The 57,671-nt window shown below is 39.0% G+C and carries 59 protein-coding genes, 2 tRNA genes and 1 rRNA gene (1 of these 62 running past the window's edge); 28 read left to right on the top strand and 34 right to left on the bottom strand.

Features of this window, described 5'->3' with window-relative positions; translation table 11 throughout:
• The 4 genes from HPC41_RS19710 to HPC41_RS19690 all read left to right on the top strand — a co-directional run.
• Window positions 1-304: the 3' portion of an SRPBCC domain-containing protein gene (locus HPC41_RS19710; RefSeq protein WP_172395802.1), read on the top strand. It extends 152 nt beyond the left edge of the window; 304 of the gene's 456 nt are visible here — the last part of the coding sequence; the start codon falls outside the window, past its left edge; the stop codon is at window positions 302-304.
• Between the two features lie 212 nt (window positions 305-516).
• Entirely contained in the window at window positions 517-945 is a 429-nt protein-coding gene (locus HPC41_RS19705) for a DUF1801 domain-containing protein (RefSeq protein ID WP_172395801.1), read from the top strand.
• Between the two features lie 10 nt (window positions 946-955).
• Complete coding sequence (locus tag HPC41_RS25185) at window positions 956-1,885, top strand: DUF1801 domain-containing protein (RefSeq protein WP_216660835.1); 930 nt, start codon at window positions 956-958, stop codon at window positions 1,883-1,885.
• A 27-nt stretch (window positions 1,886-1,912) separates the two neighbouring features.
• Window positions 1,913-2,734: a VOC family protein gene (locus HPC41_RS19690; protein WP_172395799.1), complete on the top strand. Its 822-nt coding sequence runs from the start codon at window positions 1,913-1,915 to the stop codon at window positions 2,732-2,734.
• 74 nt (window positions 2,735-2,808) lie between these two features.
• On the opposite strand, the gene HPC41_RS19685 is transcribed toward HPC41_RS19690, so the two are convergent.
• A complete protein-coding gene (locus tag HPC41_RS19685; RefSeq protein ID WP_246250924.1) occupies window positions 2,809-3,234 on the bottom strand; it encodes a SufE family protein in 426 nt (141 codons plus the stop codon).
• A gap of 5 nt (window positions 3,235-3,239) precedes the next feature.
• Window positions 3,240-4,463, bottom strand: a complete 1,224-nt coding sequence (locus tag HPC41_RS19680; RefSeq protein ID WP_172395796.1) for a cysteine desulfurase — start codon at window positions 4,461-4,463, stop codon at window positions 3,240-3,242.
• A 222-nt stretch (window positions 4,464-4,685) separates the two neighbouring features.
• On the opposite strand from HPC41_RS19680, the gene HPC41_RS19675 reads away from it, so the two are divergent.
• On the top strand, window positions 4,686-5,681 hold the full coding sequence (locus HPC41_RS19675; RefSeq protein WP_172395794.1) for an acyl-ACP desaturase: 996 nt from the start codon (window positions 4,686-4,688) through the stop codon (window positions 5,679-5,681).
• Window positions 5,682-6,072: 391 nt separating this feature from the next.
• Here HPC41_RS19675 and HPC41_RS19670 read toward each other — a convergent pair whose 3' ends face one another.
• From HPC41_RS19670 to HPC41_RS19635, 8 genes are all read right to left on the bottom strand, one after another.
• The gene (locus HPC41_RS19670; RefSeq protein ID WP_172395793.1) at window positions 6,073-7,602 is read right to left on the bottom strand and encodes a peptide MFS transporter; all 1,530 of its coding nucleotides are present in this window, start codon (window positions 7,600-7,602) and stop codon (window positions 6,073-6,075) included.
• Window positions 7,603-7,658: 56 nt separating this feature from the next.
• On the bottom strand, window positions 7,659-9,434 hold the full coding sequence (locus HPC41_RS19665) for a peptide MFS transporter (RefSeq protein WP_172395792.1): 1,776 nt from the start codon (window positions 9,432-9,434) through the stop codon (window positions 7,659-7,661).
• 134 nt (window positions 9,435-9,568) lie between these two features.
• Window positions 9,569-9,898 (bottom strand): helix-turn-helix domain-containing protein, encoded by a 330-nt coding sequence (locus tag HPC41_RS19660; protein WP_070566095.1) that lies wholly within the window; start codon window positions 9,896-9,898, stop codon window positions 9,569-9,571.
• 65 nt (window positions 9,899-9,963) lie between these two features.
• Window positions 9,964-11,334, bottom strand: a complete 1,371-nt coding sequence (locus HPC41_RS19655; protein WP_172395790.1) for a Mur ligase domain-containing protein — start codon at window positions 11,332-11,334, stop codon at window positions 9,964-9,966.
• 7 nt (window positions 11,335-11,341) lie between these two features.
• Window positions 11,342-12,181: a 50S ribosomal protein L11 methyltransferase gene (prmA, locus tag HPC41_RS19650; protein ID WP_172395788.1), complete on the bottom strand. Its 840-nt coding sequence runs from the start codon at window positions 12,179-12,181 to the stop codon at window positions 11,342-11,344.
• A gap of 9 nt (window positions 12,182-12,190) precedes the next feature.
• The gene (gene tpiA / locus HPC41_RS19645; RefSeq protein WP_172395786.1) at window positions 12,191-12,958 is read right to left on the bottom strand and encodes a triose-phosphate isomerase; all 768 of its coding nucleotides are present in this window, start codon (window positions 12,956-12,958) and stop codon (window positions 12,191-12,193) included.
• Window positions 12,959-12,970: 12 nt separating this feature from the next.
• The gene (locus HPC41_RS19640; protein WP_172395784.1) at window positions 12,971-14,137 is read right to left on the bottom strand and encodes a putative sugar nucleotidyl transferase; all 1,167 of its coding nucleotides are present in this window, start codon (window positions 14,135-14,137) and stop codon (window positions 12,971-12,973) included.
• A 78-nt stretch (window positions 14,138-14,215) separates the two neighbouring features.
• Window positions 14,216-14,464 carry a type B 50S ribosomal protein L31 gene (locus HPC41_RS19635; RefSeq protein WP_077437478.1) on the bottom strand — a complete coding sequence of 83 codons (249 nt, stop codon included), beginning with the start codon at window positions 14,462-14,464 and terminating at the stop codon, window positions 14,216-14,218.
• Window positions 14,465-14,691: 227 nt separating this feature from the next.
• Between HPC41_RS19635 and HPC41_RS19630 the strand changes: the two genes are divergently transcribed.
• Entirely contained in the window at window positions 14,692-15,030 is a 339-nt protein-coding gene (locus HPC41_RS19630; RefSeq protein WP_077437479.1) for a DUF2853 family protein, read from the top strand.
• Window positions 15,031-15,055: 25 nt separating this feature from the next.
• On the opposite strand, the gene HPC41_RS19625 is transcribed toward HPC41_RS19630, so the two are convergent.
• Both HPC41_RS19625 and HPC41_RS19620 read right to left on the bottom strand, forming a co-directional pair.
• The gene (locus HPC41_RS19625) at window positions 15,056-15,703 is read right to left on the bottom strand and encodes a carbohydrate-binding family 9-like protein (RefSeq protein WP_172395782.1); all 648 of its coding nucleotides are present in this window, start codon (window positions 15,701-15,703) and stop codon (window positions 15,056-15,058) included.
• Between the two features lie 72 nt (window positions 15,704-15,775).
• Window positions 15,776-16,882 carry a phosphotransferase enzyme family protein gene (locus HPC41_RS19620; protein WP_172395780.1) on the bottom strand — a complete coding sequence of 369 codons (1,107 nt, stop codon included), beginning with the start codon at window positions 16,880-16,882 and terminating at the stop codon, window positions 15,776-15,778.
• 231 nt (window positions 16,883-17,113) lie between these two features.
• Here HPC41_RS19620 and HPC41_RS19615 point away from each other — a divergent pair, with 231 nt between their 5' ends.
• The 3 genes from HPC41_RS19615 to HPC41_RS25450 all read left to right on the top strand — a co-directional run bounded on the left by HPC41_RS19615 (window position 17,114) and on the right by HPC41_RS25450 (window position 19,895).
• A complete protein-coding gene (locus HPC41_RS19615; RefSeq protein ID WP_172395778.1) occupies window positions 17,114-18,460 on the top strand; it encodes a Gfo/Idh/MocA family protein in 1,347 nt (448 codons plus the stop codon).
• Window positions 18,461-18,603: 143 nt separating this feature from the next.
• Window positions 18,604-19,152 (top strand): CNNM domain-containing protein, encoded by a 549-nt coding sequence (locus tag HPC41_RS25455; RefSeq protein ID WP_246250921.1) that lies wholly within the window; start codon window positions 18,604-18,606, stop codon window positions 19,150-19,152.
• Window positions 19,059-19,895: a hemolysin family protein gene (locus HPC41_RS25450; RefSeq protein WP_246250918.1), complete on the top strand. Its 837-nt coding sequence runs from the start codon at window positions 19,059-19,061 to the stop codon at window positions 19,893-19,895. Before HPC41_RS25455 ends, HPC41_RS25450 begins: the two co-directional genes overlap by 94 nt.
• An 86-nt stretch (window positions 19,896-19,981) precedes the next feature.
• On the opposite strand, the gene HPC41_RS19605 is transcribed toward HPC41_RS25450, so the two are convergent.
• From HPC41_RS19605 to HPC41_RS19570, 8 genes are all read right to left on the bottom strand, one after another.
• A complete protein-coding gene (locus HPC41_RS19605) occupies window positions 19,982-21,571 on the bottom strand; it encodes a peptide MFS transporter (RefSeq protein WP_172395776.1) in 1,590 nt (529 codons plus the stop codon).
• 84 nt (window positions 21,572-21,655) lie between these two features.
• Complete coding sequence (locus HPC41_RS19600; RefSeq protein WP_172395774.1) at window positions 21,656-23,230, bottom strand: peptide MFS transporter; 1,575 nt, start codon at window positions 23,228-23,230, stop codon at window positions 21,656-21,658.
• A gap of 233 nt (window positions 23,231-23,463) precedes the next feature.
• Window positions 23,464-24,354, bottom strand: coding sequence for a TIM barrel protein (locus HPC41_RS19595; RefSeq protein WP_172395772.1), 891 nt, complete (start codon window positions 24,352-24,354; stop codon window positions 23,464-23,466).
• Between the two features lie 24 nt (window positions 24,355-24,378).
• On the bottom strand, window positions 24,379-25,107 hold the full coding sequence (locus HPC41_RS19590) for a (Fe-S)-binding protein (RefSeq protein WP_172395770.1): 729 nt from the start codon (window positions 25,105-25,107) through the stop codon (window positions 24,379-24,381).
• A gap of 20 nt (window positions 25,108-25,127) precedes the next feature.
• Window positions 25,128-26,426, bottom strand: coding sequence for an MFS transporter (locus HPC41_RS19585; protein WP_172395768.1), 1,299 nt, complete (start codon window positions 26,424-26,426; stop codon window positions 25,128-25,130).
• Between the two features lie 10 nt (window positions 26,427-26,436).
• On the bottom strand, window positions 26,437-27,756 hold the full coding sequence (locus tag HPC41_RS19580; RefSeq protein WP_246250915.1) for a D-alanyl-D-alanine carboxypeptidase: 1,320 nt from the start codon (window positions 27,754-27,756) through the stop codon (window positions 26,437-26,439).
• Window positions 27,757-27,880: 124 nt separating this feature from the next.
• Window positions 27,881-29,617 (bottom strand): RagB/SusD family nutrient uptake outer membrane protein, encoded by a 1,737-nt coding sequence (locus HPC41_RS19575; protein WP_172395764.1) that lies wholly within the window; start codon window positions 29,615-29,617, stop codon window positions 27,881-27,883.
• A 21-nt stretch (window positions 29,618-29,638) separates the two neighbouring features.
• On the bottom strand, window positions 29,639-32,908 hold the full coding sequence (locus HPC41_RS19570) for a SusC/RagA family TonB-linked outer membrane protein (RefSeq protein ID WP_246250912.1): 3,270 nt from the start codon (window positions 32,906-32,908) through the stop codon (window positions 29,639-29,641).
• Window positions 32,909-33,326: 418 nt separating this feature from the next.
• On the opposite strand from HPC41_RS19570, the gene mqnC reads away from it, so the two are divergent.
• From mqnC to HPC41_RS19555, 3 genes are all read left to right on the top strand, one after another.
• Complete coding sequence (gene mqnC / locus HPC41_RS19565) at window positions 33,327-34,451, top strand: cyclic dehypoxanthinyl futalosine synthase (protein WP_172395762.1); 1,125 nt, start codon at window positions 33,327-33,329, stop codon at window positions 34,449-34,451.
• Window positions 34,452-34,460: 9 nt separating this feature from the next.
• Window positions 34,461-35,021, top strand: a complete 561-nt coding sequence (gene scpB, locus HPC41_RS19560; RefSeq protein WP_172395760.1) for an SMC-Scp complex subunit ScpB — start codon at window positions 34,461-34,463, stop codon at window positions 35,019-35,021.
• 153 nt (window positions 35,022-35,174) lie between these two features.
• Complete coding sequence (locus tag HPC41_RS19555; protein WP_172395758.1) at window positions 35,175-35,330, top strand: hypothetical protein; 156 nt, start codon at window positions 35,175-35,177, stop codon at window positions 35,328-35,330.
• Between the two features lie 97 nt (window positions 35,331-35,427).
• On the opposite strand, the gene trxA is transcribed toward HPC41_RS19555, so the two are convergent.
• From trxA to HPC41_RS19540, 3 genes are read right to left on the bottom strand one after another with little or no spacing between them, the layout of a single operon-like run.
• Window positions 35,428-35,724 (bottom strand): thioredoxin, encoded by a 297-nt coding sequence (gene trxA, locus HPC41_RS19550; RefSeq protein ID WP_108636998.1) that lies wholly within the window; start codon window positions 35,722-35,724, stop codon window positions 35,428-35,430.
• A 2-nt stretch (window positions 35,725-35,726) separates the two neighbouring features.
• Window positions 35,727-36,455, bottom strand: a complete 729-nt coding sequence (locus tag HPC41_RS19545; protein ID WP_172395756.1) for a rhodanese-like domain-containing protein — start codon at window positions 36,453-36,455, stop codon at window positions 35,727-35,729.
• Window positions 36,456-36,464: 9 nt separating this feature from the next.
• Complete coding sequence (locus HPC41_RS19540; RefSeq protein WP_172395754.1) at window positions 36,465-37,313, bottom strand: glycoside hydrolase family 25 protein; 849 nt, start codon at window positions 37,311-37,313, stop codon at window positions 36,465-36,467.
• A 67-nt stretch (window positions 37,314-37,380) separates the two neighbouring features.
• Between HPC41_RS19540 and HPC41_RS19535 the strand changes: the two genes are divergently transcribed.
• The 4 genes from HPC41_RS19535 to HPC41_RS25180 all read left to right on the top strand — a co-directional run bounded on the left by HPC41_RS19535 (window position 37,381) and on the right by HPC41_RS25180 (window position 39,007).
• On the top strand, window positions 37,381-38,265 hold the full coding sequence (locus HPC41_RS19535) for a bestrophin family protein (protein WP_172395752.1): 885 nt from the start codon (window positions 37,381-37,383) through the stop codon (window positions 38,263-38,265).
• A gap of 93 nt (window positions 38,266-38,358) precedes the next feature.
• Window positions 38,359-38,443: transfer RNA gene (locus HPC41_RS19530), tRNA-Ser, on the top strand.
• Window positions 38,444-38,685: 242 nt separating this feature from the next.
• A tRNA-Ser gene (locus tag HPC41_RS19525) sits at window positions 38,686-38,770 on the top strand.
• A 66-nt stretch (window positions 38,771-38,836) separates the two neighbouring features.
• Window positions 38,837-39,007 carry a hypothetical protein gene (locus tag HPC41_RS25180; protein WP_216660834.1) on the top strand — a complete coding sequence of 57 codons (171 nt, stop codon included), beginning with the start codon at window positions 38,837-38,839 and terminating at the stop codon, window positions 39,005-39,007.
• On the opposite strand, the gene HPC41_RS19520 is transcribed toward HPC41_RS25180, so the two are convergent.
• Window positions 39,008-39,526 (bottom strand): methylated-DNA--[protein]-cysteine S-methyltransferase, encoded by a 519-nt coding sequence (locus HPC41_RS19520; RefSeq protein WP_172395750.1) that lies wholly within the window; start codon window positions 39,524-39,526, stop codon window positions 39,008-39,010. It abuts the gene before it with no gap.
• A gap of 307 nt (window positions 39,527-39,833) precedes the next feature.
• Between HPC41_RS19520 and HPC41_RS19515 the strand changes: the two genes are divergently transcribed.
• The gene (locus HPC41_RS19515) at window positions 39,834-40,370 is read left to right on the top strand and encodes an ExbD/TolR family protein (RefSeq protein WP_172395748.1); all 537 of its coding nucleotides are present in this window, start codon (window positions 39,834-39,836) and stop codon (window positions 40,368-40,370) included.
• A 158-nt stretch (window positions 40,371-40,528) separates the two neighbouring features.
• On the opposite strand, the gene HPC41_RS19510 is transcribed toward HPC41_RS19515, so the two are convergent.
• Entirely contained in the window at window positions 40,529-41,095 is a 567-nt protein-coding gene (locus HPC41_RS19510) for a hypothetical protein (RefSeq protein WP_172395746.1), read from the bottom strand.
• A 178-nt stretch (window positions 41,096-41,273) separates the two neighbouring features.
• On the opposite strand from HPC41_RS19510, the gene HPC41_RS19505 reads away from it, so the two are divergent.
• The 6 genes from HPC41_RS19505 to HPC41_RS19480 all read left to right on the top strand — a co-directional run bounded on the left by HPC41_RS19505 (window position 41,274) and on the right by HPC41_RS19480 (window position 45,877).
• On the top strand, window positions 41,274-41,666 hold the full coding sequence (locus HPC41_RS19505) for a group III truncated hemoglobin (RefSeq protein WP_172395744.1): 393 nt from the start codon (window positions 41,274-41,276) through the stop codon (window positions 41,664-41,666).
• A 107-nt stretch (window positions 41,667-41,773) separates the two neighbouring features.
• Window positions 41,774-42,106 carry an ArsR/SmtB family transcription factor gene (locus tag HPC41_RS19500; RefSeq protein ID WP_172395743.1) on the top strand — a complete coding sequence of 111 codons (333 nt, stop codon included), beginning with the start codon at window positions 41,774-41,776 and terminating at the stop codon, window positions 42,104-42,106.
• 66 nt (window positions 42,107-42,172) lie between these two features.
• A complete protein-coding gene (locus HPC41_RS19495; protein WP_172395741.1) occupies window positions 42,173-42,646 on the top strand; it encodes a DUF6428 family protein in 474 nt (157 codons plus the stop codon).
• Window positions 42,647-42,664: 18 nt separating this feature from the next.
• Complete coding sequence (locus HPC41_RS19490; protein ID WP_172395739.1) at window positions 42,665-43,297, top strand: low molecular weight phosphatase family protein; 633 nt, start codon at window positions 42,665-42,667, stop codon at window positions 43,295-43,297.
• A complete protein-coding gene (arsB, locus tag HPC41_RS19485) occupies window positions 43,282-44,328 on the top strand; it encodes an ACR3 family arsenite efflux transporter (protein ID WP_172395738.1) in 1,047 nt (348 codons plus the stop codon). Before HPC41_RS19490 ends, arsB begins: the two co-directional genes overlap by 16 nt.
• A gap of 256 nt (window positions 44,329-44,584) precedes the next feature.
• Window positions 44,585-45,877, top strand: coding sequence for a DUF3108 domain-containing protein (locus HPC41_RS19480; RefSeq protein WP_172395737.1), 1,293 nt, complete (start codon window positions 44,585-44,587; stop codon window positions 45,875-45,877).
• Window positions 45,878-46,018: 141 nt separating this feature from the next.
• Here HPC41_RS19480 and HPC41_RS19475 read toward each other — a convergent pair whose 3' ends face one another.
• Window positions 46,019-46,453, bottom strand: a complete 435-nt coding sequence (locus HPC41_RS19475) for a DoxX family membrane protein (RefSeq protein ID WP_172395735.1) — start codon at window positions 46,451-46,453, stop codon at window positions 46,019-46,021.
• Between the two features lie 115 nt (window positions 46,454-46,568).
• Window positions 46,569-47,771: an aminotransferase class I/II-fold pyridoxal phosphate-dependent enzyme gene (locus tag HPC41_RS19470; RefSeq protein WP_172395733.1), complete on the bottom strand. Its 1,203-nt coding sequence runs from the start codon at window positions 47,769-47,771 to the stop codon at window positions 46,569-46,571.
• 145 nt (window positions 47,772-47,916) lie between these two features.
• Here HPC41_RS19470 and HPC41_RS19465 point away from each other — a divergent pair, with 145 nt between their 5' ends.
• Window positions 47,917-48,375: an Lrp/AsnC family transcriptional regulator gene (locus HPC41_RS19465; protein WP_172395731.1), complete on the top strand. Its 459-nt coding sequence runs from the start codon at window positions 47,917-47,919 to the stop codon at window positions 48,373-48,375.
• 6 nt (window positions 48,376-48,381) lie between these two features.
• Here the strand turns inward: HPC41_RS19465 and HPC41_RS19460 are convergent, their stop codons facing one another.
• The 4 genes from HPC41_RS19460 to scpC all read right to left on the bottom strand — a co-directional run bounded on the left by HPC41_RS19460 (window position 48,382) and on the right by scpC (window position 52,198).
• Window positions 48,382-49,404 (bottom strand): bestrophin family protein, encoded by a 1,023-nt coding sequence (locus HPC41_RS19460; RefSeq protein ID WP_172395729.1) that lies wholly within the window; start codon window positions 49,402-49,404, stop codon window positions 48,382-48,384.
• Between the two features lie 216 nt (window positions 49,405-49,620).
• Window positions 49,621-49,887 (bottom strand): PqqD family protein, encoded by a 267-nt coding sequence (locus HPC41_RS19455; protein WP_172395727.1) that lies wholly within the window; start codon window positions 49,885-49,887, stop codon window positions 49,621-49,623.
• Between the two features lie 395 nt (window positions 49,888-50,282).
• Window positions 50,283-50,630: a PDZ domain-containing protein gene (locus HPC41_RS19450; RefSeq protein ID WP_172395725.1), complete on the bottom strand. Its 348-nt coding sequence runs from the start codon at window positions 50,628-50,630 to the stop codon at window positions 50,283-50,285.
• 74 nt (window positions 50,631-50,704) lie between these two features.
• Entirely contained in the window at window positions 50,705-52,198 is a 1,494-nt protein-coding gene (gene scpC, locus HPC41_RS19445; protein ID WP_172395723.1) for a succinyl-CoA:acetate CoA-transferase ScpC, read from the bottom strand.
• Window positions 52,199-52,633: 435 nt separating this feature from the next.
• Between scpC and HPC41_RS19440 the strand changes: the two genes are divergently transcribed.
• A complete protein-coding gene (locus HPC41_RS19440; RefSeq protein WP_172395722.1) occupies window positions 52,634-53,467 on the top strand; it encodes a helix-turn-helix transcriptional regulator in 834 nt (277 codons plus the stop codon).
• A 39-nt stretch (window positions 53,468-53,506) separates the two neighbouring features.
• A complete protein-coding gene (locus HPC41_RS19435; RefSeq protein ID WP_172395721.1) occupies window positions 53,507-54,358 on the top strand; it encodes a 3-keto-disaccharide hydrolase in 852 nt (283 codons plus the stop codon).
• A gap of 142 nt (window positions 54,359-54,500) precedes the next feature.
• Here the strand turns inward: HPC41_RS19435 and rpsT are convergent, their stop codons facing one another.
• Complete coding sequence (gene rpsT / locus HPC41_RS19430) at window positions 54,501-54,755, bottom strand: 30S ribosomal protein S20 (protein WP_046671646.1); 255 nt, start codon at window positions 54,753-54,755, stop codon at window positions 54,501-54,503.
• Between the two features lie 113 nt (window positions 54,756-54,868).
• On the opposite strand from rpsT, the gene HPC41_RS19425 reads away from it, so the two are divergent.
• Together HPC41_RS19425 and sucD are read left to right on the top strand one after the other, a co-directional pair.
• Window positions 54,869-55,402 (top strand): RNA methyltransferase, encoded by a 534-nt coding sequence (locus HPC41_RS19425; RefSeq protein WP_172395719.1) that lies wholly within the window; start codon window positions 54,869-54,871, stop codon window positions 55,400-55,402.
• A gap of 90 nt (window positions 55,403-55,492) precedes the next feature.
• Window positions 55,493-56,365, top strand: a complete 873-nt coding sequence (sucD, locus tag HPC41_RS19420) for a succinate--CoA ligase subunit alpha (protein ID WP_172395717.1) — start codon at window positions 55,493-55,495, stop codon at window positions 56,363-56,365.
• 123 nt (window positions 56,366-56,488) lie between these two features.
• Here the strand turns inward: sucD and HPC41_RS19415 are convergent, their stop codons facing one another.
• Together HPC41_RS19415 and rrf are read right to left on the bottom strand one after the other, a co-directional pair.
• Window positions 56,489-57,376, bottom strand: a complete 888-nt coding sequence (locus tag HPC41_RS19415) for a DUF4886 domain-containing protein (protein WP_172395715.1) — start codon at window positions 57,374-57,376, stop codon at window positions 56,489-56,491.
• Between the two features lie 181 nt (window positions 57,377-57,557).
• Window positions 57,558-57,669: ribosomal RNA gene (gene rrf, locus HPC41_RS19410) — 5S ribosomal RNA — on the bottom strand.
• Between the last annotated feature and the right edge of the window lie 2 nt (window positions 57,670-57,671).

The raw sequence follows: 57,671 nt of genomic DNA, 5'->3' as shown, positions 1-57,671 counted from the left end.
TCCCGAATTCCCGGACAATTTCCCTGTTACCGGAAAAACAATTCACCCAGACACCTATATTTCGTTTGACTGGAGCGGAGGGATCGCCAATCAGCTAGTTGAAATCCACCTGTCTTCCTTCGTGGATGATTCTACCGTTGTCAAAATTACAGAACATGAAATGAACAACGATCAGGAAGGTATTTTGATTATGATGCGCCAAACAGAAGGCTGGGCAAATTTTTTAGCCTGTATGAAGGCTTATCTTGAATATAATATCAATCTTCGAAAAGGCGCGTTTGATTTTATGTTTCCGCAAACGTAATTAAAATCGAAACCCCATTCTAACACAATAACTCATAAATTAAGCAAAGAAAGTGATATCTATAGAGGTGACGCCATACAAGGAAAGTCAAGTCGAAACAACCCACTGCATAATTGATAAGCTAGATAAAGAGCCCGATATCACACTAAAAGAAATCATATAATCAGCAGATGTAGCTAATACCTACTTCAAATAAATTACAAGTTGAAACGATGACAACAAATAAAACATCCTATCTCGAAAAGAATGTCGATGACTTTATTCGCGAAATACCAGATATTCAAAAGAGAGAGGATAGCATCGAGCTGATACATTTGATGCAGACTGTCTCAAATGAAGGTCCAAAAATGTTTGGCGAATCCATCATCGGCTTCGGACAGTACCACTATAGATACGCGAGCGGCCACCAAGGACATGCTCCTTTGATAGGATTCAGCCCCCGAAAAGCCGCTATTTCGCTATATGTATATACCGGACTCGACGAACACAGGATCTTTGTGGAACAATTGGGAAAATTCAAGCTCGGGAAAGCTTGTATTTACATTAAGAAACTAAGTGACATCAATACGGACAACCTGAGCACATTAATGCAGCAGACGATCCGGTTTCTGTCAACAAAATACACAAGGATCAAGAATTAGGAATAGTAGTATGACAAGCAGCATTTCGACAATCGAAGCATATATCAACCAATTTGAAGGAGGTAAGAAAGAATATCTCATTCAGATCTACAAGTTTATTGCTGGAGCGGTTCCCCCTTCAGCCATAGAAACCATTTCCTACCAGATGCCTACCTTCCGATTGAATGGCAATCTAATTCATTTTGCCATGAATAAGCAACATCTCGGAATATACCCAGGGCCAGACGCCATCGCACATTTTGCTCCTCAGCTCAAAACTTTCAAAACAACAAAAGGAGCTATTCAGGTTCCGATAGACCAGCCCATCCCCGAAAAAATCATCCGGGATATCGTTGCATTTAACATTGAAAAATTCAAGGATAAACAGGGACCCAACTGGCATAAAAGCCGCGGAAATTGGCGTGAAGCTGAAGAACTGATGCAACAGATCATATTGAAAACCACACTACAGAAAGAATTTAAATGGGGTAGTTATATTTATACGCACAAGGGAAAGAATGTCATCGGGTGGGGAGGCTTCAAACATTTTTTTTCCCTCTGGTTCTATAACGGGGTGTTTTTAGAAGATAAGGAAAACTTTCTGATCAATGCCTCAGAAGGTAAAACCAAAGCACTTCGCCAATGGCGTTTTACGGATGTGAATGAGATGGATCGTGCCAAAATTGAAGCATATATTCAAGAGTCTATTCAAACAATTGATGACGGAAAAGAAATTAAACCAGCTAAGACCGAAATTATCCCTCCGTCCGGTCTTTTACTCGAGGCACTTCGTTCAGATGAGGCATTTCATGATCATTTCAAGGCCTTAACTCCGGGAAAACAAAAAGAATATATCCAATATATCGACGAGGCAAAGCAGGAAAAAACTAAATTATCCCGTCTCGAAAAAATCAGACCGATGATTATCGCCAACAAAGGACTAAATGATAAATATAAATAATGAATTTCAACTCAAAAATCGACGCTCATGGAAAATTCAATTATACCCTCCATCTGGTTTGATCAAAATGCAAAAGAGGCTTTTGACCTATACTGTCAGACCTTTCCAAACAGCTTTATTACAGGCCACTCCCCGATTGTTGTCGAGGCTCAGCTCGATGGTGTAAAATTTATCGGAATCAATGGAGGCCCGATATTTAAACCCAACCCATCCATATCATTTATGGTGATCTGCGAATCAAAAGAAGAGGTTGATCGTATCTGGAATGTATTTTCAGCAGATGGTGAGATATTAATGCCCTTAGACAACTTCCCCTGGAGTCCCTACTATGGTTGGATAGCGGATAAATATGGTGTAAACTGGCAATTATATCAAGGCAAGGTGAGCGGCACCAATCAGCAAGCAATCGTCCCTACCCTGATGTACTGTGGTTCCCAACAAGGTAAATGTGAAGCTGCGCTAAAGTTTTATGAGGAACTATTTAAAGATTTTCGTAGCAACGGTATCATGCGTTACGCAGCAGGTGAATACGAGGGTTTAATCCAACATACACAATTCCTCATCAAAGGATTCACGCTAATGGCGATGGATAGTGGTGTCAATCAGAACTTCACTTTTAATGAAGGAATTTCGCTCACCATCTTATGCAAAGATCAGGCGGAAATTGACCATTACTGGAATCGCATTACGGCACAAGGACAAGAAAGCATGTGTGGCTGGTGTAAGGATGAATTTGGTGTAAGCTGGCAAATTGTACCTGAGCAAATTGCAACATATCTTCAATATCCCGGCGCCGGAGAAGCGTTGATGAAAATGAAAAAAATCATTATAAAAGATTTAATAGGATAAGCTCGCGACCCAATAGCAAAGCTCCTAATAACATGCATAAAAAAAGGATGATGGTCATCCCTTTTTTATATCAGCTAAGCATTGACTTGCAATGCTAATGCATATAATTTCATTTGTTTGATCATGGACAATAACCCGTTCGCACGAGTCGGCGACAAATGTTCTTTTAAACCTATCTCATCGACGAAATACAGGTCTGCATCAACGATCTCTTTCGCTGTATGCCCAGACAGAACTTTAACCATCAGGCTAACCAAACCCTTGGTGATAATTGCATCACTATCAGCAGTGAAATACACCCTACCGTCTTTAACCTCGGGATATAACCAGACCTTGGACTGACAGCCCTTAATAATATATTCTTCTGTCTTATATTGCTCATCAATTAAAGGAACTTCTTTCCCAAGCTGGATGATGTACTCATATTTTTCCATCCAGTCAGTGAAAAAAGCAAAATCTTCAATTAATTCGTTTTGTATTTCATTAATCGTCATAACCATTTTTATTACACTAACATATTGACAGCACGCTGAATACCTGCCACCAAGATATCTATTTCTTCTTTTGTATTGTAGAGTGCCAATGAAGCCCGGATTGTCCCCGGGATGCCAAAGCGATCCATAACAGGTTGCGCACAATGATGACCAGTTCGCACCGCTATTCCCAATTTATCTAAAATTACACCAACGTCATATGGGTGTGTACCTTCGATAATGAATGAAATGACAGAGCATTTTTGGTCCGCGGTGCCAATGAATTTCATTCCAGGAATCTGGGATAATTTTTCCGATGCGTACTCCAACAGTTCGTGCTCATAAGCTTCGATATTCTTTAAGCCGATTGAATTGATATAGTCAATAGCCTCATTTAAACAGATTCCAGCCTCAATATTCGGTGTACCTGCTTCAAATTTAAAAGGCAATTCATTATAAGTTGTCTTTTCAAAGGTCACCTCTTTGATCATGTCGCCACCACCCTGATAAGGAGGCATTGCATTTAATAATTCTTCCTTACCATATAATACACCAACACCGGTTGGGCCGTACATTTTATGTCCAGAAAACACTAAAAAGTCAACATCAAGGTCTTGTACATCCACTTGAATATGTTGGACAGCTTGTGCCGCATCAACCAATACAACTGCTCCATGCTTATGGGCAGTCGAAATCATTTCTTTGACAGGATTGATTGTACCAAGTGCATTGGAGACATACGTCACGGAAACTAATTTTGTTTTTTCATTAAATAAATCTTCATAAGCTTCCATATCAAGCTCTCCCTTATCATTCATCGGGATAACACGGATCTTACAGCCTCTTTCCTCGCAGAGCATTTGCCAAGGTACAATATTAGAGTGGTGTTCCATGGCAGAAATAATGATTTCATCATCCGCATGGATAAATGCCCGTCCATAACAAGTCGCCACTAAATTGATACTATCAGTCGTACCCTTGGTAATAATCACCTGCTTGTCCTCAGGAGCATTGATAAAAGATTGAAGCTTTTTACGGGTAACCTCGAAAGCATCCGTCGATATCTGGCTCAGGTAGTGAACGCCCCGGTGTACATTACTATTCATATCCTTATAATAATGAGCAATAGCATCAATTACTGTAACGGGTTTTTGTGTTGTCGCTCCATTATCCAGATAAACCAAAGGTTTGCCATTCACCTGTCTTTTTAGAATAGGAAAATCTGAACGTATTTTATCTATATTATATCTTTCCAAAGTTGTCTCAATAATTTATACAAAGTTAATAGTATTTTATCGAATACAGGACGGGCAATCTGTTTTTTATGTCATTATCAATGATCCTATCGGTAGGCCCGCCAAAATATAAAGTTACTCTATCTCGTTAAAAAAACTCCTTTTCTACCTTATTGACCATTTTAAACAATTATAACTTGCTTTTATAATTTATTGGAGCTATTTATTTACCTTTGTATTGATATGCAAGAATTACCTCTAAATTTACCAGAAGGCTCACGTAAAGAAGTGATGGCCTACTTGGAGCCTTTCATGTTAAATGAAATGAGCGAATACCTGAAGCCTGTAGAAGAAATGTGGCAACCCGCTGATTTCCTTCCAGATGCTTCTAGGGATACTTTTTTTGAGGAAATAAGAGATTTACAGGAAAGTGCTAAAGAGCTTTCATACGATTTGGTAGCTGTATTAATCGGCGACACCATTACGGAAGAGGCTCTTCCGACCTACGAATCTTGGTTGACAATGGTTGAAGATGTCAATAAAAATGAACAAGGCGGATGGATGAAATGGGTTCGTGCTTGGACTGCTGAAGAAAACCGCCACGGTGATTTATTGAATAAATACCTTTACTTATCAGGTAGAATAGATATGCGCCAGTTTGAAATGTCCACACAATACCTGATACAAGACGGTTTTGACATCGGAACTGGTGCTGACCCTTACCGTAACTTTATATATACATCATTCCAGGAGCTTGCTACCAACGTATCCCATCGTCGGGTATCCGGGCTTTCCAAAAAAAGTGGCGATAAACTTTTGGCAAAAATGTGTGGTGTCATTGCATCGGATGAAGCGCGCCATGCCAAAGCATATATGTCCTTCATATCAAAAGCAATGACGGTAGATCCTAGCGAAGTGATGATCGCATTTGAAGATATGATGCGTAAGAAAATCGTTATGCCAGCTCAATTCTTAAGAGAAGCAGGTGAGCCTCAAGGCGAAGCCTTTGCACATTTTTCTGATGCTGCGCAACGACTGGGTGTGTATACAGCATTGGATTATGTTGATATCTTGAAAGAACTTAATAATGAATGGAAGATTGATCAAGTTTCAGGTCTGAATGATCAAGGTGAAAAAGCAAGAGATTATCTCTTAAGACTTCCCGATCGTCTGACGAGATTGGCAGACCGCATGAAAGTGCCAGAAAAAGAATATAAATTCAAATGGATATACGGATAACAGAAAAGCCTGATTAGAAATAATCAGGCTTTTTTGGTTTAACAATAATAAAATTTATTGCAGATGAATAGGATACAATAAGTTGATATAAAAATATATATATTAATTTTCGAAACAGAGTCCGAGTCCTATGTAGTATTCGAGTGTGCTTCGGCTATCGTTCGACTGTCATTTGACTATACTTCGGGTCGTATTTGGCCCTTCTTCGCCCCTAAGAGCAGGTAAGAGTAAGATCTCACCGATACCTTTGCGTGGCGAATCCGTGTTAGACTCGGACTCACCACGCTCTCATCACTGTAACACCTCGAAGCTGATACGACTATTTCCCGAAGCAGTTACGAAGCAGACACGAATCAATACCGTAGGAGTGGCGTATTTTAGTGATCAGAAATTATTTCACATTTCCCATGAGTTTCCGCACTAGAGGTGACAAGGCGATCAGGACTATACCGGCAATTAAAGAATACAAGCCTAATTGCTTGTAACTTCCGGTATAAGTCACTAAGTTATCCGCCAACGAACTTCCTTCCTTTGCTTCAGCCATACTCGCACCGATCAGTCCTGCGACATATTGACCATATGCACTTGCCAAAAACCACATCCCCATCATAATGCCCTGCAACCTTGCTGGAGAAAGTTTCGTCATTATTGAAAGCCCTATTGGCGAAAGGCAAAGTTCACCAACAGTGATCACCAATAGCGCAAGCGTGAAGATATCCAATGAAGTCATACCCTCATGAGCAAATAAACGCGTCGCAAAAAGCACATAGTATCCTAGTCCCAAGAAAACAAAGCCCAAACCAAACTTGATGATGGTATTAGGCTCAAGTTTACGTTTCCCCAACCAAATCCAGAATAAGCCAAATAATGGCGCAAGAGCAATAATGAACAAAGCACCGCCCGAATTATTGACACCATTTGGATCAAGTGTCACCGCTCCAAGTAATGAGTCATTCAGGTGCTTAGCGGCAAATATGCTCAATGAACCACCACTTTGTTCATATATCCCCCAAAAGATAATGGAAAACAAGATAAACACTAAAGCAGCGATTAATTTGTTGCGTTCTTCTTTGGTTACTTTTGACATTTCATAGAACAGATACAAAAGCGTCAATGGCCCGATGGTGTACATAAAATAGTCGGTATATTGCGTTTTTGATACCATGATCTGAATTACAGGTATAAAAATCAATGTCAGCATATACACGGCATACTCTACCCATTTTGGCAGAGGTTTAGTCTTTACGATAGCATCTGGGTGTCCGGGTTTGAGCCCAATAGGCCCCAAATGTCTCTTCGTAAAGTGAAAGTTAATCAAACTCGCCAACATCCCTACCGCAGCCAAACCAAAAGCTACATTCCAACGATGGGCCTCAGAAATTATTGACGTTAACATATACCCTTTACCGATTGCTACACAAACATAACCACCCAAAAATGCACCTAGATTGATCCCCGCATAGAAAAGCGAGAAGCCACCATCACGACGGTTGTCTCCATCGCGATAGAGTTCTCCTACCATGGTAGAGATATTCGGTTTAAAAAAGCCGGTACCAATAATAATAAACGAAAGACCAAAAAAGAAATATTGATGTGGATCCGCCGCCAGAAAAAGACTTCCTACGATCATCAATAATCCCCCCCAGAACAATGATTTCCTAAAACCCAAAATTTTATCCGCAAAAAGTCCACCGATAAATGTAAAAGCATAGACAAATGCCTGTGTAGCTCCATACTGTAAATTAGCCTCTTTTTCCGCAAAGTTTAGTTGGGTGATCATAAAGAACACCAACATGCCCCGCATGCCATAAAAGCAAAACCGTTCCCACATTTCCGAAAAGAACAGGCTCCAGATTTGCCGTGGGTACTTGCCCTTAAAATTTTGAATCTCCTCTAACGACTCGCGTGTACTCGCCTCCATACTGTATTTATTATTAATCAAAAAAGCTTCTTTCGTAAAAGAAGCTTATGTAGTTATTATTTAATTCCGTGCATCAATCTTTTGATCAAAGGATTGAATAACATTACAAGCAATCCGGCAAACGCTGGAATCGCTGTAAATAAAAAGAAAAAGTGACTCAACGAGTATTCTTGCTGAATTGTTTCCACTTGTCCCCCCAGTACCGCTGCAACTTTTTGTGCAATAGCAATGGCTAGATACCAGATACCAAACATAAAAGCCAACATTCGGGCTGGAACCAATTTAGAAACATAGGATAAGCCCACCGGTGAAATAAATAATTCCCCCAATGTGTGGAACAGATAAGTTAAGACAAGAAATACCATTGAAATTTTCACGCCTGGCGCTATTCCCCAAGAACCTAATCCGATAATTAAGAATCCAATAGCAACTAGAATCAAACCAAATCCATATTTAAATGCTGCGGAAGGATTATATTTCGATTCCCAGATCTTAGAAACTGTGGATGCTAGCGCAATAATAAAAAAGGAGTTAAGAATTGAAAACCAGGATACTTTGATTTCTGAAGCTTCTTTGTTAAACTCCTGATAAAGCATCCAGATTGCGGCACCCCAGATCAGTCCAAAACAGATAAACAATACGATATTTGATATTGCAATCTTATCCCAGGTTACCTTTGCTAGTTTAATTAGGACCCAGCTAATAATTGATAGCGGTACAATGGTTAGCAAACCATTGACGACATTAAATGTTGTCAATGCCCCACCTGTAAGCGCTCTATCGATATTATCTCGCGCTACAATAACCAATGAGGTTGCCCCTTGTTCAAAGCTCATGAAAAAGAAGATGAGGAAAAAAGCTAACAGCACCACAGCAAACATTCTGTCCCTAACTGTTTTGTCATAGCGCAAAATCCGGGAAACAATCAAATAAATGAAAAGGATCAATGCGACGATGACCATGATATACTGTCCCCTAAGAAAAGAGGTATCCAGTCCGGCGAAAACATCAACAATACCATTTTTTGACAATGGGTCATTAAAAGCGTATACAAAACCGATAATAGATACGATAGCGATCAGCACATAATCTCTTCGTGTAAACGGATTTTTAGTATCCGTATCACTAACCGTGACTTCTTTCTTTTCACCGGCCACAGACTTGTCTAAAATACCGAGATTGCCCATAAGTGGTTTTGCGAAAACAAACTGTAACGTACCAAGAAGCATAAAAATACCGGCCAAACCGAATCCCCAATGCCATCCATATGTTTCGGCGATATAGCCACAAAGCATCATACCGAAGAAAGCGCCCGCATTGACACCCATATAGAATATCGTATATGCCCCGTCTTTCTTTTCAGGCAGATCTTTATACATTTCACCAAGGATTGAAGGCATATTGGGTTTGAAAAAACCGGTTCCGATCACTAGACAGATCAAACCCAGAAAAAACATGATAGCCGTATCGAAAGCCATTGCCGCATGCCCCAATGTCATAATTGATGAACCAATAATAACAGCTTTTCGAGATCCGATGTATTTATCGGCGATAATTCCACCAAGGATAGGTGTCAAATAAAGCATCATTGCATACGTTCCGTATAATGCACCTGCCTGTTGCGCTGTCCAAGCCCAGCCCGAGAAAGGGCTTCCATGTATAACCGCAGCGGTTAAAAATTGCATCAATAGGACACGCATGCCATAGAACGAGAACCGTTCCCACATCTCTGTAAAAAAAAGTACGAACAGCCCTGAGCGCTGCCCTAATACATTTGATTTAAAAAAATCAGTAGACGGGCTAGTTGTTATATCCCCGCTTAATCTCCCCATAAGTAATCAACCTTTATTTTTATAAAATACTTACAAAGAAACAAAAACAAAATCACTTTTGGACAAAATAAAGTTGCATAAACAAAAAAAGCAATCCATTTGGATTGCCTTTTCAGTAACATTTTTAATATGCCCTATCTTTTGTGCAATTGTTCATAAAGATCAATGACCTTTTTCTGAAGTTCGATAACCTCGCCGTCGCGTTGTTGCAACTTTTGCGTCAGCGCATTGACTTCATTAACATACTCTTTATCCTCTTCTGAATCAGAAGTAGATAATAGTTGAACAACTGTCAAATTAAATAATTTTGAAATTTGATTTAGGCGAGACAGATTCACGTCTGTAATACCTGTTTCAATTTTAGAAAATGCTGGGATTGAGATATCCAATCGCTTTGCAACATCCTCTTGACTCCACCCTTTTTGGTGTCTAAGTAATCTAATTTTTTTTCCTAATGCATTCATCTGGTAGATATTTTAAACAAAAATAGCAAATAAAAATTAATTTACATTAAATTATAATTTTTTCTTTAAAAATCCTTAAAAAAACGATCAGCGAGGACAGATAGGTTAACCCCGTTATAATTATTTAAACTCATAAGCAGTAAATTATAACCTCTAGATTTAACGCCGTCTAAAAAAGAATACAAGCCATCCAAACTTACAACCACCTCTAAATCAGGATCATTAAAACATTTCTTAATATTATCAGGAACACTTTCAATATTCTTATTAAGTTCCTTACAGGAGTTGATATTCACGTAGACGACAGAGAGATCCGACTCGCGCATGGAATCAGCATATTGTAACAAAAACGATGAATCTAAACTATCATACGAGTTTAATTCAATTATTGTGACCAATTTCTGATTAGGAAATTGTTCTTTTACTGCATGAATACTTGACCTGACTTTATCGGCATTGTAAGCGTAATCTTGATAAACTACAGATCCCTCAGAACTGGCGACAAATTCCAAATAACGAATAGAGGTATTAAAACTCTTTATCGCATCAAAAAACTCTTTCTTTTTGATGCCCAACCATTCACACACCGTATAGGCCCCTGCGATATTGGACAAATTATGCTTTCCAAATACTTGTAAAGGAACATCTCCATCTGCTGTATTAAGATATGTCACTCCTTTATTAATCGTATAGTCAGGGATTTTATAACCATGCCTGTTGATTTTACAGTCTTTGGTATCCTGCAACACTTTCTGTAGCACAGCATCCTCTTTATTATAGATTAGTGTACCTTTAGGAGGTATTGAATCAATAAAATCTTCAAATTGTTTAATATATTCCTCTTTGGATATTTTGGAATTAAATTCATTCCATACGATACCCGAGATTAAGGCAATATTAGGTTTATAATATAGAAATTTAGACTTAGGGTCAATTTTTGACGAAACATATTCATCTCCCTCGATAATAATAATCTTATTATTCTTGGTAATATCTACGAGTTTATCAAAACCTCGTAATTGTGCCCCTACCAAATAGTCAAAATCTTTACCTAAGAAACGCATCACGTGCATGACCATACTCGTGATAGTTGTTTTTCCGTAGCTCCCTGCGATCACCACACGGATCTTATCCTGCGAAAGTTCTTGTATAAATTCGGGGAAAGAATAGATCTTCAACCCTAGTTCTTGTGCCTTTTCTAATTCGGGATTATTTGCCTCTGCATGTGCTCCCAAAATAACTGCATCAATATCTTCCGTTACCTTTTCGGCAAACCATCCCAACTGATCTGGCAATAAGCCAGCTTCGATAAGATGAGAACGGGAAGGTTCCACAATCTGATCGTCAGATCCTGTAATCTGGTGCCCCTGTTTTGCCAAGGAAATGGCAAGGTTATGCATCACACTACCACCTATCGCTATAAAATGAATACGCATCGCTCTATTACCGTTTCACAAATTTGGCTGCACACCAATTATTTAAAACTTTTTTGGAGACAAATTCGAAACCGAAGGACACAGCGGCATCATGCAATATCGCCAAATCTTCCTGTTCATAAAATCCGCTTAAGTACAATGCTCCATTTTTATTGATACTTAAAGCATATTGTGGCAACTGTTCCAATAGGATGTTCCGATTAATATTTGCTAAAATACTGTCGAAAAGCCGGTCTTTTAAAACTTCAAAAGAACCACAGCGCGTAGCGATGTTGTTGACATTATTAAGCGCTGTATTTTCGGCAACACTTTCTACACAAATATCATCGTAGTCTACGGCCAGCACAGACTCAGCTCCTTTTTTTGATGCCAAGATCGCTAAGATACCCGTACCGCAACCCATATCCAACACGCGCTTGCCATTAAAATCATTTTCCAGAATATATTCAAGCATCATAGATGTAGTCTGATGGTGCCCTGTCCCGAAAGACATTTTAGGATCAATAATGATTTCATAAGGAAAATCCGGTCTTGGCTCATGAAATGTTGCGCGCACATAACATTGTCCACCAACTTCTATGGGATTAAAATTACTTTCCCAGAGTTTATTCCAATTCTGATTTTCTATTTCTTGGACGCTATAATCTACTTCAAGCCCCTCATCAAGATTCAGCATTAACGTTTCTAATGCTTGCAAATCAAGATTTGCAGCTGCTATGTAAGCTGCAAATCCAGACTCGGTATCTTCAAAAGTATCAAAGCCAATGTCTGCCAAATCAGATACCAACAGATCTTTTTGCCATTCCTCACCTGATAGCATTTGAAAGATAACCTCTATGTATTTCATTTCTAAAAATTAGCCGTTAAACACCTTGGCAATATCTATAAAATCTCTCGATTTCAAAGAAGCTCCTCCAATCAAACCACCATCAATATCTGCCTGTGCAAACAAATCTTTTGCATTGCCCGGATTACAAGATCCACCGTAAAGGATACTGGTGTTATCCGCTGTTTCCTGTCCATATTTTTCGGCCAGCACCTGACGAATAAATTGATGTACCTCCTGTGCTTGTTCCGGACTAGCAGTAAGTCCTGTACCGATTGCCCAAACTGGCTCATAAGCCAATACCACAGCGGCAAAAGCTTCATTGGACAGATGGAACAATCCATCAGTCAATTGTGTTTTAATTATTTCAAAGAAATTACCGGATTCACGTTCTTCTTTGGTTTCTCCAATACAAAATATAGGAGTCAAGCCATGTTTCAAAGCAATATCTACTTTCGCTGCTAACAATGCATCTGTTTCACCAAAATAAGCACGTCTTTCAGAGTGACCCAAGATCACATGTGAAGCGCCGACAGATTTTACCTGACTTGCAGAAATCTCACCTGTATATGCTCCAGATTCTGCCTGATGAATATTTTGTGCACCAATATTCACATTAGCAACATTCTTAGACAATTGCCCAAGACTTGATAAATGAATGAAAGGGCTACACACAACCAATTCTTGATTTCCAATTACTTCATCTTTGGCCATATTGATAATTTCGGAGAATAAACTTAATCCGGATTGATAGTCTAAATTCATTTTCCAATTACCAGCTACGATTTTCTTACGCATGATTTTTACGATTTAATTATATTTTTTGTTAAGTTGATTCAATTCCCTCTTTAGTCGTTCAGGCAGTTGTTCATGTTTTGACCTATATAGGGTTTCCAGATACGCCATAAATTTGTCAAAGTTATAGACTTGTGTATCCCCATTAAACACCCAGGCAAACGACGGTACAAATTTAGCATAAAAACTTGTATCTGCTAGCATACTTGCAATTCCAATTACTGTTCCTGTATTTAAAGAAGAATTTATTCCTGTTCGCGTATAATCTCCCATAAAAATACCGCACTTCAATAAGCCCGTATCTCTCAAACCGCCCAACTTATAATCATAAATTGACACTGTCTTTAGATTATTTTTAAGATTCGAATTGGATGTTCCTGCTCCTAGATTACACCAATCACCAATAACCGAACATCCCAAGTAGCCGTGATGTCCTTTTGCCGAGAAATCTCCAATGATTGAGTTACCCACTTCACCTCCCACCACACTCTGCCTTCCGACAGATACATTCCCATATATCGTTGCACCCATTTTTACGACAGCCCCTTTTCCCAGATACAGTGGACCCCGCAGATGAGCCCCCTCCATAATGGTGACACCTTCATCGATATAAATCGGCCCACATGTAGAATTAAGTGTCGCACAGTCCATCTTGACCTGATCAGCGATATAAAAGTCTGTACCCAATAATTGATTAGTAGAAGAAACAGAGGCTATCGAGGTTCTTTTAGCCAGAAGTTTAAAATCATTTGCTATTTCGGTCCCCGTTAATAAGAACAGGTCTTCCACCCCTCTTAATAAATAGAGATCATCCTCTACCTTCTTGAGCTTAAGATGGCCCTCTTTGTGATACCGAAAAGCGATAATCGTTCCGTCTTGCGACAAGACATCTCCTATTTGCAAGTTTGAAATAGTCTGTATCAATGCCACGGTAGGAATAACATGCTTAGTTACCCAAATAGCACCATCCTCAATCCCGTCACCTTCAGCAATCTCCAGGTCAAATGTTATCGCCAGCTGCTGCCATTTCTCCCTTAATGTCAAAATACCGACACGTAGGTCCAGACAGGATTTAATAAAAGTAAAAGGATATAAACTCTTTTTATCAAAAGAAGCCAGCGGGAAGGTAAGCTTATCCAACGATCGGACAGCATCAAAACAATCTACAAAAAAGATTTTCACAAAGTAAAAATAACAAAAAAAACCCGACAAATAATATTTATCGAGTTCTTAATATTGTAATATACAGATCTGCTACAATTATTTTTTGTTGTAACGGCTACGGAATTTATCGATACGTCCAGCAGTATCAACCAATTTCATTTTACCTGTATAGAAAGGGTGCGATGTATGAGAAATCTCTAATTTTACAACTGGATACTCATTACCATCTTCCCACTGAATAGTCTCTTTCGTGTCAACACAAGATTTAGTAATAAAAGCATAGTCGTTTGACATATCTTTAAATACAACTAATCTGTAATTTGAAGGATGCAAATCTTTTTTCATTATTATTATGATTACGTATATTCAATTATTGAGGTGCAAAGATAATTTATAAAAATGTAATTTGCAACAATTGCAAAGAATAATTCACTCATTTTTTCTACACTTTCAGTTACCGGCACTTAAACGGTTACAAATGTAACAATCTTTGTTTAACCCCAAACAATTATTTTGTTTTCCAACTTTTTTCCCTTAATTTAACTTACTACAATTAAATCATTTACATAATTATGAGCAAATTAGATGAAAAAATTGCTGCATATACTGCAGAATCAAAAAAACTAGGTCTATCACTAGATGATGCATTTATTGCAAAAGTGACCAAAGGAATGGGACCTTCCATTTATAATGCAGATTCAGAAACTATTGCTGCTTCGGATCCTGAGGAGCTTAAACGTGTCAAGCAAAATTTCCTGATCAAAAAATTAGGTCTTAAAGATGGTCCTGATTTAGACAAGGCATTAGAAGAGGTTATTACGACTATTGGTAAATCCAATAAAAATAAATACCGTGTTTTGGTATATGCGTTATTGGCAAAAAAATTCAAAAAAGAATCTGTTTACCAATAAGCATCAACATTTATTAATCCAACTTCTATCCAAAGATTAATTCCCCAAAGAATTGAGGCAAATGGAAATTAGGAGTTGGATTATCTATTTTATTCCATGAAACAAAATGTGGTTGTTTTAGATTGTCACCACATTTGTAAAAGTTCCCATGTATCGTCTTTCCTTTCAAATCACGTGTATCATTAAACTTAAAGACTGCCAGTGGAATGACCTGGATCATGGTCCAATGCTTGTCAGTTCCGCTATGCCGCTCAATCAATGAGAATGTCTGCACCGTTTCAATTTCAGCCGCACTAAGCCTATTTCTCGTGGCTTTATCCGGCGATCCATATCCAATCAGTCCCGTTCCTATTAAATTAAATTCAATGTTATAATAATTCTTACGGTCATCAAACGAAATAAAAAATTCTACACAACTGTCTTCCCAAACATTCTGATTCGCCTCTGAGTAATTTCCACGTAGTTGCTCCTCTGCGACATCAAACTGTACTATAAGCTCCTTTTCCGTATATCCAATTTTAAACCGTACCTCTGGTTGATAAGGATACGACTCACTCCAATTACTATGGGGCAATGTATTCCATTCAAAGTCTGCGACAAGATCCGAAAGCTGATTAAAGTTGAGTCTGCCGGTCAAATTTGATGTTATAGGCAGAATGGTTAGTTTCTTCATATGCAATAAAGTTAAGAAAAAGAAGCTTCATCATATGATGGAAGCTTCTCAAATATTAAAGGTATAAAATCGTTAAATACAGTCAAAAATTACCTTCCTCATAAACTCTTCATTCTTTTCCATCTCCTCCACCAATTTCAATTGCGTATTGGTACGTACCAAATTATGTTCGTCATATTTGGTTTTATAATAATGATCCCCCTCGATGTAATCGGTCAAAAAACGTACACCTTGCATATAAGGCAATAAAAATGCACCATCCACCAAGGTTTCTTTCTCCAGTGGGGTCAGGAATTCGTTTGCCTCTTCTAAGTATCCTTCGGCATATGCCTTATACAAAGAAAGGTTCAGCACGATCTTCGATATATCTTTTTCGTCTTCGGCAACAGGATTTATAATGGTTCGTATAGCATCCCCAAAATCATAGGCTACATATCCGGGCATTACTGTATCCAAATCGATTACACATTGCATTTTGTCATGAACATCCAACAATACGTTATTAAATTTTGTATCGTTATGCGTAATACGCAAAGGTAATGCACCTCTATTTCCCAAATCTAAAATCGTTTTCATCCGGTTTTCACGGTCAAAGATAAAATCCAGTTTATCTTCGACCAGGCTAACACGTTGACAAGCATCTTCTGCGATGGCCTTCTGAAGATTTTCGAGTCGAAATTCTATATTATGGAAATTAGGAAGTACCTCGATAATACCTGAAGCATCAAGGTCAGAAAGCTGCTTCTGAAACAGTCCAAAAGCACGTCCTCCTTCTGCGGCTTGTATTTCGGTCTCCACAATATCATAGCTCTTCGTATCCTCTATAAGGATAAACATACGCCAGTAATTTCCTTTGCTATCTCTCGTATATAATTGCCCCTCTAAAGTTGGAACAATCGTCAATACATGGTCGCTGACCCGCTTTCCTTCAGCAACCTTTACTTTTTTACTCAGATGTTTCGTTACAATTTCAATATTGTGCATCAACCCCTCTACATTTGGAAAAACGTGATGGTTAATACGTTGCAATAAATGCGATATCCCTGTATTTATGGAAGTAATTACACGATAAGTATCATTGATATGACCAGAACCAAAAGGCTGCACTGAAATGATATCTCCCTCTAATGTGAATTGTTTTGCTGCGTTCTCTACTACTAATTGGTTAAAATCAGACATTAAACTAAGTTTTTTAAATCATCAATGTGCTTGCAATATCATAAATTGAATTAATAAATGATAATTTTTATTTCAATCAAACGATTGCATGAAATTTAATAAATTTAAGCAAACGATTGCACTTTCATTTATAGCAAATGAAATAATATATTTGTTGATAAGCACCAGTCTCATAGATGGTTCTTCATTAAAAGAAATAACTAATATACAAACTCCTCATATCTCAAAACAATGGATAGAAGAAATTTCATTAAATCAACTGCAATCACTACCGCTGGAATCGGCGTCCTTTCGAGCACAGACTTATTTGCCCAATCAAATGGGAAAATAAAAATCGGCTTTATCGGAGTAGGTCTCCGTGGTCGTAACCACGTTCAGATTGCCTTGAATAGAGACGATTTAGAAATAGTGGCCGTATGCGATACACAGGAAGAATCGCTTGCACAATGCCGTAAACAGTTCAATGCAAAAGGCACCAAACTTCCGAAAGAGTACACTGGCGGTGTTGATGCCTACAAAAAAATGTTGAGCAGTGAAAAACTAGATGCCGTTATCATCGCAACACCCTGGCAGTTTCACAAAGATCAGGCTATCGATGCTATGAAAGCAGGTTTATATGTAGGTTGTGAGGTTATCGCTGGCCTAACTGTACAAGATCACTGGGATGTCGTAAAAGCATCTGAAGAGACTGGCAAGCCTTACATGACATTGGAAAATGTTGCTTTCCGTCGCGATGTACTAGCAGTTCTTAATATGCACAGACAGGGCTTATTCGGTGAATTGTTACACCTTGAAGGCGGTTATCAACATGATTTACGTGAAGTTCTATTCAATGATGGAAAGAGTTATTACGGACACGGTGCAGAGTATGGATCCAAGGCAATTTCTGAAGCCCAATGGCGTACACAATTCAACATTGATCAAGATGGTGATCTTTATCCAACGCATGGTTTAGGTCCAATCATGCAATTTGTAGACATCAACAAAGGCAATAGGTTCACGCACATTACATCTTACTCAAGTAAAGCACGTGGACTGGCAGCTTATGTAAACAAAGTATCGCCAGGACATCCGAATAGTAAATTAAACTATAAAAACGGAGACATTACGCAGACCATGCTGCAATGTGCAAATGGAGAAACGATGTTATTGACACACGATACCCACTTGCCAAGACCTTACTCGATTGGCTTCCGCGTACAAGGTACTGAGGGTATCTGGATGGATGTAGCCAAAGGCATTCACATCGAAGGTAAATCAAAACCACATACTTGGGACCCAGCGGAAGAATGGGTAAAAAAATATGACCATCCTATCTGGAAAAAATACGAAGAATTAGCGACAGGTTCGGGTCATGGTGGCATGGACTGGTTTGTATTCAATGCTTTTATTCAAGCTGTAAAACAAAAGGTTCAAACGCCAATTGACGTTTACGATTCGGTAACGATGAGCGCGGTATTCCCTCTTTCGACGGAGTCCATCAAAAAAGGCAATAAAACCTTAGCGTTCCCAGATTTCACAAAAGGAAAATGGAAAACAAAGAAAAATACTTTTATGCTTGACGATAGCGGCATGTAATATCAAAAAATAGTATAAAGCAAAGAAGCTGTATCCTTAAAAGATGCAGCTTCTTTGTTTTCACTGAAGATAATCCCAATAGTTCTACCATTTAGATTACCTTTTTCTTAAATTAGCCTTTACAAACATTTTTTCAACACGTTATGCTTACCGAAGCAATTATAATCTTAGTACTGATCATCCTAAATGGAATTCTGTCTGCCTCTGAGATTTCAATCGTATCCAGCAGAAGGTCACGTTTACAAGCCGAGAGCGACAAGGATAATCCCGCCGCAAAGATTGCACTACATCTCAAGGAATCACCCAACAGCTTCTTGTCAACAGTGCAGATTGGAATCACTTTGATTGGCATCTTAACCGGGTTCTTTTCAGGTGGCAGTATCTCTTCATACTTGATTGAAGTTTTTAATAAATCGAGTATACTCGCACCCTATAGTCAACAGCTTGCGGTTATATTGGTTGTGCTGGTCATTACCTACTTCTCATTGGTTATGGGCGAGCTGGTACCAAAGCGTATTGGGATGGCCATTCCTGAAAAATATGCGATGCTCATTGCCTACCCCATGAACCTACTTAGCAAGATTGTCAAACCGTTCGTATGGTTATTGAGTGCCTCAACCGAGTTTATTGTCAAATCCTCAATATCAAAAGTACGGGAAACAGTGTCACCGAAGAAGAGATCAAGGCATTAGTGGATGAAGGAGTCGATAGTGGCGTGATCGAAGGTATTGAACATGACATTGTGGATCGTCTCCTAAGTTTAGGCGACAAAAAAGCCATTAACCTGATGACCCACCGCAAGAACATTGTATTTTTGGATCTTGCAGACAGCTTCGAAGAAAACAGACAGATTATCCTCGATAATGACCATTCAATTTATCCCGTTTGCGAGGGTGGACTGGATAATATCAAGGGCGTAGTTCATGTCAAATCCCTGCTTAGACAATGCTTTCAAAACAAACCTTTTGATCTCAAGGAGCTCCTACTTCCGATCAAATTTGTCAACGAATTCAGTTCGTCATACAGCATTATGAATACGTTGAGAACATCCCAGGTACACCAGGCAGTTGTCATTGACGAATACGGTTCGCCACAAGGTATCATCACATTAAGAGATATTGTCGGCGATTTAGTCGGCAACATTACTGAAAGCGATATCAGTGCACGTCCAACAATCCGTCAATTGGAAAGCGGGGATTATGTTGTGGACGGACAGTATCAAATCGAAGATCTCTTGGATGAATTTGAAATAGGACTTTCTGAAGAAGACGAGGATGATATCAACAACGTCACTACTGTAGGCGGCTTGGTTTTCCTACTCCTGGACCACGTTCCTGAAGAAGGCGAACGTGTACGCTTCAAAAACATGGTATTTGAAGTGCTGGATATGGATGGCAACCGAATAGATAAGTTATTATTAAAAATTGAGGAATAACAAGGAATCTATCTATTCCATTAACAAATAAGGGCCAATCAGTATTGATCGGCCCTTATTTGTTATAGCACTTTTAAGAGACTCACCTAGTTAATACCGTGCATCATCTTTTTCAAAATAGGATTGAAAGCAATCAATAATAGTGCAGTCACTCCCGGAACAATGGCAAAGATCATAAAGAAATAAGACATCGAGTGCTCCTCCGTAATTTTATCAATATATGAACCTAAAAAACCACCTATGAAATTAGCGATGGCTGAGGCACAAAACCAGCAGCCAAAAAGTAATCCTAAAAACTTTTTTGGAGAGAGCTTACTTACATACGAAAGTCCCACAGGTGATAGACAAAGTTCTCCTGCTGAGTGGAAGAAATAAGCAATAACAAGCCAGATCATACTAACTGATGCAGTTTTCGCTCCCTGAGGAATATCACTTGCTCCGTAGGCGAGAGCTGCAAAGCCAATACCGACCAGGAGCAAACCTAGCGCAAATTTTACGGGCCCTGAGGGATTCCATACTTTTTCCCAGAATTTACTGAAAGATGATGCTAGGGAAATAATAAAAAATGCATTCAATATCTGAAACCAGGACGCACCAACTTCAGATCCTGTTATTCCGATCTCGCGGAATACTTTCCATAAGCCCAAGCACCAGATAATTCCGAAGGAAATCGCAGTGAATAAAATCGTCAACGGATATTGCTTATAAATCTTTCTAGCCAACGCTGTCAATACAATAGTAACAATAACAATGGGAACAATAGTTAGAATAGTATCAATCCATTTAAAAGCGACAGCTGAGTCTCCCGACAGCAAACGCTGTGTATAATCTTTGGCAAAAATAGACATCGAACCGCCTGCTTGCTCAAAGGATAAAAAGAATACGACACTAGCAAGCATAAATATTGTAACCACGACAAGACGGTCCCTAACGACATTACCAGGAATAACCTCATCAACCTCTTCATGGTTTTTGACTTTTTCATCATGATGGGCTTGTATTGCTTTAGGAGAATCGCCAATAATTCCGAATATGTTTTGCCCAAAATAGAATTGAAGCATTCCGAAAAACATGAAAACCCCTGCTAATCCAAATCCATAATGCCAGCCAATTTTTTCACCGATATAACCACACAAAAGCATCCCCAAAAATGAACCAGCATTGATACCCATATAAAAAATCGTATAACCAGCATCTTTCTTTGCACTTTTATCTGGGTAAAGGTTCCCAACCATGGAAGAAATATTAGGTTTAAACATTCCATTTCCCAGGATCATTAAAAGCAGACCTAGAAAAAAGAAGCCTGAATTAACGCCTTCAAATGCCATGGATAAATGCCCTAATGTCATAATCAATGCACCTATTAAAATAGCTTTCTTAAATCCAGTCAATTTATCTGCAATCATACCACCGATTAACGGCGTCAAATAAACAAAACCTGTATATGCACCATATAATTTCATAGCGCGTTCGTTACTCCATTCCCAGCCGCCATCAGCAATCGTACTGATTAAAAATAAGGTCAATAAAGCACGCATGCCATAATAGCTAAAACGCTCCCACATCTCGGTAAAGAACAGCACAAATAATCCGGCAGGGTGCCCATTTACCATCTTGTCATCTATACCCTGCTTGGCTAGATGCGCTACAAGAACTTGATCTTTTTCTTGATTCATATAAATTTCAATAATTGTTTTATAACTCAGGTTTTGTTTTTAATTTGATAAAAATCGCATGAAGATACACTATTTTTCTATGAATTAATCAATTCCATGCATCATCTTTTTTATTTTTTGATTACCAAAGAGTAGAAATACAGCCGCTATCATAGGCAGAACGGTAAACACGGCAAAGAAAAACGACATCGAATGTGATTCGGTTATCCGATCAATGTAAGAACCAATAAATCCACCTATAAAATTAGCGATGGCGTTGGCGCAAAACCAAAAACCAAATAGCAATCCCAAGAATTTCTTTGGCGACAATTTACTTACATAAGACAATCCTACAGGACCGATACAAAGCTCACCAACCGTATGAAAAAAATAAGCCAATACCAACCAAATCATACTCACCGACGCTGTTTTAGCCCCAGTAGGGATTTCGGAGCTTCCTATTGCTAAGGCAGCAAACCCAACGCCAACCAACGTTAATCCCATCGCAAACTTAATCGGGCCTGAAGGATTCCAGACACGCTCCCAGATTTTGCTAAATGACGTCGCTAGCGTTATAATAAAGAAAGAATTAAGCATTGGAAACCAAGAGACGGTCACTTCGGAATTCATGCCATGATATTCGCGGTAAATCTTCCATAAACACAAAAACCAGATAATCACAAATGAAATGCTGGAGAAAAGTATGATCAATGGATATTTACGGATTATCTTCTTGGCCAACACAAACAATACGCCAGTAATCACTACGATGGGCACAATTGTTAACGCAAAATCCGCCCACTTAAAAATAGTAGCAGCATCTCCGCTCAATACACGTTGCGTATAGTTTTTAGCAAATATGGTCATTGACCCTCCGGCCTGTTCAAAAGCCAAATGAAATACAATGCTTGAAAACATAAAAATGGCGATGACCAATAGGCGATCGCGTACAATATGCTTCGGGTGCTCGTCTTCTTGGTTCAATTCCTCTAAAACAGTACTTTCTTTTTCAGGCGTATTTCCTATTTTCCCGAAAATACGTTGTGCAAAGTAAAATTGCAGCATTCCCAAAAACATAAATATACCAGCAAGTCCAAAACCGTAGTGCCACCCGATTTTCTCACCTATATAGCCACACAGCATCATCCCCAAAAAAGCTCCGCCATTGATCCCCATGTAGAAAATTGTATATCCAGCATCTTTCTTGCCGCCTTTATCGGGATACAGTTTACCAACCATGGAGGAAATATTTGGTTTGAACAAGCCATTACCCAATACAATAAGCACCAATCCCCCGAGAAAAAAGTTTTTATTGAAACCCTCCATAGCCATAGAAATATGCCCTAAGGTCATGATTACTGCGCCGATCATAATAGACTTCTTATAACCTGTCAGTCGATCGGCAATGATTCCTCCAAATAAGGGCGTTAAAAACACCATTCCCGTATACAGACCATACAGCTTCATCGCTTCTGAATTCGTCCAACCCCAGCCATGTTGAGCAATTGTGGACACCAGGAAGTTTACTAATAGTGCGCGCATGCCGTAGTAACTAAAACGTTCCCACATTTCAGTAAAAAACAAGACAAATAATCCTGCGGGATGCCCTTTCACCAATACTTGTTCAGCGCCCACTTTATTTAAATGAGAAGTTAGAACAGCATCATTTTCAAAATTCATGTTTTTCTAATCGTTATTTTTCAATATCAGGTAGTGTGATTCAGTTTGTCTATTTTTAGCAGCCCAAATACTTCTCTTTTCATACGATTAATACATATGGCCATCGATTCGGTTACAAGTCAAATATGGACAAGAGTTTGGATCTAGTTTCATAGGATAACTCCTATTAAAACAAGTCCTCGTTAAAAGCAAAGTTCTTTTCAACCTCATGAAAAGAACTTTGTTTATCTGTTTTAGATCAATGGACGCAAGCGCTCCAATAGTTTTTTCGTTGCGAAGATGCCCTCCTCTTCACTCAATTTAGTTCCTTCGTATTCAATCCCCACATATCCTTTGAATTTTGCTTTTTTCACAATCTTCAGCATGCGCTCATAATCAATCTGAGTCTCATTGCCATTGGCATCAAAATCATGTGTTTTTGCACTAACGCCGTGTGCATAAGGCATTAGATCAGTTACACCTTGATAACGGTCGTATTCATAGAAATTACCTAAATCAGGTAAGCTACCACAATATTTGCTTCCTACAGCTTTCAAAGTTTTAGCCAACCAATCACCGTGTGAAGAAATACCGCCGTGATTTTCCACAATGATGCTAATACCCGCTTTTTTTCCGATATCAGACAAGGTTGTCAGGCTCTCTACCACGCGTTTGCTGACTTCATCAGGTGTCCCCTTACCTGCAGCATTTACGCGGATAGCATGACAACCCAAAAAATTCGCTGCAGAAATCCATTTATAGTGATTTTGTACAGCCTGTTTTCTTTTAGTTTCGTCCTCATCACCAAGATTTCCTTCACCATCGATCATAATCAAGACGTTCCTTACACCATTATCTTTTGCACGCATGTTGAGTTCTGTCAGATAATTGTTGTCATTAGCCTTGTCTTTAAAGAACTGATTGACATACTCTACACCATAGATACCATATTTTTTTGCCGCTACGACCGGAAAGTCCAAATTGTTCAAATCACCCTTAAATAATGTTTTATGCAATGACCATTCGGCTAAGGAAATGTCAAACCAGTCTTTCTTTGCCGCAGCAAAACTCTCCAACGATGGCGCCAATACCATACCGGCAGAGGCTAATGCAAGGTTTTTAAGAAAATCTCTTCTAGAATTCATATGTTTAGATTTAAAGTGTATTATTTATATATTTCCCCAGCCAGTAGTCAGTACATCAACAAGGTGCATGGTCTGGATAGGCAACTTATGTTTATCAATATAGGCTTGCAACTGCAGCAAGCAAGACGAATCTGTCGAAATAATATAATCAGCATTCATTGCCATCGCATTCCTGACTTTCTGTTCCGCCATGGCTGCCGATATCCCCTCAAACTTAACTGCAAAACTTCCACCAAAACCGCAACAGGTTTCACTATCTTTGACCTCAAGCATTTCCAATCCCAGCACCTTGCTCAGCAACTTACGGGGTTCATCCTTGATTTTACACTCGCGCAGCGCTGAACAAGAGTCATGATATACTCCCACACCTTCCAACTCCGCTCCAAAATAATCCTTTTTCAGTACGTTGACCAAAAAATCAGAAACCTCCATGACCTGTTGTTGTATTTTATGGCATTGATGAGAATCGGCAGAATTCGCAAACAGATCACTATAGCTATTTCTGACCATACCGGTACAAGATGCCGAGGGGGAGATAATGATATGATCGCCCGAAAAATCTTCTAAAAACTTCTTTCCTACCTGCTTCGCATCGTCCCAAAAACCAGCATTATAGGCTGGCTGTCCACAACAAGTCTGATCGGGGTTATAAAGCACTTCACAACCTACTTTTTCCAATAAACGAATCGTATTAAAAGCGGTCTCTGGATAAAGCTGATCTATAAAACAAGGAACAAAAAGTTCTACCTTCATATTTAATTCAATCAATAAAATTAAGATTTATTGGATATTAATATCCGTACCAAAAGTAACAATCCAATTACAAAAAATAAAGAAAGTATCAATGCAGAGTAGCGAATATTATGTGTAATCTGTTCGATCAGACCGAAGGAAAACAAGCCAATGACGATTGCTACTTTTTCTGTAACGTCATAAAAAGAGAAAAAAGCCGTCGTATCCTTGATATCCGTTGGAATCAATTTAGAATAAGTTGATCTCGACAAAGACTGGATTCCGCCCATTACCAAACCAACCAATGCGGCAATAATGTAAAACTGCATTGGCGTGGACAGGTAAAATGCTGCAATGCAAATTGCTATCCAGATCATCACAACGACGATCAACACCTTAATATTTCCAAAAAGCTTCGACAGGTATGACATCAAAAATGCCCCTAATATTGCGACAAGTTGGATTAAAAGAATGGTTGCTATAAGTCGCTCAGCGCCTAGATGAAGAATTTTTTCTCCAAATGACGAAGCAACGATCATCAGCGTCTGCACGCCGATCGCATAAAAGAAAAAAGCCGGTAGAAATTGTTTGATTTCAGGTATATCTCTAATTTTTTGGATGACATGGCTAAATTCATCACGTACATTCTGAACAAAGCTTTTACCAACATTATTGCCAGTAGCTTCTATTTTAGGCAAATATTTAAATGGAATCATGGAGAACCCCAACCACCACAGGCCTACCATCAGAAAAGATATGCGAGCTGGTAAAGATGGATCGGTAATACCAAACCAGTCCGGTTTTAAGACCACAATAAAACAAAGTATCTGTAAAGTCACACAACCGATGTAACCAAAAGCAAATCCCTGCGCGCTCACTCGGTCTTGTTGATCTACAGTCGCCAGCAGCGGCAAATAAGAATTATTGAACAACACACCACCAATGTAGCCCATTGCAGCCAAAGCGAAACAGATAATACCGATTTCCAACGTTTCGAGCTTAAAGAAAAACAGACACATGCACGCAATTGCACCAACATAGGTAAAGAATTTCATGATTTGTTTTTTCAACCCTTTCGCATCCGCATAAGATGATATAAAAGGCAATGAAAATGACATCAATAGATAAGCGGCAGCCAATGCAAAATTGGAAAGCGCTGTATTGACAATCTCGAAACCAAAGAAATTAACCACATCCCCTTGCTCTTTTGTCGTCGTTATTGCGGTATAGTATACCGGAAAAATGGTGGAGGTAATAACAAGGTTGTAAGCGGAATTGGCCCAATCAAACATCGCCCAGGAACGAATCAGTTTTTTATTGTTTTTTGCAATTGCTTCCATTTAAATTGGCTTAATAAGTTTGACGAATATAAGTAATTATTTTAGCCATTTCCTTACGAATTGCAGCTGCTCGATCATCAATATAATTATTATTCATAAAAGAGAAAGCAAGCCGGCGCCCAGATCTTGTGATCAGATAACCACTCTGATTATACACTGACGTGATTGTTCCGGTTTTTGCGAATACAAAAGGTACACCTTGGTCTTTACTGTAGGTTCGTTTCAATGTACCATCCACTCCACCCGCGGGAAACATTCGAAAACGCTGCTGCTCATCAGGTATTTTATTCTTCAAAAGAACCAGAAGATCAATGTTATTCTGCGGCGTGACTTTGTTATACGAAGATAATCCCGACCCATCGAAAATCGCTACTTCATCCGAAAAAAAGGTGTAGACCTTATTTTTCATCCAGTCCCGAACCAGATAGGTATCGAACTGGCCAAATTGTTTCCACGAGCACATCATCAAAAATTGCTCAGCAATAAAATTATCACTTGGCAACATCATTTCGCGAATAAGGTTTTTGGTCTCTCCTGAGTACACTATTTTTGTATCATTTGGCTTTTTATAATTTAGTAGCCCCACCTTCTTACCTAAGGTATCTGACAATAGTTTCACAAATAAACTATCCGAATAGATAAATGGCACCTCATTGACGTAATCATTTGGTACGGGCCGTTTTGACATCCAGAAAGAATTGCTCCGAAATGAGCGTGAAAGCTCAAAATCACCAGCTTTAGGCTCAGGTAAAAAATCCAGATCCTTTTGAAAACTTGTTGGAGAAGTATTTAAATAATTGTATCCCTTTTGACGAAAAGTAACCACATTTCCATAGATCGGAAAGGTACTTATTTCAGGCTGATAATATGCCTCAAAATCTTCCATAGCCCAACCATGGGCATAGAACTTATTTTTCATCGTCCCGGGCACCAGGTAGATGGTCTTATTCGTTTTTTTTAAAAAATTAAACACCACCCGTGTATCCAGGCGATTATGCAAAAAAGTCGGGTCCCCAGTACCCCAAATCAATAAAGAATCCCCGCGTTCGACATATTCCAACCCGGGTATGGAGTCTCCCAAAAGTTCCAGTGCCGCATAAGTCGTGTACATTTTCGTATTCGAAGCTGGCGTAAAATGTTTATTGCCATTGACATCCATGACAAACTTATTTGCCGTTAAATCATATAATGAAAATCCATAAAAATGATCATTCAATATTTTGGATTCCTGAAGCATCCGGTAGACGTCTTCAAAATCTTGTGACTTTACGATGCGGGTAGAAAATAGGACAAGCCAAAGCAGTAATATCGCGCGCAGAAATTTTTTCATTGGTTCAAACATACAAAAAAGAGCAGCAACTCCTTTTCTCCTATTGCCAAAATTCAGATACAAATCACTAAAAACGGCAAAAGGAGGAAATTAATTCCTCCTTTTGCATTATTTATATCAACTATTAGTAGCCTGGGTTTTGGGTAAGGCTGCCATTGCTTTTATTGATTTCCTCTTGTGGAATTGGGAAATAAGCATTTTTATCCGCATACGCTTTGCTCTTAAAGACAGGGAGAATACCGCCCTCGAATTTTGCGTAATTTGCAATAACGTCTTTCGCTATGCCCCAACGTACTAAATCAAAAAAACGATGCCCTTCCATGGCAAGTTCCAACCTTCTTTCAAAACGAACAGCTTTGCGCGCCTGATCTACACTTGTGAACGCCAGGTAAGGTTTTACCTCATACTTCGCAGCTGGCACTCCCTTTTCTGTCAATTTCGCTGGCAATTTTGCGGCGCGCAGACGAATTGAATTGACATATTTTAAAGCATTGGGAAGATTACCAAGTTCAACTTCACATTCCGCAGCCATCAGAATCACATCGGCCAAACGCATGATATTCACATCCAAATCAGTAACATAGGCTGCTCCTGCCTGAGTATGTGCAGCATGCTGGCTCTTTGGAATCATTGTCTTTATACCTGTAAATGGACCTCCGTGCGGGCGACTACCCTCTTCTGGACGCAACCAGGCATCCCCCGGAAACACTCCATAATCCAAAAAGTTAACACCACGACGGCCTACTGTGTAATCAAGACGCGGATCAAATTTTAAATTTAAATCTAATTTATAATTCGCAATTGCGGTCTTGTCAGTCAGTAGGATATCAGACGTATAAGGATTATTACGATAAGACTCATCTAACATCGGAAGACCATTTGCATCTACTTTATACGCGTTAACAAGATCAATGGAAGGTTGGTAGAAACCACAACAACCGACTGGGTTCGTTCCATTCAATCCGCCCAGCATATCTCCTACATTGGCATTATCGCCGCCACCATCTGGATTTATAGCATGTTTCGCTACCAAAAGAGCCTCAGGACCATTTTCCTTATTCACATCGTAATTATCTTGGAAAGGCATTGTCGTGATATCCCTGCTACCGATGACTTCTTTAAATAATACTAAAGCTTCAGCATATTTTTTTTGATAAAGGTATAATTTTCCTAAATATGCTTTTGCAATGCGCTGATCCACCCTTCCGCCTTCACCATTGATCTTCGTATCAGGCAAATTAGCTATCGCAATCTTAAGATCGTTTTCAATCATGGGCTGTACATCTTTGTCATTTTTGACAACCTTTGCATCATCGATACTGGTATTTTCATCTACATAAGGAATGTTTTTAAATATACGCCACAGAAAGAAGTAATAGTGAGCGCGTAGCATTTTGGCTTCACCTTCTATTTCCTTTGCACGATCAGCTTTAATCGTTTTGCTGCCATCTTGATCCTCCTTCAATAAGCGGAGTGTTGTATTGGCCCGGAGTATCCCTTCATAATACACCTGCCACATTGTGCTCAAGTTGTCGTTAGAGGAGATTGTGGTAAACGATTCGATCATATTCATATTCGGCTGATCGGTGATCACCGATCCCTTGTGCGCATTATCGGACGTTATTTCTCCAAAGATCCATTGGCTTGGTGCTGAGCCATAGTTCCCCCAAGTACCGTTTATATTACCGTTCATAATCCCATAAGCCCCGATCAAAGTTGCCTCTACACCTTTCTTACCCTCAATTTGTTCTTCGATTAATTCGCCTTGAGGATTTTTTTCCAAAAACCCTTTACTGCATCCAAATATGCCTAAAGTTGTCAGTCCTAACAGACTGTATAATAGAATAGTTCTCTTTTTCATTTTAATTGCTTTATAATTTCGTTAAAAACCTAAACTTACGCCCAACATATATTGTCTAGATTGTGGGTACACCCCAAAATCAACCCCCAATGCCGGATAATCCGAAGGTGTTGCCGATACCTCAGGGTCTAGACCTTCATATTTTGTGATGGTGAATAGATTTGTTACTCCGACATAAGCCCTTAATTTTTTCACACCTGTATTCGCGCCAAAGAGTTTATCTGTAGAAAAATTATAACCAATCTGTAAGTTTTTCATTTTAAAGAAGCTGGCATCCTGCACGAAATAACTTGAAGACGCATACTCATTGGCCGATACTTCTTCTTTTGTCTGTGATGGAATTAAACTTGATGTATTGCTGGTGCTCCACGCATCCAATACACGTACGCTCTTTTGACCATCAAACACGCCAAAATCCGTAAAGTAACGTGTTGCCTCATAATTCTCGTTTCCTTTTGAGCCATAGAAATACATCATGATGTCGAAGTTTCTGTAATTAGCGTTGATATTAAGGGAATACGTAAAATCCGGATGCGGACTTCCGATAACGGTATTATCTTTTGCATCAATGATTCCGTCTCCATTCACATCTTCAAACCTAAAACCTCCAACACGGGCTTTTTCATAAGAAGGATATTGCTTCAATTCCGCTTCGTTTTGGTAGATCCCAGCAACCTTAAATCCATAAAATGCGCCGAAAGGCTGTCCTTTTCTCAAGATAGAGGTTTCCATACTTCTAAAAGCTCCATACACCACATCATTGATACCGGGTGCCAGACCAACAATCGTATTTTTGTTTCTTGAAATATTTGCGCCAATATCAAAGTTTAGCTTGTTCGGATCCGTTTGTTTATGGTGATAATTCAACGAGAACTCCACCCCTTTGTTTTGCATATCCCCAATATTTACATAAGGAGAGGCTGCTCGGCCAACAGCTGTTGCCGGCAATGGCAATGCAAATAACATGTCTGAAGTTTTCTTGTTATACCAGTCAAAAGCACCATCAATTCTTCCTTGCAAAATCGAAAAATCCAATCCAAGGTTTAGCGAAGCAACCTGTTCCCATTTTACATTCTCATTTTGATAATCACTGATCCATAGACCACTTACAAGATCAGTATTTATCGGATAAGAAGCAGAATTAATAGAAGTTGCATAACGTTTTAAATATTGATAAGATGGAATGCGTTGATTACCAGTAATACCATATCCTGCTCTCAATTTCAGGTCACTTAACCAGCTTACATTCTTCATAAACTCTTCTTGCGACACCCTCCAGGCGCCACTCACACCAGGAAAAGTACCGTACTTATTTTTCGAGCCAAAATTTGAAGAACCGTCTCTACGGACTGTTCCACTTAAAATATATCGGTCTTTATAAGAATAATCTACTTTACCAAAAATGGAGAATAATGATCCCAAGGCCCCTTCACTTGAAGCCGAATTCTTGGAAGCCTGGCTCACATAAAAGAAATCTGTGGTATTTGTGATGAAGTATCCATTACCGTTTCCTTGTACCTGCCGATAAGTATTATCGATTGCTTCTGTTCCTAATAGCACATTTAAGCTATGGGCATCATTAAAATTAGCCTTATAGTTCAATGTATTTGTCCAGGTCCATTCTGTATTATAACCTGAAGTCTCCGAAGAGGCGCTGTTCGCACTTCCCTCTGTAAACTCAAGATTTGGATAAGTATAACTTAAATTGTAATAATTTTCATATTTGACGCCAAAGCTTGTTCTAAATGTTAATCCCTTTAATACATCGTATTCTCCAAAAGCATTACCAAAGAAAAAATTGCTTTTGTTCATATTATCCTTAGCACGGTAAGCGATCGCTACAGGGTTTTCTCCATTTCCCCATCCACCTCTAGAACCTGCAAAATTACCACCTTCATCATATACCGGGATAATATTTTTGATACGGTAGGCGAATCCAATCGCACTGCCCTCACCGATATAGTCGCCTGCGGTGTTTGTATTGACACCTATACCATGCCCTTTGGTCATGCTATACTGCATATTTTCGCCAAAACGCAGTTTTTTATTAAAAGCTGAAAAATTCGTATTTGAACGTACATTAAAGCGTTCAAACCCAGTATGAATAACCGTTCCTTTTTGGCCAAGATATCCTCCCGAAACGGCATACGAAGCATTTTCGCCTCCACCCACAGCATTTAATTGATAAGACTGTGTCGGCGCATTCTGGCTCAATTCTTTAAACCAGTCTGTTCCTGCTTTATTCGCTTTCGTAATTTGATAAAATTCTTCTTTGTTGTCAGCATAATTGTATTTGGACATATCCGCATCCGCAGGTGTCACCTTGTTGCCAGACACAGCACCTGCAAGCAAATATTCAGGCAGCGGATCTTTATTGCCATTCAAATCATAAATCTGCTGTGGACTTAACATTTTTGGAAAACGGCCACTATTAGGTACTTGAACACCATAATAAGCATCAAAATTAATTTGTGGTTTTCCAGATTTCCCCGATTTGGTTGTAATGATAACAACACCGTTATTTGCACGTGATCCATAAATAGAAGCTGCCGATGCATCTTTCAGCACCTGCATTGTTTCAATATCATTCTGATTTAGCCAGCTCAATTTACCTTCAAATGGCACCCCATCAATCACATATAGCGGTTCGTTATTATTAATGGTACTATAGCCCCGGATTTTAATCTGTGGTGTCGAACCAGGTGCACCATCGGTCACAACTTGAACCCCCGTCGCACGACCTTGTAAAGACTCCACAGCACTCGCCGCCGGTGTAGTTTTCAATTGGTCTGTATTGACGACAGCAACAGATCCTGTCAGATCCTTCTTACGCTGCGTCGAATAACCTGTCACCACGACTTCTTCCAACGCATCTTCTGAGGAATTTAAGGAAATTGTCAAATCAGCCTTTCCCGTGACTGTGACTTCGGAGCTCGAGTAACCAATGTAACTCACAACCAATACATCACCGACCTTTCCCTGGATCGTAAATGCACCTTCTGCGTCTGTCGATGTGCCCTTGTTCGTTCCCTTGATTTTCACGGAGACACCTGTGATGGCTTGGCCCGTAGTAGCATCTTTCACTACACCTTTAATAGGTATTTCTTGCAACCTTTTAGTTTTCGTTAACGAAACGACCTCAACTCTACCATGGGCAACAACTCCATTGGCTGACACTTGAGTGGTCATTCCTCCTGTAATGAGAAGAGAACTCATCAGCAGAAAACTCTTATTGAACTTTTGGCCCAATAGGAGATCAAAACAGCATTTTTGGTCCGTTTTTTTCATCATAATTTTATAAATAGGTGGTTTAAAAAAATTTATGTTTATTCCCTGTTTGTATTAGTTGATATTGGTTTTTAAGTTGTTGGTCATTCGACTCCAGTGGAAACAATATGCATCGTCACCAGCTGCGAGCCCTTTTTGGTCATCATTTTTTCTTTAGTTTGGTTATTCACAGAAATGTTAAAATCTGTTAAATAAATGTAAAGAATAATAAATGTAAAAAAAAAGAAAATTCTTATTTAAATTACAAAACACTATAAATCAAGTTATTGTAATTATTACACTAAGTATTTGCACGATACTTTTGTTACAAAAAAGATTCCGCTAGCCCCCTTCAATCTACTTCCGCTTCCCTATTAAACCTGAATGTCAAATATTCGCCAAATCCATTTAAATACGCTAAAAGGTACTTATATTTGTTTTGATGAATGTAAGTAGTTTATTAGAACGGGCGCTCCGATTTGAGTTCCTTTCCAAGGAAGAAGGTGTTTTTTTATATCAAAATGCACCTACAGCTGATTTGACTTTCGTAGCCAATGAATTGCGTAAGATACAAGTACCACATGGCAAGGTAACTTGGCAGATTGACAGGAATGTGAATACGACTAACGTCTGTGTTGCAAATTGCAAGTTTTGCAATTTCTTCCGACGTCCCGGTCACGAAGACAGTTATATCACTGATATCGAGAGCTACAAGCAAAAGATCGAAGAAACCTTTAAATATGGCGGCGATCAGCTCTTGCTACAGGGGGGACACCATCCTGATTTGGGTATTGAATTTTATAAAAATCTATACAAACAGTTGAAGGAACTCTATCCTACGCTAAAACTACATTCACTCGGACCGCCCGAAATCGCCCATATCTCCAAATTGGAGAATATGAGCCATATTGACGTATTGACTCAGCTCAAAGAGGCAGGATTAGATTCCCTACCCGGAGCTGGAGCTGAAATCCTAAATGACCGGGTCCGTCGTCTGATATCCAAAGGAAAATGTGGCGGTAAGGAATGGCTTGATGTCATGCGTGCTGCGCACAAAATAAATCTGCCTACTTCGGCTACGATGATGTTTGGCCATATTGAAACCATAGAGGAACGTTTTGAGCATCTGGTTTGGATCAGAGAAGTACAAGATGAAAAACCGAAGGATTCCTATGGCTTTATCGCCTTCATTCCCTGGCCGTTCCAAGATGATGGCACATTATTGAAAAGGCTTCGTGGCATTACCAATGACGTTACCGGTGAAGAATATATCCGTATGATTGCTTTGAGTCGGATCATGCTGCCTAATATCAAAAATATTCAAGCTTCTTGGCTTACTGTTGGAAAACGTACGGCCCAATTATGCCTACATGCTGGTGCCAACGATTTTGGATCCATTATGATTGAAGAAAATGTTGTTTCGGCAGCGGGTGCTCCCCATCGATTCACGTCTAAATCAATCCAAGAGGCAATTTTGGAAGCAGGCTTTGCTCCACAATTAAGGACACAAAAGTATGATTTCAGAGAGTTACCAGCGCACATGGTCGAACAAGTTATTAATTATTAATACCCTACATTGAAAGACGTCATTAGAAATATTGAAGCAATTATTTTTGCTTCAGCAGAAGGTATAGATCTTCCGGATATCAAACAGATCCTGCAAGAAGCTTTGGCTATTGAAGTATCTCGAGAAGAGCTGCGCGAATTGATTCAAAAGATCGAGAATAAATATAAAGATGAGGAGCATGTTTTGGAGTTACGTTACATTAATAATTCCTACCAGTTTCTGACCAAAGCAGTTTATCACGAAGCGATACAGCAATTACAAAATCACAACAACAAACGTAAACTCAGTCAATCGGCACTGGAAACACTTGCCATTATCGCCTATAGACAGCCAATTACAAAGCTGGAAGTTGAACAGATCAGAGGCGTAAGCTGTGATTATTCTATCCAAAGACTTTTGGAAAAGAAACTAATCAAAATAGCTGGAAAAGCCGATACCATTGGTAAACCACTTTTGTATGCCACCAGCCAACAGTTTATGGATCATTTTGGAATCAACGGTGTTCGCGACCTTCCACAACTAAAAGATATCGTCACGGAAGACAACGCAATTGGCGAAACAAATGAGTAAATAAAATAAAATAAATTTTTATTTTCAAAAAACAATTCAACATACTGATTAACAGAAAAATAAAGGGCAATATTTTTTTTAAAAAAAGTTTTAAAAAATAGTTTTCTTCTCTAATTTTACAACATTGAATAAGGAACAATAAAGTATTATTTTATGAACACGGCAATATTAGCTACCGAAGATCTTGAAGAAGTAAAATTCGCATCTTTCAATGGACCTGATGACGATGATGATGATTTCGATAACGATGATTTCGAAATCCCTGAAATTGAAGGATTAGATGACTTCGACGATGACGATGAGTTTTAGTATTTAGTGCGATATAACACTACCTATTAAAACCAGAAAATCATTAAAAAAATAAGGCGTTCAATTAAAATTGAACGCCTTATTTTTTGCCTATAGATTACTTCGCTTGATCTATCAACTTATGTAATTCCATCTTTGGGATCATCCCACTCTGGCGCCACACTTGTTGACCATTCTTAAATAATATAAATGTAGGTACACCACTTACTTTATAAATGGAAGCGATTTTTGGATTTTTATCCACATCGATCTTTATTATGGAAAGATCCTCTTGATAAAATTCCTTTACATCCTGTAACACCGGCGCCATTGTTTGGCATGGACCGCACCACGTTGCAAAAAAATCCACTAAAACCAGTGAATTTGATTGAATAATCTGGTCAAAAGTTGCCATTATTAATTCTCCTTTATTTCATCTTTCATTGCCTTATATCCACCCTGAATATTGCACACATTTTTAAATCCTTTTGCACGCAAAATTGACACGGCAACCGCACTGCGATAACCTGATTGACAATGCACATAGAGCTGTCTATTGTCTCTTTCTAGCGTATTACCAAAATTAGCGAAATCTACCAATGGAATGTTCATTGCATTGTCAATATGTCCTTTATTAAATTCTTTCGCTGTCCGTATGTCTACAATATGACCTAGATCTGATCTTTCTCGAAATTCCTGCGCCGACAGGTTAACCACCGAATCCATCGGTTCCTGGCCTTTCCAACGTGCTATACCCCCATCCAATACACCTATTACTGCCGAATACCCCAGTTGCGCAAGACGTTCACCCAGGAGCACACGATCCTGCTCTTCAACCACAAGCAAAAGTTTCTGATTTCTATCCGGAATGACCTGCTGCAAAAAAGTATCAAACGGTCCTTTAAGACCAATGTTGATCGCCCCTGGAATAAAACCTTTTAAGAACTCATCGCCCGATCGTGTATCCAAAACTATCACATCCACCTGCTCGCGCAACTTTTTAAATTGTTTCAGAGAGAGCGATGGTAAGTCCACTACGCTACAAAAAGATGCTCTCGGTTGCAGTCCTAATCCTATACCAGCGGACAATGGATCCGTCCATATAAAGATGGTCCCTAGAAGTATGACCACTAAAATTCTATTCATCTAATTTTACTATTTAAAGGGAATAAGCAATTTTTCTAATTCCGTTATCTTACCATTATAAATATTTAAATCGACATTTCCTCGTATACCAGTCACCGAGCCCTTTTCTGAGAATTGCCAAAATGTCCAATGTTCTTTAGGGTTTTCGATCCAAAAATTATAATTCGCGATCCAGAGGATATAGTTTGCGAATTCCTTTTCTAAAAAATCACTGTAGAATTTGTCTCCAGAATACAGAATTGGTTTGACTTTATAATGTCCCTCCACTTCTTCTAGCCAACGTTTCAATCCCACTTTTAAGCTGTCCATCGATTGTTGTTTTGGATGCTCTTCGATATCCAGTACGGGCGGAAGATCCCCTGGATGGAGCCGTACCTTACGGATAAAATTTTTAGCTTGCTTAACCGAATTTTCATTTGGTCGAAAATAATGGTATGCACCTCGTAAGATCGCCCGATTATGGATTTTAGACCAATTTCGGTTAAACTTATCGTCCACTCCCTTTTCCCCCATCGTGGCCCGAATAAATACAAAATCAATAGGAAATTGATCGTTGATGGTGTTCACTTTTTGCCAGTCGATATCTTCCTGATAGGTCGAAACATCAATACCAAATACCTTATCATCGTGCTTACTCATGATCTCAATATTGCGGATATCGTATTTCGCTTCCCTCGTTAAGGACTTATTTTTGGATGTTGCCACACGGAAGTAATACATTATTCCGGCCTTATAGTGCCATGCAACAAGACATAGAAAGAACGCCAACATGACCGCCACCATCCAGATCCATTTGGTCTGACTTGACTGCTGGTTCCTCCGACCGGCTTTTGCTCGTTTTGGTTGTTGTCGCGCCATACGATGATGAAGTTACGGGAATCACAATTAACTCGCAAAGTTTTCGTAACAATTTATATTTTTGTATATGATCGTATACAACCCTAAAGATTGGCTATCAGCAACTTTCAAATTACATAAGTCAGACACTTTTAAAAAGTTGTTACCTTTTCTTGTTTTCATTGCTTTCTATTCTTGGGCTATTGCCTATCTTGAATTAGAATACCTCAAGTTAAACGAAAGAAGCTGGGTGAAGAATATTACCATTGTCCATAACCTCTTGGGTTTTGTGATCTCACTATTGTTGGTATTTAGAACAAACACTGCTTACGATCGCTGGTGGGAAGCACGCAAGCAATGGGGAACATTGACCAATGTAAGTCGCGCTTTCGCTTATAAACTCAACGCGATTCTGGATGATAGTGATAAAGTCAACCGCAGTTTCTTTCGAAAAAGTATTCCGCTTTTTGCAGAAACCTTGTATGAATATTTGCGGTCCGACTACACCAAATTTATGCTTGATGAAAATAAACATCCTGAGCTTAAATCTTTGGACAGTAAAAAGCATGGGCCAAATCAAGTCTCCAATATGATTTTTCAAAAGATAAACCACCTTTACAAAGAAGGGATTGTCAGTGGGGATCAATTGATTATACTCAACGAAGAGATTGTGTCGATGACCAACGTATGTGGTGCGTGTGAGCGTATCAAGAACACCCCAATTCCATTGGCTTATAGTGCATTTATTAAGAAGTTCGTCATCTTCTATACAATGACGCTACCAGTAGGTTATGTTTTTTCGATCGGGTATTTTGTCATTGTTGCTGTTCCGTTTATCCTTTATGTATTAGCATCGCTTGAATTGATTGGAGAATCAATCGAAGAGCCCTTTGGTGTAGATCAGGACGACCTGCCGATTGATAAAATAGCGGCCAATATTAAAAAGCACTGCCATGAGATTATTCCGGCATAGCATTTTGAAAATAATCTAGCTCATTTTCAAACCATAAGACATTGTTGCAAAAATAAGTTTTGCAAATCTATACAGAATTTCTACTTTTGTCGCGGAGAGTTGGCAGAGTGGTCGAATGCGGCGGTCTTGAAAACCGTTAACTGTCACAGGTTCGGGGGTTCGAATCCCTCACTCTCCGCAGAAAAGCCTTTCAGAAATGAAAGGCTTTTTCCTTATCGTACGATTCGAAGCAAAGGGGGGAGAAAATCTGATTTCACAACCTATAATCGAATTCTTTATGTGTAAGTCTCTAAAAACACATCAAAATAAAAGCTTGATATCCAGCGAATTTTTCAAAAAAAACCATCCAAATAGCTTATTAAACAAAGAAAAATGTAAAATAAGTTTTGTAAATCTGCTTAGAATTTCTACTTTTGTCGCGGAGAGTTGGCAGAGTGGTCGAATGCGGCGGTCTTGAAAACCGTTAACTGTCACAGGTTCGGGGGTTCGAATCCCTCACTCTCCGCAAAAAAGCCTTTCAGAAATGAAAGGCTTTTTTTTATTATAATACGATTCGAAGCAGAGAGTGGCCGTGGCGCGAACTTTATCATGGACACCTGTATATCTACAGTACCATTCGCTAACAGGTATGCCGAGAAATCTCATCGGTTCAATGGTTTGGGAGGCGCGCCATCGTGATGGACCACTACTTGTAAAAGCTGAAACAATAGGTATTAAGATCATGGTAGCGTTAGCTGACTAACTACAAATCAAACAACGTTGGAGCCCGATCTTTCATTTCCAGGTCAATAAGAATCGATTTATTTTTCAGTCCGCCCGCAAAACCAATTAATTTACCAGATTTCCCAATGATGCGATGACAAGGTACAATAATGGATATTGGATTCTTGTTCAATGCACCTCCAACTGCACGCACAGCTTTTATATCCCCTAGTTGGCGTGCCAAATCCCCATAGGATTTTGTTTGACCATAAGGGATAGTTAACAGAGCTTCCCACACTTCAAGCTGAAAGGCTGTTCCCTGCATGTCTAAAGGCAAATCAAAAACAGTTCGCTTTCGATCAAAATACTCCGAAAGCTGTTGCCGTGCAAGCAAAAGCACCGGAGCTTGATCATCTCTGACAGGGGTAGACAATTTCGTCCGTTTGTAATCTTCACCTTCCCACAATACCGCAGTTAATCCACGGGCAGTAGCGACAAGCTTCATTTTTCCCACTGGCGATATTATGTCTGTATAAACAAATTCACAATCAGTCGTCATATTTTTTATTGGCAAGTTACTAATCTTTTCATTTCCAAAAATAGACATTTGATCTTGCTAGGCATCCATATCCGTCATCAACTATAGGAATTTTATACGACCAAAGTTTTAAACAAAACATCAATTTCAGACATGATCTCATAAAATGTATAACCCCGATCCACTACATCTAATCTACTGTAATTAAATGCGTTAAAATAAATCAAGATAAAATACGATCTTCATTATAAAAAAACTATGGAATCCGAACGCCTAGCGCATCATATCCATGAACAAGAACAAGAGTTATAACCTAAAGCTACGAATCATGGCAGAATTAAACCAAAAACCACAAGAAACCGGAAAGAAAAAAATCAGAAGCCGAAAAATGGCTCCAAAAGTGGATTTGACAGCGATGGTAGATCTTGCGTTTCTTCTGATCACATTCTTCATGCTAACCACCACCCTAAACAAACCGGCAGCAATGGATATCGCCATGCCAGACAAAACGAAAGAAAATGTAGATTCTCCGGTCCTAATTGACGAAAACCGCACAGCAACGCTGATCTTAGGGGATGGAAAATTTATGTGGTATCACGGTGATTTTAAGAAACCTTTTGCTGCTTCTGAAAAACCAGCCGATATAGAGACAACCTTAGCACAGGTCGTCGCGCAGCTCAATGCAAAGATCAGTACCCTGCCTAATACGAAGGATATGATCGTACTGATCAAGCCAAGCAAGGAAGCACGGACGAAAGATGTCATCCGAACGATTGACGAACTCAAACATCAGAACATTACCCGTTATGTCATCGGCAAAACTCAAGACGAAGAGGAAAAACATTTATTAGCATCCATTCAATGACAGCTCCCAGCGATCAAAAGTTTACATCCACAACAATAACCAGTCTGAGCAATCTTACCCTTTGAAGAAGGATTGCAGACAGATGGACAATGAAATAAAACAGGGCTATCAAAAAAAAAATGGGCAGCCCTGTTCAATATAATTCCAACAATAATAAATTATCTTTTATCCAAGTTTTCCCAATAACGCTCCACATTTTCTTTCACCTCGGCAGGTAGGGAAGCATAGTTATCTGAGTAAGTTGTTTTATTATACCCATCATCTGCATCCGCACGCAAACGATAAAACTGCCCTTTATATAAAATCAGGGCAATACAGCTCAACTGTTTTTCAACATTCTCCTTCGGGTGTCTGGAATAGATAAACACCGCATCCAATTTTCCGTCTTTGTCTGCATCAAAAAAAGCTTTTCGGGATTCCCAGACGGAAGTAATAATACCATCTTCCTGAATAATTTCTTCCACTATTGGCACCCACATGCCATCTATTCGTTGAAATTGCTGCGCATACAGTTTATCCGGATCTGCCCCACGTTCCTCTTTTGAAAAAATGATATAATTATCTTCCTTTGCGGTCTGAATATGCTCAACCTGCAACACCCGTTTGCCTTTAAACGGAAAGCCCGAAGATTCAAAATTCTCTTTATTGACCGTTATATCGGTGATCTGTGCCTGCGCGATGGAGCATCCCAGCAGCAGCAGAACACAAAAAGTGTATTTTCCCATCTGTTTTTCCCTAAATGTGCATTCAAATTACTGAGAATAAAAGAAAAATCCAATATTATTAACAGGCTTCTTTACATCAGCCTGATTCATTTCTCCATTATTCTACTTAAATTTAACTTATTATATACCGTGAAACAGCTACAGTAGCATCCGTTCCACAAAACATACACGTCATCCCATGAAACAGGACATTCAGACCATCGCGGACATCAAAATACTGGTTGATCAGTTTTATAACACTGTCCGTCAGGACAATCTCTTAGGTCCTATTTTTCAAGAGCGTATCCAAGACAGGTGGGCTGTGCACTTGGAAAAGATGTATCGCTTTTGGCAGACAATTTTATTAGATGAGCATACCTATTTTGGTAGTCCATTCCCACCCCATATCCCTCTACCAATCGAGGCAAAGCATTTTGACCAATGGCTTCTTTTATTTGAATCCACCGTAGATCGCTTGTACAAAGGCGAAAAAGCAGAAGAGGCCAAATGGCGTGCACAAAAAATGGCACAGATGTTTCAGTTTAAAAAAGAATATTTCAATGCTAACCCAAAAAAGAAACCCTTGTTATAAAACGTATTTGGAGCATCTTAGATCATCGGCTGTGTTTGCAAAAAAAATATTCATACCGTTGGATATCTAAAATTATTATCGTAATATTGCAATATAATATTATCATAATGGGACTTACAAAGACAGAAATTTTTGCAGACGAACAAAATAAACTTGCTTCAGCATTTAAAGTACTTGGGCACCCTGCACGCATAGCTATTCTCCAACACATTATTGACAAGAAAGCATGCATCTGCAATGATCTTGTCGATGAATTGGGACTTGCACAGGCAACCATTTCTCAGCATCTGAAGGAACTGAAAAATACAGGAATAATACAAGGTACAATTGAAGGAAAGTCTGTTTGCTATTGTATCAATGACGTGATTTGGAAGGAATTTCAACAGGAGCTCAATGCATTTTTCAACCAGGACGTTAATGTCTCAAATTGCTGTGGATAATTTTTTAAAACAAATCATCGTAATATTGCAATATATAGTTTTTTCATCATATAAAACCAATCTGCTATGAAATTATCAGAAATCAAGCAAATTCTAACAACATTGGATAATGTTGAATTTCAACTCGAAAATGGCACATTCGTTCCTGAACACTTCCATGTCACCGAAGTTGGTCAGATCACGAAAAACTTCATTGATTGCGGCGGTGTCATCCGCAATGAGAAAGTTGTAAACTTCCAGCTGTGGAACGCGGATGATTACGAGCACCGTCTAAAACCAGGTAAGCTATTAGATATCATTAAATTATCCGAGGAGAAGTTGGCTATTGAAGATGCCGAAATTGAAGTTGAATATCAAAGCGATACGATTGGCAAATACGACCTCGCATTCAACGGACAGACTTTTTTACTGAAAAGCAAAACCACAACTTGTCTTGCCCAAGACGCTTGTGGAATACCAGCTGAAAAGCAGAAGAGAAATCTGTCAACGCTAACAATCAGTGGGTCTTCTTGTTGTACTCCAGGTTCAGGCTGTTGCTAACTGTTTAAAAATAGGCCAATGTTTAAGAAAATAAAGGAGACAATCAACGCGATTACCGGTAAACAGAACTTGAGTATAGAACGCAAGGCTATGTTAAATCCGCTGATCCAATTTATTCAGGACAAGGTAGATAGTGGATATCCCATCAATCTCAATTTTATCTGTACACACAATTCCCGTAGAAGTCATTTATCACAACTTTGGGCACAAGTAGCAGCATCCTTCTATACTATTCCGATGGTGAACTGTTATTCAGGTGGTACGGAAGAGACTGCTTTATTCCCTAAGGTAGCTGAGACACTCGCTTCGCAAGGATTCGCGATTCTTAAGATCGCTGATACAGATAACCCAATCTATGCAATAAAGTACAGCGACAATGAGGTTCCAGTTATCGGTTTTTCAAAAAAATACTACGATCCGTTTAACCCTGTCTCTGGATTTGCAGCAATTATGACTTGTTCTCAGGCGGATGACGGATGCCCTTTTATTTCCGGGGCGGAAAAAAGAATACCAATCACTTTTGAAGACCCAAAAGTTTCTGATGGCACACCTGAACAAACTTCTGTTTATGCGGAACGAAGTTTGGAGATAGCGGCCGAAATGTTCTATGTCTTTTCAAATATTAAAACTAGCACATGCAATCGAAGTTAAAATTTCTTGACCGTTACCTCACCGTATGGATTTTCCTCGCAATGCTCGGGGGTATTTTATTGGGCAATTTCTACCCTTCTTCTGCTGCATGGATCAATAGTTATAGCAGCGGCACAACTAATATCCCGCTTGCTGTTGGATTAATTCTTATGATGTATCCACCCTTGGCCAAGGTGAGGTATGAGCACGTTGGAAAGGTTTTCAAGAACTTAAAAGTTCTCGGCACCTCCCTCGTCTTGAACTGGATAATAGGACCAATTTTAATGTTTGTATTGGCCCTTTTATTTCTGAATGGATATCCAGAATATATGACAGGACTGATCTTGATAGGGCTTGCCCGCTGCATTGCGATGGTGGTCGTATGGAATGAGCTAGCAAATGGCAATAGAGAATATGCCGCAGGCTTGATTGCGTTGAACAGTATTTTTCAGGTATTACTCTATAGCCTTTATGCCTACTTTTTTATTACAGTATTACCTCCATTATTTGGCGTGACCGGACTTTCGTTGGACATTTCAATTGGTGAGATCGCAAAAAGCGTTGCTATTTATTTAGGTATCCCCTTCCTCGCTGGAGTGTTGAGTAGATATGGATTGATTGCCCTAAAAGGCGAAAGCTGGTTTCAGGACAAATTTATTCCCTTGATCTCCCCTGTCACGTTAATAGCTTTGCTCTTTACCATTGTGGTGATGTTCAGTCTCAAGGGTGAAATGATCCTGCAATTACCCATGGATGTATTGCGTATTTCAATACCTTTAATCATCTACTTTGTGCTCATGTTCATTGCTAGCTTTTTTGCTGGCAAGCGTGTAGGTGCAGATTACTCACAAAGTACCGCCATTGCGTTTACCGCTGCAGGCAATAATTTTGAATTGGCCATTGCAGTCGCTATTGCTGTGTTCGGTATCAATAGTGGGCAAGCTTTTGTCGGAGTCATCGGGCCATTGGTTGAAGTTCCTGCATTGATAGCGCTTGTTAATCTTTCATTTTGGTTCAGAAAAAAATACTTTATAAAGGAACATTCAGTTTAAAGATAACTTTAGCTGAAACGAGGTCGAGCCCCTGGCGTTATTTAGTATTTCACAAAAATGGAAGGTGAATTGAAACATGGCAGACCATAAGCCGCAGGAATAAGAGAAAAAGCAGGATCTCCTAGAATATGAACAATAGCGGTATTGGTCGAAACCGCTAATTATCCAAAAAAAATAGAAACCTTTTTATTACCTTAGACTAATAATATAAACAAGTAAAACCAGCTTGTTTTTCATTAACTATAGTAATACATATATGAAATCATATGCACTTGTTTTAGCGGCTGGTCTGCTTCCATTTGTAGCATTAAGTCAAAAGATAGTTGCACCTGGTAGCCCAGATATCAATACCAAGTATATAAAACCTGAGAAATCCCTCTATACCGTGTATTATGTCAAGGACACGAGCTGGAACAAGCAAGGTACAATAACTTATGATATTCTTGCCGGCGACAACCAATTGAGCCTGACAAGCTCCTATACGCCCAAAGACAAGGCCTGGGTCACTGCCCGGACTAGTGTTGTGGATGCCAAGACACTCAGATCAATCAGTTACAATAGCGATGGCAAGGAAACAAAATTAAATCTCAACTTTGGTGAGATGATCACGGGCAATTACTACTCCAAGAAAACAAAAAAAGATAAAAAGCTGAATTTAAAAGCCTCCGAGCCTTTTATCGACTTTAACTGGACGGATCATATGATTGGGACACTTCCGCTGGATGTAGGCTATAAAGCTCGTATACCACAGTTTTATTATAATGACGAATCCAATGTTCAGGTTGAATACTATACCATTAAAGAAGTAAAGAGTTATAGTTACGGTTCGCCGAAAACCGGCAAACATGACACATGGTTGGTTACGCTATTGGAAGAAAATACAGGTGCTATTTACAATTATGTGGTGGACAAAAAAGACCGTCGTCTCTGGCAACGAGAAATGTCCATGGGCAAAGGCATGTGGGAAATTACACTCAACGAGGAGCTGGATTATCAACCAATCAAAAGCCTCTTTAATAAGGAACAAGCTATTCAACAGATCTCCAAGGGCAATAGTGTGATTATCGGGACAGCATATGCTCGGTCAAGCTCTGGAAAAAGGCTAGGTGGCCTGGTCAATACGGCAAAAAAGCAATATGCTCCTAAGGGGACGGAGATTACACTCTTTCCAAGCTCGCCTTATTATGAAGAGTGGGTTCAAGTCAACAATAAAATCCGGAAACAGAAAAAAATGCCCGAAGTTCCTTTGAACCCAGATTTTGGTTATGCAGTCAAAAAAGCCAAAGTCTATGATGACGAAGGGCATTTTGAGTTTGCAGATCTGATGCCGGGCACATACATCATTATGGCAAGTTTCGATTTTTCCAACTCGTATAATTATTCCTATGTATCAGGTTATACCAATTACTATAACTATTGGGGTTATACTGGTTCCACAACCAATTATGGTACCGCACGGTCCTCTTATATCGACAAAGCTACTATCGAGAAGCGTATCACCATAGACAAGGACGGCGAGAAAAAAGAGGTGAATTTAAAGGAAATGTAACAAAATATAAAGCCGCACAACTGGGGAATTTGATGCGGCTTTAATACTTTCCTATGAAAAACATATATTTATTGAAAATAAATTTTCTATCATACAGTCTACCGTCTCAGTCGTATAAAAAAACAATAAATATAAAATTGTTTATTTCCGCCGATGCTTTTCCAAATATGCATCTATGCTAAAGGGAAAAACCTTATATCCCCCCAATAAAAAACAGGCACTGGCCCCAACCCAGACCGAATAGTTAAATGTCACTTTGATTCCAAATGACAGTGTCATGGTCAGCGCAAAAGCTGTCAGCAATATACCGGATAACAGGGCCGCAAAACGTGTCCGAAAGCCGACCAACAGCAAAAATGCCAAAAGTACTTCCAGCACCGTCGCTCCGATTGCGAGCAGCGTTCCCACGGAAGCAGGCACAAAAAAATTCAGCTGATTGGAATAAGCGACGAAATTGGCCCAGTTCCCCCAAGAAGCATTGACGCTTCCCGGCGGTCCCCAAAATCCCAAACGATCAGCTACTGCAGATAAAAAGGCTGTTGCCACAGCAAAACGCACAAATAGTTGACTATACATAATCCCAAATTTAATCAGTCAAAGATAAACCAAGAATCCTCATCTTAACTTAAGCTAGTTTAAGAAATCAACTTTTCAGTAACAATGACACCGCCAGATGGGCACACGCCATTCATCAATTAACTCCGGTTTTAACCATACAAGCCTTCATCCGTTGATAAGTGCGTTGAATATCATCATCCAAACCGATGGAGAAGCGGATCAGTCCATCCGAAATTCCCATACTGATACGTTCTTCCTCTGGAATTTCGGAGGAGGTTGAGCTTCCTGAACATGAAAATAAAGTTTTATAGAAACCCAAACTTACAGCAAGGTAGCCAAGATTTTCCTTTTGCATCAGTTCCATGAATTCGTTAGCCTTATCAGTTGTTCCTGCGTCCAGCGTTAATATCCCTCCAAATCCATATTCAGTATGCATCATGCTTTTCATTAGTTCATGGTGTTTATGGGATTGTAATCCCGGATAACAAACTTTTAGCCCGTCTTGTTCAAAGCGCTCAGCGAGATATAGTGCATTGTAACTATGTTGCTTGATACGAATATGGAGAGTTCTGAGGTTTTTCAAGATACTGGCAGAGCGAAGACTGTCCATCGTTGGTCCAAGCAGCATACAAGCGCCAGAATTGACATTTTTTGTTTCATTGATGAATTCCTGTGTTCCACAGTAGACACCGCCGACTGTATCGCTACTTCCATTAATAAATTTTGTCAGGCTATGGATAACAATATCCGCCCCCAGCACTCCGGGTGAAACAGATAAGGGCGAAAAGGTATTATCCACAACAAGTTTGAGATTATACTTCTTGCAGATAGCCGACAGTTTTCGAATATCAGCGATTTCCAACAAAGGATTGCTGACGGTTTCACAGTAGATTATTTTGGTCGTCGGACGTATTGCAGACTCGATTCCCTCAAAATTGCTGATGTCAACAAAACTTGTTTCAATATGAAATGGCGGTAAAAAATTTTTCAGGAAAGCATAGGTACCCCCATAGATGGTTCGGCTGGAGATAATGTGATCACCACTCTGACAGAGCTGCAATAACACCGTAGTAATAGCCCCCATTCCCGAAGCGGTTACATTGGCCGCTGCTGTATTTTCGAGCTTTGCTAATGCTTGTGCAAGATAGAGATTCATTGGGGATGAATGGCGTGAATATAAGTAACAACCATCCGCATTTCCCTCAAACGTATCAAACATGGTTTTAGCCGACAGAAAAGTATAGGTCGAACTATCCGAAATCGAAGGATTAACACCACCGAATTCTCCAAAATATTGCAAATCCTGGATTTCATTTGCTGCATTAAAATTTTTCATAATTTTTTATTATAAAATTGGACTATTTTAAGTTTTATTACAATAATATATTGATATATTAGATTATAAATCTAATATTACACTTAATCTTAGAAAATACATCTAAATCAGAAATCTATTATATCTGTTCACCAAAAAATAATCTATGCAGCTTGACGAAATTGATAAAAAACTACTGATATTATTACAGGAGGATGCCAAACAAACCACTAAAGAGCTATCACACAAACTCGGTCTGTCTGTGACCGCTATATACGAACGGGTGCGTAAACTTGAAAAAACTGGAGTAATCTCTAAATATGTTGCCCTTCTCAATAAGCATAAGATTGCAAAAGATTTTATGGTGCTCTGTCATGTCAAGCTTGTCCAACATAAAAAAGAATACATTCAGCAGTTTGAACGGGAGGTTATGGATCTACAGGAGGTCACGGAATGTTTCCATGTCAGTGGGGATTACGATTATATCTTAAAGATCTGCGTACGCGACATGGAAGATTATCGTCATTTTATGTTGTCTAAACTCACCTCTTTACAACATATCGCTAGTACACATAGCTCCTTTATGATCGCAGAGGTCAAAAACACCCTGACCATGCTGATGTAGTCCAAGTTAAACCAGTACCCCGTTTTTGGAGGTTATGGGCTCAGGAAGGTTTTCCTCGCCAACCATTTGCAGGAGGTCAATCTCAATTGTGCGACAGATCGACAGCATTGGTATGTCAAACATTAGTCCACCAAAAGGATTTTCGGTGTAATCCCCTACCAACTCCATCACGATATAGATCCATCCTATGACCACACAAAAAGGAATACTGGTCCAGATTCCCCAATCGCCGAGTTTGGCAAATTCATTGACAAGCCCCAAGGGCAACAGTAATATCAAGATAACATTGAAAACAAATGCCGTACTGGCAAATTGCCTTGGTGAGGGAAACTTCTTTATCCGTTCTGCCTGCCCCTGAAAGTCATAAAATTGGTTCAAACAAGTTTGTAATTGCATCTGATTGAAATCAGAAATAACCTGATCATTTTTTAGGGTATTGATATCTTTGGCCTGCTGACTGTTCAAATAAGTTGCAAAATTTTTATACGTCGGTTGCAAATTAAATTCTTCAGCTGATAAGTATTTATGCAAGAAAATAGCTGTCCGGCTGTAATCCGGAAAGCCTGCTTTTATCAAACGGTGCCGTTTCACGTTCATTGCGCCAAAATGGCGCTTTAGGCTCACATGCTCCCACTCGGTAGGTATCAAAAGCTGCTCACGCAATTGATAGAGCCAAGCAATATGACGATAGGCAATTATTTTTCTTCTTTCCGTTAAATCATGCTGATCTCCTTGAGTTGTGTCAAATGCATAAAGCATGGACACAAAAGAACGACTCGAATTTACGATTCCACCCCAGATTTTACGTGCTTCCCACAACCGATCGTAGGCCTGATTATTTTTAAAGCCTACATAGAATGCTTCCGCTGTACCAATTAAGGCAACAGGAACCCAGGGAATAATCATCCATTGCCAATTAAAAAAGTAATAGATGACCGCCACCAATGAGCACCAACCTGTCAGCCAGATTAGGTGTACACCAGCAAGATTGAATATCTGTTTGTAATTAAAATATTTTGTGGTAATCATAAAAAATAATGCCTGTCTTATTGATAATTGAATGTACAATTTTAATTTTTACGGTCCAACACCATTCCTTTTTTTTACTTCCGAAACCGATATTACAAATACATTTACACTTATCCACGAAACAATATTGCAGTTAAAACCTTCAATAAAAAGACCGGCTAACTTTAAGTACTCAATATTCTTAAAATAGATCAATGGAATGATAGCTGTACTTAATTATATCAAAAAGCCTTGCTTTTCAAATTGCATTACCAAATTTGCGGCATCTCGTTCAGCTTCGCTTTCCTCTACCTCATAATTATCCAATAAAACAGCTGTAACACTTTCGACATTAAATTCCTTTCCCTGCAGTTCCAACCAGATCTGTACGGCAGTCTCATTAAAGCTATATACCTTGGATGCATCCAATTGATCTTGTCCCGGATAGACTAGGATATGATCTTCGCCCAATTTGCGTAGTTGTAAATCTCCTCTAAGTTTCATCTGGCTATTCCTCTGTTTATTTCTATGACATGCAAACCGTATATTTGGTTTGTCTTATTACGAAAAAAATATATACTTTATACAATAGGTCCGAACAGCAAATTCATCTCTACTGTGGCTTACTATCAAAAATACAAAAGACAGTTGAAAAATACATCACTTGATTTGTATATTATCACATCACATAAAAAAGAAAAGAGACATCTATACAGAATTTAACAATAAACGACACAAAATAAACATAAACTTTACAAAACGATATTTATACAATATTTTACCACCATAACTTATATAAACTTATGTTTAATTATGACTGCTTAAACTGGGGCGCCCAACTCTACCGTACAAGCATCTAGTTGTTGTATAATGATTATTTATACAACAAACCACACGCATTACAATTGCAAGGTCAGCTCCTGCTGTTGCTGATTTCTAAACACTTTAGGACGATCAGTATGTCCAAGTTTTTTAACGGCTTGTTGCAAATCTGTTAACTTAGCTATTTTCTCACCCTGATAATCCAGGATCGCATCACCTACCCGCAAACCACTTTTATATAGTATACTCTTTTCATCCAGCTGAAGTACCAGTACACCAGCGATCGAAGGTAGCCCTGCTGCGGACTGCTCACCCATCGTTTCGATCGTTTTAAATTGTCCGCCTTTCCATGTCCACTTTTGGCTATGTTCTTGGATCCCGATCTTAACGCCCTGCTCCTTCCAGGCCGTTAACCATAGGTACAATATTACGTAAAAAGAGGGCTACCAAACTCTTTGGAAAAGCCCTATTCCTCTATATCTGTTACCTTGTCGTCCAGTTAATTCTTTTTCATGGTTCCTGTTTCTCTCAAGTTGATATGCCAACTGAACGCCTCCTCTAGCAAATGCGGCGTGTGTCCACCTCTTTCACAGGCGCGATTGTAATAATCCAAGAGTTGGGCTTTGTAATCTGGATGCACACAATTTTCAATAATAACCTTAGCACGTTCACGAGGCGCCAAACCACGCAAATCGGCCAAACCATAATCTGTCACCAGAATATCAACATCATGCTCCGTATGATCTACGTGGGATACCATCGGAACGATATGAGAGATCGCGTCTCCCTTAGAAGCCGCCTGTGTGACAAAAATACTTAAGTAAGCATTCCTTGCAAAATCTCCCGATCCTCCTATACCGTTCATAATATTGGTACCAGAGGTATGCGTCGAGTTCACGTTACCATATATGTCAAATTCTATTGCGGTATTGATTGCAATAATCCCCAAACGTTTGATCAATCCCGGTGTATTGGATATGTTTTGCGGGCGTAAGACAATCTTGTCACGATATTTGTCCAAGTGATCAAATACGCGCGAATAACACTCTTCCGATACAGTAATAGAAGAGGCTGACGCAAAATCCAATTTACCCGCATCAATTAAATCAAATGTACTATCCTGGAGTACTTCCGAAAACATGGTTAAATTGTGGAATTTACTCTGGATAAAGCCTGTGAGCACGGCATTCGCTACTTTTCCAATTCCTGCCTGAAGAGGCATCAAACTCTCGGATAGGTGCCCAAGCTCAACTTCATTTTCAAAAAATGCCAATATATGCTTTGCTATTGCTGTTGTTTTGGCATCAGGTTCGGCGATATCTGCTGGACTGTCAAGTTCATTCGTAAAAACGATTCCCACAATCTTGCTGGGATCCAATGGGATTGTTTTCCGGCCAATCTTATTTTCAGGTGCTACTATAGGAATAACATTACGACGTGGATAGTCTTCTGCCTGATAGATATCGTGTATTCCTTTGATTGCTGTTGGAATAGCTGTATTGACTTCCAAAATAACCTGTTTAGCTAATGCGGCAAAGGTTGCGGAGTTACCAACTGAGGTCGTTGGAATGATACTACCATCCGATTCAATCGCAGCAACCTCCAATACGGCAATATCCACCTGCGGTAGATTTTTATTGTGGAGCAGTTCAGCAGTCTCACTTAAGTGCTGATCTATAAAAAGTACATCTCCAGCATTGATCTTATTGCGGAGGATTCGATCCACTTGAAAGGGCATACGTTTGGATAGGGCACCAGCCTCGGCTAATTTACCGTCTGTACCATGGCCCAAAGAAGCCCCTGTAATCAATGTTATTTTTAAAGGATCCACTTTTGCCCTTTCTGCTAAAGCTGGTAATACGGCTTTGCTATCGCCAGCTTTGGTAAAACCACTTGAGCCAACGACCATACCGTCTTGAAACAATTTCGCAGCTTCTGTAGCTGTAGTAACCTTATCGTGTAAGCTCTGAATTTTTATCCTTTCGTAAGCCATATCCTTATTATTTTATTTTTTATTCGCTATTCATGTAAACTTAAGAAATTGAAACCTATTTATATCCGCTATTATAAAAGTTATTAAGCTTGGGTCTACATTTCTCAACCAAACAATTTTAGCGTTTTTTTCTACATTGAATTTATTACCATTTGACACAAAATTATTCAATAGAGACGAAACAGCTATAACCATCTGTTTATCAGAAAAATATAATAAAATATATTTTTAAAGTATTATTGTAAAAATGGAAAAAAATATTTATAACACTGATTAACAATAAATTATAAAAAATAAATTTAAATCCAGGTAAGTAAATACTAACTCGCTAAAGGTTTATTTGCAATTTTATTGTAAGCATACACTCACTTTACTTAGAACAAAGTTAGGTCTAGTAAAAAAGTCTTACCTTTGCAAGGTAGTTTTATAGAAAAAATGAACTTAAGAGATACAACGAGTGATGCAAAATATGTCAACCGCTATTACATGACAGAGGTTGATTCATTTGAAGATAGCATTTATTGTCACCATGCCATTATAGCGGAAAACCATATCACGGAGCACTGTCATGATAAGGATCAATTTTTATATACCGAAGGTGGAGTTGTTTTTATAAAAACGGATGAAAAATCATATTTCTTGCCCGCTCGTCACTATCTGTGGATTCCAGCAGGTGTAAAGCATAGTATTCACCCAAGTACCCCAGAAGTTGTGATGCGTAATCTCTATTTTCCAAAAACGAATAGCGATACCGCATTCTACAGTAAAATGGGCATCTATCCAGTAAACGATCTGCTAATTGAACTGATTATGTTTACCAACCGTTGGAACGGCAATATATTTCCTGTGGAGGAACCTAAGTATAGTTTGGCTACTGCATTTAAACTCATCCTTCCTGAACTGTCTCTGCACGAGCTTCCATTGGCTCTGCCCTATCCCAGCCACCAAAAATTAAAAGATATCGTTACCTATCTGGAGGAGAATATTGAAGAAAACGTGAGTTTTAAAAAACTTGCGAGTCTATTTAATATCAGCGAACGTACATTGGCTAGGCTATTCCAGAAAGAATTAAACATGTCCTTTATCCAATACTATACTATCCTTAGAATGCTAACCGCGCTTAAACTATTACTGGATGAAAAACTAAGTGTCAATGAAGTGGCGTTAAAAGTCGGTTATAACAGCTTACCTACATTTAGCAATACATTCAATAAGGTCGTAGGTATTCGTCCCAGCGAATATGTCAAACAAAAAGAATTGCTTATTTAAAAATGTTTCCCTAAATTAGGTCAATAAACCTAATTCAGGATGAAATTCAAACATATTATCTATGGTGCTGGAATTTTATTACTCAGCACTTCCGTATTTGGCAAATCTCAAGACAAAAAACCCAAACCCATTCAATTGTTCAATGGGAAAGATTTAAAAAACTGGACTCCTAAAATCCGAAACCATAAGGTTGGAGATAACTATAAAAACACATTCCGTGTAGAAGATGGTTTATTGAAAGTCAGATATGACGGCTACGATAATTTCAATTTTCAATATGGCCATCTATTTTATAATAAAGAATTTTCTGCTTATTTATTACGTGTTACTTATCGTTTTGTAGACGAGCAAGCTCCGGGCGGTGAAGGCTGGGCTTGGCGCAACAGTGGTGCCATGCTACATGGACAAGATCCGAAAACAATGGGTGTTGATCAGGATTTTCCAATCTCTATCGAAGGACAGCTTCTGGGCGGTAATGGCAAAGACGAACGCACAACGAGCAATCTGTGTACTCCGGGAACAAATGTTGTCATTGATAACAAACTATTTACGCCACATTGTATTAGTTCAACATCTAAAACTTATGCTGGAGACCAATGGGTAACGGCTGATTTCCTCGTATTGGGAGATTCACTTGTACAACATATTCTTGAAGACAAAGTGATATTGCAATATAGCAAACCTCAAATCGGCGGTGGCAATGTAACAGACTTTGATCCTGTAGTAAAAAAAGATGGGCAACTATTGAAGAAAGGAAGTATCTCTCTTCAGAGTGAGAGCCATCCGATCGATTTCAAAAAAGTGGAACTATATGATTTGGAACCTTACATGAAAGATCCAAATAAATTGAAAAAAGTCATCGCTGAATTATTGCCCAATCTAAAACAATAGTCAGTCACAACTAATATAAAATAAAAAAGCACCCATATGGGTGCTTTTTTATTACTATTCGCTTGGAAAGAGAAATCCAAAGTATATAACATAAAGAAAAGGGATACAGCGAGCTGTACCCCTCAATATCTATACAGGAAGCTTACGCTAAACCGTTAACGAATTTAGTTAACTTAGATTTGTTGTTAGAAGCTTTTTTCTTGTGGATCACATTTTTCTTTGCCAAACGATCAAGCATAGAAATTACGCGTGGTAACAATGTTTTTGCCTCTTCTGCAGAAGTTGTATGACGTAATTTTTTGATTGCGTTACGAGTAGTTTTTGCTTGGTAACGGTTTCTTAAACGTTTAGTAGCGTTTGCTCTAATCCTTTTGATCGCTGATTTATGATTTGCCATTTTTTTTAGCTAATTTTTATTCAATTTTTTCTTGTAATTCGGACTGCAAAAATAACACCTTATTTTCAATATTCAAAATCTATTTTGTTTTTTAGGTTTACTATATTTGCAACATGCAAAAATTATCGATGGATGAACTTCAACGTACAGATGTTGAATCGTTTAAAAAACAAGAAAAAACGCCTATCGCAATTGTTTTAGACAATGTTCGCAGTATGCACAATGTGGGCTCTGCCTTCCGTACAGCCGACGGATTTGCTATTGAAAAAATATACTTATGTGGTATTACCGGAACGCCACCACACCGGGAAATTGAAAAAACTGCATTGGGAGCGACGCAATCTGTCTCTTGGGAATACCATAAAGAAACGGCAGATGTCGTAGAGAATCTAAGAGCGGAGGGGTATACAATCATTGCCATTGAACAAGCCGATGATAGTGTTATGTTACATCAATTTGAGCCAAAGTCCGATAAAAAATATGCGTTAATTTTTGGAAATGAAGTCAACGGCGTAGATGAAGAGGTCATGGAAAAAATCGATACCTGCATCGAAATCCCCCAATATGGCACCAAGCATTCACTTAACGTATCTGTCGCAATCGGCATTATCCTTTGGGATTTTATCCAAAAATGTAAACTGAACTAAAAATTTATCAATAAAGGTCATATTCCTATCCACATTGCTTCCATTTTAGAAAGCAAAATAGTAGATTTGTGTGCAAAATTTAAAGAAGAAATGAGTGTATTAGTTAATAAAGATTCAAAAGTAATCGTTCAAGGTTTCACTGGAAACGAAGGTACTTACCATGCGACTCAAATGATTGAGTACGGAACAAATGTAGTTGGTGGTGTGACTCCTGGTAAAGGTGGTCAACAACACTTAGACCGTCCTGTATTCAACACTGTTCAAGATGCAGTAGACGCTACAGGAGCTAATGTTTCTATTATCTTTGTACCTCCAGCATTTGCTGCAGATGCAATCATGGAAGCTGCAGCTGCGGGTATCGAAGTGATTGTATGTATTACTGAGGGTATCCCTACGAAAGACATGATCCAAGTAAAATCTTACTTGAGCGACAAAAAATCCCGTTTGATCGGTCCAAACTGTCCGGGTATCATTACAGCAGATGAAGCTAAAATCGGTATTATGCCAGGATTTATCTTCAAAAAAGGTAATGTAGGTGTTGTTTCAAAATCAGGAACTTTAACCTATGAAGCAGTAGATCAAACTGTAAAAGCGGGATTAGGAATCACGACAGCTATCGGAATCGGTGGTGACCCTATCATCGGTACAACAACTAAAGAAGCTGTTGAATTATTAATGAACGACCCAGAAACAGAAGCTATCATCATGATCGGTGAGATTGGTGGTGGAATGGAAGCTGAAGCTGCACGTTGGATCAAAGAACATGGTACTAAACCAGTTGTTGGATTTATTGCTGGTCAAACAGCGCCTCCAGGACGCCGTATGGGCCATGCTGGTGCGATTGTAGGTGGTGCTGATGATACTGCTGCTGCAAAAATGAAAATCATGCGTGAGTGTGGTATCCGTGTAGTTGAATCACCAGCTGAAATCGGAAAAGCAATTGCAGAAGAATTGGCTAAATAATTAGACAATTAAGCATATAAAAGTAAAGGGGGATCAAATTGATCCCCCTTTACTTTTATATGCTATTTCCATAGCGCATGGATGATAATCCAATTTTACATCTGGTATCTCCCATATAATATACTATTTCATTAATTGAAAACTCTTCAATACAGTAATCCCATAAGGAGATGCCACGGCCTGGTGTGCAGCTTCCCGCGCGATCTGCCCTTCAACATAAGTTACTTTGAGTGGCAAAAATGTGTTATTGATAACATTCTCCTGAAACAGCGCCTCGTACCATGTACAAGCCGCGACATAGCGTCCATAATCCAAATTAAGATGATAACCATCGCGTGTGAATTGATCGCCCAGATAAGTCGAACGCGCATTCTGAATAGCTGTACCAGCAGGTACCAATACTTGAAAATTACCCCAGTTAAAGACTTCTTGGGAAGTGCCTACAATAGCGTTGTACATCGTATTCTGGTTACGGTTATAACGGATAAATCCCTCATGGGACGAGCCGTTCTGATATGCCCAGGTTTGATGTAATATATACTTTGTTTCAGGATACTTTACATGTTTGGTGACATAGTCATATAAAATTGGTAAATCCTTTGCATAGGAGTCATAATCTCCCGACAGTGGACTCGCTTGCTGAAAACTAATATAGTCCCAGGCTTCGTCTACCAAAGCCGTTGAAAGCCGTTCATTTACCTTTTCGGACATGTGACCGTCTATATTGATTTTCCGATAACGATAAGCAGGCTTATCCGCTCTTGCATTGCTTACGTGCAAACTTAACGGAGCGCCACCAATATAAAGGTTACCAATAACGATCTTTTTCTTTCCAGCTTTAGCCAATTCATACAAGTTTTGCTCGATCGCATCTTCGGAAAAGCTATTACCAATGGCCAATATACGCAAAACACCATCATCCAATAATTGTTCTTGCGCGTTTAATCTATTGCTACTAAGAAAAAATAGTAGTAGAATAGTGAGTAAGGATATCTGTTTTGCTTTCATCATATATACATTGCTATAATGACTAAATTAGAGAATATCTTGTAGAATTGCTAATTGTATAAAAGGAAAACTTTAGCAGATCTTTTCCATCGTTCCGACCCGGTGTCTCTTCTGAAAAGAAATCTAAAAAAGTATGCAAACGCAAGAAGCCCTTGACTGTTTCCAGAAAGGGCTTCCGTGTAAAAAAAGGCACCGACCTACTCTCCCACCTGTTACGGCAATACCATCGGCTCTGGCGGGCTTGACTGCTCTGTTCGGAATGGGAAGAGGTAGACACCGCCGATATAGGCACCTAAAG

It is taken from the genome of Sphingobacterium prati (assembly GCF_013167215.1).
In the GTDB taxonomy this organism is placed as follows: Bacteria; Bacteroidota; Bacteroidia; order Sphingobacteriales; family Sphingobacteriaceae; genus Sphingobacterium; species Sphingobacterium prati.
Note: the sequence above shows the minus strand (reverse complement) of the source record. Positions and strands in the feature narration are given on the sequence as shown.

Excerpts from the sequence above, each read along its gene's own strand:
- HPC41_RS19480 (WP_172395737.1), top strand. The coding sequence starts at position 44,585 with ATGAAATCATATGCACTTGTTTTAGCGGCTGGTCTGCTTCCATTTGTA.
- HPC41_RS19600 (WP_172395774.1), bottom strand. The coding sequence starts at position 23,230 with ATGAATTTTGAAAATGATGCTGTTCTAACTTCTCATTTAAATAAAGTG.
- HPC41_RS19580 (WP_246250915.1), bottom strand. The coding sequence starts at position 27,756 with ATGAAAAAATTTCTGCGCGCGATATTACTGCTTTGGCTTGTCCTATTT.
- HPC41_RS19685 (WP_246250924.1), bottom strand. The coding sequence starts at position 3,234 with ATGGTTATGACGATTAATGAAATACAAAACGAATTAATTGAAGATTTT.
- HPC41_RS19690 (WP_172395799.1), top strand. The coding sequence starts at position 1,913 with ATGGAAAATTCAATTATACCCTCCATCTGGTTTGATCAAAATGCAAAA.
- HPC41_RS19435 (WP_172395721.1), top strand. The coding sequence starts at position 53,507 with ATGAAATTCAAACATATTATCTATGGTGCTGGAATTTTATTACTCAGC.
- HPC41_RS19490 (WP_172395739.1), top strand. The coding sequence starts at position 42,665 with ATGTTTAAGAAAATAAAGGAGACAATCAACGCGATTACCGGTAAACAG.
- HPC41_RS19460 (WP_172395729.1), bottom strand. The coding sequence starts at position 49,404 with ATGATTACCACAAAATATTTTAATTACAAACAGATATTCAATCTTGCT.
- HPC41_RS19635 (WP_077437478.1), bottom strand. The coding sequence starts at position 14,464 with ATGAAAAAAGATTTGCATCCTTCAAATTACAGATTAGTTGTATTTAAA.
- HPC41_RS19630 (WP_077437479.1), top strand. The coding sequence starts at position 14,692 with ATGAGCAAATTAGATGAAAAAATTGCTGCATATACTGCAGAATCAAAA.
- HPC41_RS19620 (WP_172395780.1), bottom strand. The coding sequence starts at position 16,882 with ATGTCTGATTTTAACCAATTAGTAGTAGAGAACGCAGCAAAACAATTC.
- HPC41_RS19535 (WP_172395752.1), top strand. The coding sequence starts at position 37,381 with ATGATCGTATACAACCCTAAAGATTGGCTATCAGCAACTTTCAAATTA.
- HPC41_RS19505 (WP_172395744.1), top strand. The coding sequence starts at position 41,274 with ATGAAACAGGACATTCAGACCATCGCGGACATCAAAATACTGGTTGAT.
- HPC41_RS19520 (WP_172395750.1), bottom strand. The coding sequence starts at position 39,526 with ATGACGACTGATTGTGAATTTGTTTATACAGACATAATATCGCCAGTG.
- HPC41_RS19595 (WP_172395772.1), bottom strand. The coding sequence starts at position 24,354 with ATGAATTCTAGAAGAGATTTTCTTAAAAACCTTGCATTAGCCTCTGCC.
- HPC41_RS19605 (WP_172395776.1), bottom strand. The coding sequence starts at position 21,571 with ATGAATCAAGAAAAAGATCAAGTTCTTGTAGCGCATCTAGCCAAGCAG.
- HPC41_RS19575 (WP_172395764.1), bottom strand. The coding sequence starts at position 29,617 with ATGAAAAAGAGAACTATTCTATTATACAGTCTGTTAGGACTGACAACT.
- tpiA (WP_172395786.1), bottom strand. The coding sequence starts at position 12,958 with ATGCGTAAGAAAATCGTAGCTGGTAATTGGAAAATGAATTTAGACTAT.
- trxA (WP_108636998.1), bottom strand. The coding sequence starts at position 35,724 with ATGGCAACTTTTGACCAGATTATTCAATCAAATTCACTGGTTTTAGTG.
- HPC41_RS19705 (WP_172395801.1), top strand. The coding sequence starts at position 517 with ATGACAACAAATAAAACATCCTATCTCGAAAAGAATGTCGATGACTTT.
- arsB (WP_172395738.1), top strand. The coding sequence starts at position 43,282 with ATGCAATCGAAGTTAAAATTTCTTGACCGTTACCTCACCGTATGGATT.
- scpC (WP_172395723.1), bottom strand. The coding sequence starts at position 52,198 with ATGGCTTACGAAAGGATAAAAATTCAGAGCTTACACGATAAGGTTACT.
- HPC41_RS25450 (WP_246250918.1), top strand. The coding sequence starts at position 19,059 with ATGGTTATTGAGTGCCTCAACCGAGTTTATTGTCAAATCCTCAATATC.
- HPC41_RS19415 (WP_172395715.1), bottom strand. The coding sequence starts at position 57,376 with ATGATGAAAGCAAAACAGATATCCTTACTCACTATTCTACTACTATTT.
- HPC41_RS19545 (WP_172395756.1), bottom strand. The coding sequence starts at position 36,455 with ATGAATAGAATTTTAGTGGTCATACTTCTAGGGACCATCTTTATATGG.
- HPC41_RS19540 (WP_172395754.1), bottom strand. The coding sequence starts at position 37,313 with ATGGCGCGACAACAACCAAAACGAGCAAAAGCCGGTCGGAGGAACCAG.
- rpsT (WP_046671646.1), bottom strand. The coding sequence starts at position 54,755 with ATGGCAAATCATAAATCAGCGATCAAAAGGATTAGAGCAAACGCTACT.
- HPC41_RS19585 (WP_172395768.1), bottom strand. The coding sequence starts at position 26,426 with ATGGAAGCAATTGCAAAAAACAATAAAAAACTGATTCGTTCCTGGGCG.
- HPC41_RS19500 (WP_172395743.1), top strand. The coding sequence starts at position 41,774 with ATGGGACTTACAAAGACAGAAATTTTTGCAGACGAACAAAATAAACTT.
- HPC41_RS19655 (WP_172395790.1), bottom strand. The coding sequence starts at position 11,334 with ATGCGTATTCATTTTATAGCGATAGGTGGTAGTGTGATGCATAACCTT.
- HPC41_RS19475 (WP_172395735.1), bottom strand. The coding sequence starts at position 46,453 with ATGTATAGTCAACTATTTGTGCGTTTTGCTGTGGCAACAGCCTTTTTA.
- sucD (WP_172395717.1), top strand. The coding sequence starts at position 55,493 with ATGAGTGTATTAGTTAATAAAGATTCAAAAGTAATCGTTCAAGGTTTC.
- HPC41_RS19465 (WP_172395731.1), top strand. The coding sequence starts at position 47,917 with ATGCAGCTTGACGAAATTGATAAAAAACTACTGATATTATTACAGGAG.
- HPC41_RS25185 (WP_216660835.1), top strand. The coding sequence starts at position 956 with ATGACAAGCAGCATTTCGACAATCGAAGCATATATCAACCAATTTGAA.
- HPC41_RS19570 (WP_246250912.1), bottom strand. The coding sequence starts at position 32,908 with ATGATGAAAAAAACGGACCAAAAATGCTGTTTTGATCTCCTATTGGGC.
- HPC41_RS25455 (WP_246250921.1), top strand. The coding sequence starts at position 18,604 with ATGCTTACCGAAGCAATTATAATCTTAGTACTGATCATCCTAAATGGA.
- HPC41_RS19660 (WP_070566095.1), bottom strand. The coding sequence starts at position 9,898 with ATGAATGCATTAGGAAAAAAAATTAGATTACTTAGACACCAAAAAGGG.
- HPC41_RS19495 (WP_172395741.1), top strand. The coding sequence starts at position 42,173 with ATGAAATTATCAGAAATCAAGCAAATTCTAACAACATTGGATAATGTT.
- HPC41_RS19590 (WP_172395770.1), bottom strand. The coding sequence starts at position 25,107 with ATGAAGGTAGAACTTTTTGTTCCTTGTTTTATAGATCAGCTTTATCCA.
- mqnC (WP_172395762.1), top strand. The coding sequence starts at position 33,327 with ATGAATGTAAGTAGTTTATTAGAACGGGCGCTCCGATTTGAGTTCCTT.
- HPC41_RS19625 (WP_172395782.1), bottom strand. The coding sequence starts at position 15,703 with ATGAAGAAACTAACCATTCTGCCTATAACATCAAATTTGACCGGCAGA.
- HPC41_RS19615 (WP_172395778.1), top strand. The coding sequence starts at position 17,114 with ATGGATAGAAGAAATTTCATTAAATCAACTGCAATCACTACCGCTGGA.
- HPC41_RS19455 (WP_172395727.1), bottom strand. The coding sequence starts at position 49,887 with ATGAAACTTAGAGGAGATTTACAACTACGCAAATTGGGCGAAGATCAT.
- HPC41_RS19425 (WP_172395719.1), top strand. The coding sequence starts at position 54,869 with ATGCAAAAATTATCGATGGATGAACTTCAACGTACAGATGTTGAATCG.
- HPC41_RS19515 (WP_172395748.1), top strand. The coding sequence starts at position 39,834 with ATGGCAGAATTAAACCAAAAACCACAAGAAACCGGAAAGAAAAAAATC.
- HPC41_RS19510 (WP_172395746.1), bottom strand. The coding sequence starts at position 41,095 with ATGGGAAAATACACTTTTTGTGTTCTGCTGCTGCTGGGATGCTCCATC.
- HPC41_RS19470 (WP_172395733.1), bottom strand. The coding sequence starts at position 47,771 with ATGAAAAATTTTAATGCAGCAAATGAAATCCAGGATTTGCAATATTTT.
- HPC41_RS19665 (WP_172395792.1), bottom strand. The coding sequence starts at position 9,434 with ATGGGGAGATTAAGCGGGGATATAACAACTAGCCCGTCTACTGATTTT.
- HPC41_RS19675 (WP_172395794.1), top strand. The coding sequence starts at position 4,686 with ATGCAAGAATTACCTCTAAATTTACCAGAAGGCTCACGTAAAGAAGTG.
- HPC41_RS19440 (WP_172395722.1), top strand. The coding sequence starts at position 52,634 with ATGAACTTAAGAGATACAACGAGTGATGCAAAATATGTCAACCGCTAT.
- HPC41_RS19670 (WP_172395793.1), bottom strand. The coding sequence starts at position 7,602 with ATGGAGGCGAGTACACGCGAGTCGTTAGAGGAGATTCAAAATTTTAAG.
- prmA (WP_172395788.1), bottom strand. The coding sequence starts at position 12,181 with ATGAAATACATAGAGGTTATCTTTCAAATGCTATCAGGTGAGGAATGG.
- HPC41_RS19555 (WP_172395758.1), top strand. The coding sequence starts at position 35,175 with ATGAACACGGCAATATTAGCTACCGAAGATCTTGAAGAAGTAAAATTC.